The organism is Pseudomonas sp. YJ42 (genome assembly GCF_047225135.1).
GTDB classification, from domain to species: domain Bacteria; phylum Pseudomonadota; class Gammaproteobacteria; order Pseudomonadales; family Pseudomonadaceae; genus Stutzerimonas; species Stutzerimonas stutzeri_E.
Genome location: NZ_CP178378.1, coordinates 4,516,925 through 4,571,983 on the forward strand (window position 1 = coordinate 4,516,925; position 55,059 = coordinate 4,571,983).

Sequence of the window (55,059 nt, forward strand, 5' to 3'; positions counted from 1 at the left end):
GGCTGGTCTGTTGTTCGAGGCGACTATGGGCCTGGGCGAGCTCGGCTTCGCGAATCGCCAGGTTGGCCCGGGCCTGGTCCAGTGCCAGCCGGAAGTCACCGGGCTCGAGAGTCACCAACAGATCGTCGGGTTTCACGTGCTGGTTGTCCTGCACATGGACGCGTTCGATTCGTGCCGCGAGCTGGCTGGAGATACGCGTGATTTCGCCCTGCACATAGGCGTTTTCGGTGTGCTCGTAGAAGCGGCCGGTGAAGAACCAGTGGGCGAAAAAGGCGCCTGCCACCAGCAATAGCAGGACGACGAAGATGAAGAGTCGGCGTTGCAGCTTGGCAGGCATTTCGTCGCTCGTGACCGGAAGTGAGCCGCACAATCTACCAGCGTTCCTGTTTCGTAATAAGTCGTTACAATCGCTAAACGTTGTTGCATTCAGGGAACAATTGATGGGCCTAGACGACGCCTTGATCTTCACTCGGGTAGTGGAGTGCCACAGTTTCACCCAGGCGGCATCGAGCCTGGGCATGCAGAAGTCCACAGTCAGCCGCCGGATCGTCCAGCTCGAAGAGCGGCTCGGCGTGCGGCTGATCAACCGCACCACTCGACGCCTGAGCCTGACCGAGGTCGGTCAGGCCTACTACGAGCGCTGCCGACAGATCATGCTCGATTTCGCCGAAGCCGAGCAGGTCGTCATGCAGCTGCAGCAGGCGCCGGCCGGGCTGTTGCGGATTTCGGCGCCGATCGAATTCGGCCAGTGGATTCTCGGGCGCGTGCTAGGTGATTTCATGCGGTTGTACCCAAACATCAACGCCGAAGTCGAACTGGCTTCGCGCTATGTCGATCCGGTGGAGGAGGGGGTCGATATCGTCATCTCGGTTGGCCAGCCACAAGATTCCACTCTGATCGCGCGCAAGCTGTTCGAGACCCGCCGACGGTTCTGCGCGAGCCCGGCCTATCTCGCGCAGCATGGCGTGCCGACGGTGGCGGCCGACCTGGCCGAGCACCGAGCGATCACACTGTCGCGCGACCCGGTGCGCTACTGGCCGATGCTCGAGCAGAACATCAATTGCAGGCGCGTGCTGAGCTGCAACAACATCACCTTCGCTCGTGAAGCGGCGCTAGCCGGTGCTGGTATCGCCGTGCTGCCGACCATGATCACCGACCAGGAGGTCCGTGATGGCGATCTGGTCGAGCTATTGCCTCAGGTCGAACTGCCGAGCGGGGAGATCTACGCGGTCTACCCCTCGCGGCGTTTCCAGGCCATGAAAGTCAAAGCCTTTCTGGATTTCCTGATGCAGTCGTTGCCGGTTACGGACGGTCGCCTGGTGGAGCCAGTGGAGGCACGCCTGCTAACATCGCGCCTTTACACGCGCTGACTCAGCCAATTGCGCCGGCTCCGCCAGTTGCCGTGTCTCCCTGTGCATTGATCCGAGAACATCATGACCACCGTTCGCACCCGCATCGCACCATCTCCGACTGGCGACCCGCACGTCGGCACCGCCTATATCGCGTTGTTCAACCTCTGCTTCGCGCGTCAGCATGGTGGCCAGTTCATTCTGCGCATCGAAGACACCGACCAGCTGCGCTCCACGCGCGAATCCGAACAGCAGATCTATGATGCGCTGCGCTGGCTGGGTATCGAATGGGATGAGGGCCCGGACGTTGGCGGCCCACACGGCCCATATCGGCAAAGCGAACGTGGCGAGATCTACAAGAAGTACTCCGACGAGCTGGTCGAAAAGGGGCATGCCTTTCCGTGCTTCTGCAGCGCCGAGCGCCTGGATCAGGTGCGTGCCGAGCAGATGGCCAACAAGGAAACGCCGCGCTACGACGGCCATTGCATGCATATCCCTGCCGAAGCGGCGCAGCAGCGCATCGCCGCGGGCGAATCCCATGTGATCCGCATGAAGGTACCGAGCGAAGGCGTCTGCCAGGTCAACGACATGCTGCGCGGCACCGTCGAGATCGGCTGGGACCGCATGGACATGCAGGTGCTGATGAAGGCCGATGGCCTGCCGACTTATTTTCTCGCCAACGTGGTCGACGACCACCTGATGGGCATCACCCACGTCCTGCGCGGCGAGGAGTGGCTGCCGTCCGCGCCAAAGCTGATCAAGCTTTATGAGTACTTCGGCTGGGAGCAGCCGCAGCTCTGCTACATGCCGCTGCTGCGCAATCCCGACAAGAGCAAACTCTCCAAACGCAAGAACCCAACCTCGGTGACGTTCTACGAGCGCATGGGCTTCATGCCCGAGGCAATGCTCAACTACCTTGGGCGCATGGGCTGGTCCATGCCCGATGAGCGGGAGAAATTCACCCTCGCGGAAATGATCGAGCACTTCGACATCAATCGCGTATCGTTGGGCGGGCCGATCTTCGATATCGAAAAGCTATCCTGGCTCAACGGCCAATGGCTGCGCGAGCTGTCGGTCGAGCAGTTCGCCGTCGCCGTGCAGAAATGGGCGTTCAATCCCGAGTACATGATGAAAATCGCGCCGCACGTGCAGCAGCGCGTCGAGACCTTCAGCCAGATTGCGTCGCTCGCCGGGTTCTTCTTCTCCGGTGCGCTGAACCTGGACCCGGCGCTGTTCGAGCACAAGAAGCTCGACGCCATCCAGGTTCGCCAAGTACTGCAACTGACCCTGTGGAAGCTCGAAGCGCTGCGCCAGTGGGACAAGGAGCGCATTACCGACTGCATTAATGCGGTCGCTGCGCATCTCGAACTGAAACTGCGTGATGTCATGCCACTGATGTTCGCCTCGATCACCGGCCAGGCGAGTTCGGTCTCGGTACTCGATGCCATGGAAATCATCGGTCCGGACCTGACCCGCTTCCGCCTGCGTCAGGCGCTCGAACTGCTGGGCGGTGCCTCGAAGAAAGAAGTGAAGGAGTGGGAAAAACTCTTCGCGGCGATGCCTTGAGGGTTCAAACCGCTCGTCGGTGGTAAGTATTTGTTCTGATGCTAGAAAATCTCGAGGTCGAGGCGAAAATATCGTTGACACTGTGCGGGGCCGCACCTAATATGCGCCCCGTCCTCGAGATGGGGCTATAGCTCAGCTGGGAGAGCGCTTGCATGGCATGCAAGAGGTCGACGGTTCGATCCCGTCTAGCTCCACCAATCTCGATTGCCACACCGGTCGCTTCGATCGGTCGCCTTTGAAGGGCTTTGCGTCCCCTTCGTCTAGTGGCCTAGGACACCGCCCTTTCACGGCGGTAACAGGGGTTCGAGTCCCCTAGGGGACGCCATTATTCAGGTCGCATTGCGCAAGCGATGCGAGTCGGGAGACGTTAAATCCGGGGCTATAGCTCAGCTGGGAGAGCGCTTGCATGGCATGCAAGAGGTCGACGGTTCGATCCCGTCTAGCTCCACCAATCCACGACAGGTCGTAGCGGTTTGCGATCTGTTCATCGAAGGTTTCGTCCCCTTCGTCTAGTGGCCTAGGACACCGCCCTTTCACGGCGGTAACAGGGGTTCGAGTCCCCTAGGGGACGCCATTTTTTTTGCCCGTTTTGGGCATCAAAGGGTCATTTCTTACGAAATGGCCCTTTTTGTTTTGGGCGCTCTTTCATCTGTGGTCAGGCTCTGTTCATCAGATTGAAACGATGCTGAATGCTGAATGGTTCGTCATAGATGATCGCCGCATACGTGACATCCACTGGCGTCTGGCTTCCAATAGAGCATGACCGCAATCTGACGGCGCACTGCACAGCGAGGATAGGCATGATCTGGGACCAGACCGACGCGTTCATCATCGATTTCATTGTCGAGGCCGAGCATATCGACGAGCTGGGCCACGCCAACAATGCGGTATACGTAACCTGGTTGGAGCGGTGTGCCTGGCAACACTCACAGAGCCTGGGGCTGGGGTTGGAAGACTATCGTCGACTGGACCGCGCCATGGCGGTGCTCAGGCATGAAATCGATTACCTGGCGGCAGCCTATCAGGGCGATCGATTACGGCTGGCGACCTGGATCGTCGATTCCGATCAGCGATTGAAGATGAAGCGTAATTTCCAGCTGGTCAGGCCTGCCGATGGCTGTACCCTGCTACGTGCGCAGACCACCTTCGTTTGCATCCAGCTGTCGAGTGGTAAGCCCAAGCGGATGCCGGCGGAATTCGTGGAGGGGTACGGCAAGGCGCTGATTGAGCCTTACCCCCTCGAACTCTAACGCACCTCAGGTCAGCGCTGTTCCGGCTTGCTGACGTCGGCGTCGCGGCGCTCTTCGGCGTCCTCGCGCCAGTCGTCCTGGACTTCGTTCTTCATTTTCTGGTCAATGGTTTTGCCGTCTTTCCCGACGTTGGCGGTATTGGCACGCTGATGGGTCTCGCTCATGGCGCTGCCTTGGGTGTCGCCGGCAGCGCCATGCGTGCCGTCATGCATATCGTCCTGATTGGCTATGGCGCTGGTTGCAAGAATGCTTGCAAAGACTGCAACGGTCAGGGATATACAGGTATTCATAGGCAATCCTCGGCTGGTGGAATTGTTCAGATCTCTCTGAATCCGACTGGGCATTCGCAGGATTTGTTCGCCTTGAACCGATTTTGACGTGCGCAGGCGGTCGACGGGATTATCGGCGACCGAAAGAGCGCTCGAATGCATCGGGCAGCGCATGGAAGCTAACCACCATTCCATGCTTCACACGTAAGGTTCGGCCACCCAGGGACAGGGTCAGCGGGCTACGTTCCGTAATTACCGCTCCGGAGTCCAGCAGCTCTTCGATGTGCTTGCGTAGCGCATGGTATTGCCGCTTTTCGTCTTGATGTTCCGGCATGATGCGTCCTCATCCATGAAAGGCGACGGAATTCTAGCAATCTGTGACTGATTTTACATATCAAAATGACATCATTCGTTACTGCAGAGCTATGCAAGTGCTTCGGTGGCGGTGGCGCCTCTCCAGCGGTCGCTGAATTGATTGTTTCGCCACGCCTTGGGTTCGCGCTTGCCAGGTCTCGACAAATGGCTGCGTTGCGATCCGCAGATGGACGATAATCACTCTCGCACCGTGGTTAGCGTCCAAAGATTTGCAGTACAGAGCGGTGCCAATGAGCCGTAGTCGGTGCAGAGCCAAGGAAATTCACTCGTTAACACTTCGCGCAAAATCATCCATGTCGATTGTGACTGCTTCTACGCAGCCATCGAAATGCGTGACGACCCGAGTCTCGCGAATCGGCCCATCGCGGTGGGCGGGCTCGCCGACCGTCGCGGCGTCATAGCCACTTGTAATTACGAGGCGCGCGCTTACGGGGTGCGTTCGGCAATGGCGTCGGGGCATGCGTTGAAGCTTTGCCCGGATCTGCTGATCCTGCGGCCCCGTATGGACGCCTACAAGGAAGCCTCGCGCGAAATCCACGGCATCTTTCGTACCTATACCGATTTGATCGAGCCGTTATCGCTCGACGAGGCTTATCTCGACGTGAGTGCCTGCGAGCATTTCGCTGGCAGCGCCACGCGCATTGCCCAGGATATCCGCCGGCGGGTCTGGCAACAGCTGCGCATCACGGTGTCGGCGGGTGTCGCGCCGAACAAGTTTCTCGCCAAGATAGCCAGTGATTGGAACAAACCGGATGGGCTGTTCGTGATCACTCCAGACCAGATCGATGACTTCGTATTGGCGCTGCCGGTCACCAAGTTGCATGGGGTCGGTCGAGTCACCGCCGACAAGCTGAAACGGCTGGGTATTCATACCTGTGCTGATCTGCGCAGCTGGAAACGCCTGGATCTGGTTCGGGACTTCGGTTCGTTCGGCGAAAGGCTGTGGGGGTTGGCGCATGGAGTCGACGAGCGTCTGGTTCAGGTCGAGAGCCGGCGTCAATCGGTCAGCGTCGAGAACACTTACGATCGCGACTTGCCAGATCTTGCGGCCTGTCTCGAGCGGCTGCCCGAATTGCTTGAACAACTCAATGGCAGGATGGCGCGGCTCGATAGCGGCTACCGTCCGGGCAAACCTTTCGTCAAACTCAAATTCCATGACTTCACCCAGACGACCCTCGAGCAGGCGGGTTCCGGCCTCGAACTGGAGGATTACGCCGACCTTCTTGCTGGTGCCTTTGCGCGCGGCAAGCGTCCGGTGAGGCTGATTGGCGTCGGGGTTCGCTTGATCGACCTGCGCAGTGGTTTCGAGCAACTTCGCCTGTTCTAAGGCCGCCCGCCGCGCGGACCCACCTCTGGTTCAGGCATTCAAGAAGGCTGGTTAATGACCAGGCTTCCACGACGAAACCTACCGCCAGAAATAAGCAGGGCCGCTCACTGAGCGGCCCTTTGCCTGGGGTGTAAAAGAGGGGATCCCTGGCCTGCCTGTACCAGGGCCCCCGAAACGGTTATCTGGATATTTGCATGGGGCGTGCCAGTTTTCAGCGAGCGGTTTGCCGCATAGTGTTTGCCCGATCCGTCGAATGCCGTCAGGCGACTTCCGAGCAGCCGCACAGCCTGAAGCCGCGCGGCATGCGGCGATGAGAGGGTCGGCGGGGAAATGTCAGAGACAGCGCTTTCGCGCTTCGAGCGGAGCGGGCGTGCGGGACGCCCGGTTTTCTGCACTGTTTCAGTCTGTTTGAGTTGCTTTCGTTGGGTGCAATGCCCAGCTTTGGCGCAGCTTAGTTCTGTTCCGGCCAGACGCGTAGCGGGGCGCCCTCGGTGGGCCAGAAGCGCAGCTGATCGATCTTGGAAACATCCCAGCGCTCGACCCGTGACAGCAACTCCAGAAACCGCTGCTCCTGCTTCATGATGTGCTCGGCGCACATCTTGCGCGTGCTTCCGATCTCGCTGAAGCGAAGCTTCTGGTGCTCGATCTGATAGCTGGCGAACCAATGATTACAGCCAGCGTTGCCGTAGGCGCGGTCTTCGCTGAACGTCAGCGAGACCGGATTGCGTCCAACCACGGGTTCGTCGCCGATCCACTCAGCGATATAAGTGACGTCGTTCTGTAGCGTCAGTGGCTCGACCGAGCAACCTGCAACGGACACCACGGCCAAGCCGGCCATGATCAACGTTCTCATGGCTGTGCCCTCTGGCAGGTCGGGCACAGATGCTGGCCGGCGTTGTTCTTCCAGCCCAGCTCCGCGATCCGCGCTTCGGCCGCCGGGGCACGTGCGGTATCGCCTTTGGCGGCATCCACGGCGAACTCGAAATCGAGTTGTTTTCCGCAGCCGTCGCAGTCGACCTGCCAATTGAGAATCGCCAGCTCACGGAAGACCGGTCCGTTCGCCACAGCCATCCATTGACCCGGCGGATTGATCAAGTGGCGAACCTTGTCGACCGTCAGGCGCTGAAAGAGGTCACGACTGCCTTTGAGCGTGACGATCAGAATATCGCCTGAACGCACATTGCCGCCGTTACCGGTGACTTGATAGCGGCCCGGTGCCAGGGCTCGGCATTCGGTCAGTGTGTGTCCGGGATTGAGCAGGTTGTAGCGAAAATCGTGTTCGGCCATGACTCGCGATCGATAGGGATGAGGGGAAGGTTGCGCAGGGGGCAATGCTAGCACGGCGGGGTGTTGGGCGTACCCGACGTGGAACGGGAGGTAATCGTTGCGGTCGGTCGGTATCTATCGTGTTCGCTTGTGTTGGAAATATCGGTACTTGCCGGGTCCACCGGCAAGCGGGTTCCGAAAGGATGTGATCGCGATTGAATGCGACGCGATGCCTGCCGCTATGGCTGAGTACTGGTGAAGGTTTCGTCAAGGAAGCGCTGCATGTCGTTCCAGGAACGCTCGTCGGCGGCTTTGTTGTAGGCCACGTCGACACCTTTCTCCTGAAATTTATCTGCATCGGGGTTGCTGAAGCCATGCTTGGCGCCAGGTAGGCTGACGAGCTGATAGTCGGCACCGGCTGCGACCATTTCCGAGCTCAGTGCCGCCACGTCTTCGGCGCTGACCATGCTATCTGCGCTGCCGTGTTCGACCAGTACACGGGCCTTGATGCTGCCGGGAACGGCGCGGGTTTGCGTCGCCAGTGCGCCGTGGAAGCTAACCACGCCCTCGAGCGGTACGCCCTGACGCGCCATGTCCAGCACCACCTTGCCGCCGAAGCAGTAGCCGATCGCGGCAAGCTTGGCGGCGTCCGTCTGCTGTTGCTGCTTAAGCAGATCAAGACCGGCGTTGAAGCGCTCCTTGGCAGCATCGGAGTTGGCCAGGGCGGCTTGCATGAAACTCATGGCGTCCTTGGGATGCTCGGTGTTCTTGCCCTCGCCATACATGTCGATCGCCAGTGCGCTGTAGCCCAGCGCGGCCAGGTCACGGGCGCGGCTTTTGGCATAGTCGTTGAGGCCCCACCACTCATGAACCACCACGATACCGGGGCGCTTGCCTTCGATGGCGTCGTCGTAGGCGTAGTACCCGATCATCTCGGTTCCGTCGGCGGCGGTATAGGGCATCTCTTGAGTCTGGACCTCGGCTTGGGCGAGGGTGCTGGCGGCCATCAGCGCGCCGAGCAGACAGTAGCGCATGGTAGAGCTCCTTGTTTGGGTACCGTTGATTGATAGCCGTTGTTCGACTCGCACGCAACTGCGTCGTTCATGGCCGGTGTACGGGCATGCAACGAAGAGTGTGGGAGGTGCAGTTCAAAAGCCGGCGCGGCTTGTAAGGCCGCGCCAGTTTGGGGTTACCAGCCCGGCACGCCGTGCATGTCCGGCAACCGATGAGCGATGCCCTTGTGGCAATCGATACAGGTGGCTTCGCCGTTGGCCAGAGCGGTGGAATGGAACTGTGAAGCGCGCTTGCTCTGGCGAGTGAAATCCATGAACTCGAAGTTGTGGCAATTACGGCATTCCAGCGAGTCGTTAGCCTTCAAGCGCCGCCACTCATGCTCGGCCAATTCCCGGCGCATGCCGAGGAATTTCTCGCGCGTGTTGATGGTGCCGAAGATCTTGCCCCAGACCTCCTTGGACGCCTGCATCTTGCGCGCGATCTTGTCCGTCCATTCATGCGGGACATGGCAGTCCGGGCAGGTAGCGCGCACACCCGAGCGGTTGGTGTAGTGGATGGTGTCCTTAATCTCCATGTACACGTTATCTTCCATCTCGTGACAGGAGATGCAGAAGGCTTCGGTGTTGGTCGCTTCGAGCGCGGTGTTGAACCCGCCCCAGAAGATGATCCCCGCGAGGAATCCGCCAAGGGTTAGCACGCCCAGGCTGTAGTGCACGCTCGGGCGGCGCAGGACCGTCCAGTATCGCTTGAGAAACGACAGTATCGACTTCATCCCGGCGCCCTCATTCTTCGTTCTGTTTGTTTTCGTGATACAGCAGCTTGTCTATGTTCTTGAAGTCGTTCTCCACCAGCGGCTTCACATCGTGTTGCACCACATGGCACTGGGTGCAGAAATATCGACGAGGGGCCACCGCACCCAACGTCTGGCCGTCCCGATCGGTGAAGTGCGTGATGCTGATCATCGGCGCCTGGGTGCGGGCACTGTTAGCTCGGCTATGGCATGCCAGGCACTTGTTGCCGTTCTTGTCCATCTGATAACCGCGAATGGTGTGTGGGATGGTCGGCGGTTGCTCGGGGTAGTTGCGCTCGCGCTTGAGATCCTTGTTTTCCTCATCTTTGAGAGGTGGGGGTGTGAACTCCTGGGTAATGGTGCCGCCCGGCCGGCGTCCGTCCGGAGCAGGGGCATCCAAGGGATAGTCCGGCCCGGCGGCAATCGCCAGGCCAAACACCGCGAGGAGCGTCAAAGGCAGTAGACGAAATTTCATGGCGACTCTCCTCAGGCGATGCTGACCACTTCGATCTTCACGGCGCATTTCTTGTAGTCGGTTTGCTTGGAGATCGGGTCGGTCGCGTCGAGGGTGACCTTGTTGATCAGTTTGTTGGCATCGAAGAAGGGCACGAAGATCAAGCCTTTCGGCGGCTTGTTGCGCCCTCGGGTTTCGACACGGGCCTGCATTTCCCCGCGACGGCTGATCACCTTGACCACGCTGCCACGGCGCGCCTTGAGGTCGCGGGCATCGTCGGGGTGCATATACACCAGCGCATCAGGAACTGCCTGGTGCAGCTCATCGACACGCTGAGTCATGCTGCCGGTGTGCCAGTGTTCGAGAACACGGCCGGTGCTCAGCCAGAACGGATAATCCTGGTCCGGTACTTCGGCCGGAACCTCGTAGGGCAGGGCGAAGATGATCGCCTTTTTGTCCGGGTAGCCGTAGAACTGCACGCCCGTGCCTTTCTCGACGTACGGGTCATATCCCTCGCGGTAGCGCCATAGCGTTTCCTTGCCGTCCACGACCGGCCAGCGCAAGCCGCGTTCCTGGTGATAGCGGTCGAAGTCGGCTAGGTCGTGACCATGGCCGCGACCGAACTGGGCGTATTCCTCGAATAGGCCTTTCTGCACGTAGAAGCCGTAGGCCTCCGATTCCTGGTTGCGGTAGCCCTCGGCAATGTCGCTGGTGGGGAAGCGGTCCACCTGGCCGTTCTTGAATAGCACCTCGAACAAGGTCTTGCCTTTCAGCTCCGGCGCCTTGGCCAGCAGCTCGGCTGGCCAGACCTCGTCCGTGGTGAAGCGCTTGGAGAATTCCATCAGCTGCCAGAGATCCGAGCGTGCCTCGCCGGGCGCACTGACCAACTGGTGCCATACATGCGTGCGGCGCTCGGCGTTGCCGTAGGCGCCTTCCTTTTCCACCCACATGGCGGCAGGAAGAATCAGGTCGGCGGCCTGGGCGGACACCGTGGGGTAGACGTCGGAAACGATGACGAAGGTTTCCGGGTTGCGCCAGCCGGGCAGCACCTCCTGCATGATGTTCGGGCCGGCCTGCATGTTATTGGTGGCCTGGGTCCAGTAGACCTTGAGGTTGCCGTCCTTCAGCTCGCGGCTCTGCTGGACGGCATGGAAACCGGGCTTTTCCTGGATGGTGCCTTCGGGCAGCTTCCAGATCTTCTCGGTTACGGCGCGGTGCTTGGGGTTGGTGACGACCATGTCCGCAGGCAGGCGATGGGAGAAGGTGCCGACTTCGCGTGCGGTGCCGCATGCCGATGGCTGGCCGGTGAGCGAGAAGGGGCTGTTGCCGGGCTCGCTGATCTTCCCGGTGAGCAGGTGGATGTTGTAGATCATGTTGTTCGCCCAGACACCGCGGGTGTGCTGGTTGAAGCCCATGGTCCAGAACGACATCACCTTGGTCTTTGGATCGGCATACAGCTCGGCCAGTGCTTTCAGGCGCTCGGCGGGTACGCCCGACTCGTGCGCGGCGTGCTCCAAGGTGTAGGGCTTGAGGAACTCGGCGTAGTCCTCGAAGCTGATGTCGGTCCAACTGCCGGCGACGGCGGCGTTTTCCGCCTTCAGTTCACGCGGATCGGTCGGACGCAGGCCGTAACCGATATTGGTCGCGCCCTTGGCAAACTTGGTGTGGTTCTTGACGAAGTCCTGATTGACCGCTCCGCTTTGGATGATGTGATTGGCGATGTAGTTGAGGATCACCAGATCGGTCTGCGGATTGAAGACCATCGGGATATCGGCCAGGTCGAAGCTGCGGTGCTCGAAGGTCGACATGACCGCGACCTTGACGTGCGGCGCGCTCAGGCGGCGATCGGTCACTCGGGTCCAGAGCACGGGGTGCATCTCGGCCATGTTCGACCCCCAGAGCACGAAGGCGTCTGCGGCTTCGATATCGTCGTAGCAGCCCATCGGCTCGTCCATGCCGAAGGTGCGCATGAAGCCAACGGCCGCAGATGCCATGCAATGGCGAGCATTGGGGTCGAGATTGTTGGAACGGAAGCCGGCCTTCATCAGCTTGTTGGCCGCATAGCCTTCCCACACGGTCCACTGGCCGGAACCGAACATGCCGACCGAGCTCGGGCCGCTCTCCCTGAGCGCGGCCTTGTATTTCTCCTCCATGATGTCGAAGGCCTGTTCCCAGCTGACCGGTTGGAACTCGCCCTGCTTGTCGTACTGGCCGTTCTTCATGCGCAGCAGCGGTTGCGTCAGGCGGTCGGTGCCGTACATGATCTTCGACAGGAAGTAGCCCTTGACGCAGTTGATGCCGCGATTCACCTCGGCCTTGACGTCGCCGTGAGTAGCCACGACTCGATCGCCGGCGGTGGCGACCATCACGCCACATCCGGTGCCACAGAAACGGCAGGGCGCCTTGTGCCACTTGAGCGCCGTCGCCTCCGGGTCGGTAATCAAATTGCTGGCGCTGGTGGCGATCGGGATCCCCGCCACGCTGGCTGCGATAGCCGCGGCATTGGCCTTGGCAAATTGACGTCGTGTGAGGCTCATTCAGGCTCTCCTTCTGGTGAGAGGAGTTCGTGGTAAATCAGGGCAGCGTTGAGAACGCCGGGTATTTGTTGGATATGGTTGATCGTGTCGAGAATGCGGCTTTCGTGCTCGGCCTCCAGAACAACCACCAATTTCCCGGCAGCACTCTCTTGGTGCAGCTCGATTCCTGGCAGTAGGACAAGGTTTCGTTTAGTGGCTTCGAGCAACTCGGGGCGGCAATGCACGAGCAGGCTGGCGATATGCAGAGCATCGTTTCTTTCGTTCATTTTCTAGGTAAGGCTCCGCCTGCTTGGTGCAAGGCAACTAAGGGGGACTCTCTGCAATAACGACTGGGCGGGGCGATCAGCTCGGCGGCCCGGGGGGGCCAAAGACCATCTGGCTGATCCAGACGATGAAGCCATAGCCGGCGACGGTCACGACACTCAAAAGTGGGAACAGGAATACCAGCAGAAAAACGAAGAGTCTGGTTTCCTCCGGTTTGCCGACGGGGGCGGGATCGGTGTGATGCGGCACTGCGGTCACCTTGTATCTCCGGCTGTTGTGCTGAAGTCTAGGAAGCGTAGGCGGCTTAATCAAAGCCATCCGTCTACAACCGCAGGTTATAAGGCGCTAGTTGCACTTCAATTGATCTAGCTCAACTTATGCGGCCTGTGGGCAGCACACCGCCGGGCAGTTGGTCGACGCCGATGAGAATCCTGACGCACGTATATGACGGTTTTCAGCTGTCCTTTTACCGAGTCATTGGCCTACTGCGGCTGTGCTAGCCTGCGCCGCTTTTTTCAAGCCAACGTGCGTATGGGTACACCGCATGCCTTCTGATTCGCTCGCTTCCCACCACCTCAAACGCGGCACGCCTGCTTATCGCCGCGCCACCCTGGCGCTGTTCTGTGCCGGTTTCGCCACCTTCGCCATGCTGTACTGCGTGCAGCCCTTGCTGCCGCTGCTGGCGTCGCACTTCGCCGTCTCGGCGGCCAGCAGCAGCCTGGCATTGTCATTGACCACCTTGTCGCTGGCGTTCTGCCTGCTGGTGTCCGGTGGCCTCGCGGAAAGCTGGGGGCGCAAGCCGGTCATGGCGCTGGCTCTGGCGCTGGCGTGCCTGCTTGGTCTTGCGTGCGTAACGGTAGAGTCGTGGTCGCTGTTGCTGGTGCTGCGCGCCTTGCTGGGGCTTGCGCTCAGCGGGTTGCCGGCATTGGCGATGGCGTACGTCGGCGAGGAGTTCGATCCTGAATCGTTGCCAGCGGCGATGGGCTTGTACATCGGCGGCACCGCCCTCGGTGGGTTGTTGGGCAGGTTGCTGTCGGGCCTGTTGAGCGATATTGGCGGCTGGCAACTGGCGCTGGGCGGAATCGCCGGGTTGGCGATGGTGTCGCTGGGATTGTTCGTTTGGCTACTACCGGCGTCGCGTCATTTCACGGCCCAGCCTCTATCGCTGCACGGGCTGCTGGTCAACTTCGCTCGACATCTGGGCAACCCGATCCTGCGCAATCTATTTCTGCAGGGATTCCTGTTGATGGGTGGCTTCGTCGCGCTGTTCAACTACATCGGGTTCCGACTGGCCGGAGCACCGTTCGGCTTGTCTTCGACTGCCATTGGCCTGCTGTTCGTGGTGTATCTGGCAGGCATTCTAAGTGCTGGCTGGGCGGGACGGTTGGTTCCGCGCCTGGGTGCCAGAGCCGTACTCCAAGGCGGCGTCGGGCTGATGCTGCTGGGTGTGGGCTTGTGCGCGACGCCCTGGTTGATCGCGATCGTCATAGGGCTGGGGCTGTTCACGCTGGGCTTTTTCGCTGCGCACGCCGTGGCCAGCGGTCAGGTTGGCGTACATGCGAAGGGTGCCAAAGCACAGGCCTCTGCACTGTACTTATGCGCCTATTATCTGGGATCGAGTGTGGTGGGCTATGCCGCCGGCTACGTCTGGGACCATGCGGGGTGGCTGCCGCTAATGGTGGTGCTCGCGGCGCTGTTCGTGCTCGCCGCCTGGCGGGCGAGGCGCCTTTAGATCGAGACGTAAGGTCACTCGACCCGCTGCTCGCCGCTGAATACCAGCGTGGCGCGACAGCTGCGGCAGAAGTACCGGCGACCTTTGCGCACCAGCGCATGGCGTTGCGAAGTGAAGGGGAAATCCTGACCGGCACAGGCGCAGCGATAGATGTAGCGGTTGACCTGCCGACGGCTGATCTCATAGGTATGGCAGCGGTCAGGTGTCAGTTCGTAAACACCCCGCATGATCAATTGCCACTCTTCGCCATGGGGGCGAATCCGGCCGCCGAACATCTTGTGTGCGATCAGGTGTGCAACCTCGTGAGCCACGGTCTGCTTGAGGAAGTGTTCGCGGTTCTCCCGGTACAACTGTGGGTTGAAGCGCAGCAGATTGGTGTTCAGATGGGCAACGCCGGCTTTCTGCCCGCGTAATTTGAAGCTGACCTGTGGGCGCTCGAATCGCTGGTTGAAGAAGGCTTCGGCCAACTGATAGCAGGCTTCGACACGGGCATGTAGCTGTTCGGGCATAGGGGCCTCCGAAGAAGCCCGGAATTATGCCGCACTGTGCCAGTCTGGCAACCGTTCAGAGACCGCCGGGCTCTTCCTGGGGGCGTTCGTCCTGGGTCCCGTAGCTCTGGTTTTCATCCACGGTGCGGTCATAGTTCGGCTCGAGCGAGAGCGTCCAGAACAGAATCATGCTGACCAGTACCGTGACCAGCACGAGCAACGCGACACCCCAGATCGAACTGGCATAGAGAAAGCTCTGCGAGTTGCGCTGGCGCATGAAAGCGGGCAGGCCGGTGAACAGAAGATAGGTGGAGTAGATGCCCGCTATCAGCAGGACGATGGCCGCGAACCAGCGGTTCGGATACAGCCCGGTAATGCCTGCGAGGAGGAAGGGGGTGATGACGTATGCGATGAAGCCGATGCACTGGTTCAGGTTCGGTCGCACGTCGAATGCGCGAGCCATCCAGCGGACGAAGAAGCCCATGATCACTGTGCCGATGATGATGGTGACGTACAGCAGCAGGCACAGCTGCAAGGCGCTGCCGAAGTCGAGCCTCACGCGTTCTTCATCCACCAGGCTCCAACCCACGGCAGTAACCCCGATGAACAGACAGACGCTGGGGATTAGCGCCAGCAAAAGCAAGTGCATCAGGTAGTGCAGGCTATGAGCATCTTCCTTTTGACGGATGGTTTCCCAGGCACGGTCAGGCCGGGTAAACAAGCTGATGAATTCTGGGGTCATGGTGCCTCCTGATGCCGATGCTTGAGCGCTGCTGTTGCTGCTATAGACGCTCAAGCGCGGCAGGGATTCAAAACCATGGTCGCTGACGAAGCAGGAAAGGCAAGGAGCTGCAGGAATGACGCGAAGGGCTAGCCGGCGCGAAACGAGTCGCGCCGGCTGAGTTGACGAGCAGATCAGCGTACGTAGATCGGGCCGACGCCCATGCCCCACATGATCACCGACAGCGCGATGATCGCCACCAGAACGACCAGGCCGACGGCGAGTATGGAGCTTGAGAACAGGAAACCCTCGTCGGAAGGGATATTCATGAACGTCGGCAGGCCGACATAGAGCAAGTAGGTCGTGTAGCAGATGGCTGCCGTACCGACGATCATTCCCAGCCAGATGTGCGGATAGAGCGCGGCCAGGCCACCAACGAACAGCGGGGTGGCGGTGTATGCGGCAAATACGATGCACTGCACCAGCGTCGGATTGGCATCATAGGTGCGGGACATCCAGTGGATGAATCCGCCCATTACCGCGACGCCAGCCAGCATCGCCAGGTAGGACATCAGAGTAAGCTGCAAGGCGCTGCTTTCGGTGAGCTTAACGGCGTCTCCGCCGCCGATGCTCCAGCCGACCTGGGTGGTGCCGATGAATGCCGATATGGCAGGTATCGCCGCCAGAACCAGCACTTCCCCTAAATGCAGATGCCCGACGTTGCGTTCTTCCCCAGTGATTTCCTGCCATTCCTGGCCAGGGTGAGCAAACAGTCCCCAAACGTGATTGATCATGCCAGCGTCTCCTCGGTTTTGGAGGTCGCTTCGCCTGGCGTGCCGTCAGTTGGACGGGCGTGCGACCTTAAGTCGCAGTATAGGAAGTTGACGGTACGGCGCACCGGGCGCGGTTAGAGCGTTTGGGAGCTATGCAATCAACGGTAATAGCGTTGCAGTATTTCCATCGCCAGGTTGATTGACTGTATTCGAGCGGTGCTTCCGCCTCGATCAGGGTGGTGGATGCTGACGAGTTGGCGGTAGCGGCGTTTGATGGTGTGCATAGTCAGCGAAGCGGATTCCTGGTCCAACTCGAACAACTCGAGGGCCGCGCGCTTTTGCTCCGGGTTCCAGGTATCGCCGAGTTCGCCGAGATGATCACCGCGCATCCGCGACCAGAAGCTGGCCAGCAGACGCTCGACCTCGCCTTCATCCGTGTCGCGCAGGTTGGTCAGGTCCAGGTAGTACTCGCGCAACGGGTCGTTCTCGACGACTTCGCTGGCCCCGGGCCCATAGGGTTGAAGCTGGACGCACAGCGGAGAGATTTGAAGGTTGTGGCGGCGTTCGCCCCATAGCCGATCCCGCAATCGGTACAGCGCGTTGAACACGAGGAAATGGGTGCGAAACAGCACCAGCTTGTCCAGTAGCGGCAGGTTGGGGATGTGGGTGCTGTGACGGGCCTTGAGTTGCTGGATCAGCTGATATTCGCTGCAGCCCTCCGGCTGTTCGCGCAGCAATATAAACACCTGCTCGGCCAGGTCGATCTCGGGTTCGAGGTCATCGTTCATGCCGGCAAGCCTAGCATAGCGCCAGTAGTTAAATCGCTGGACGGATGGGGTAGGGCGCGGCGTGCTTTGCGCGTAAAATGCGCGCCTTTCGCATTCTCACCGGACTTCTGAAATGGGCAACCTCTCGGTCAATCAGAACAAACTGCAGAAACGCCTGCGCCGCCTCGCCGGCGAGGCCGTTACCGATTTCAACATGATCGAGGACGGTGACAAGGTCATGGTCTGCCTGTCTGGCGGCAAGGACAGCTACACCATGCTCGACGTGCTGCTGTATCTGCAGAAGGTCGCGCCCATCAAGTTCGGAATCGTCGCGGTGAACATGGATCAGAAGCAGCCGGGCTTCCCCGAGCACGTCCTGCCCGAATACCTGAAATCCATCGGCGTGGAGTACCACATCGTCGAGAAGGACACCTACTCGGTGGTCAAGGAAAAGATTCCGGAAGGCAAGACCACCTGCTCGCTGTGCTCGCGCCTGCGTCGTGGAACCCTCTACACCTTCGCCGACGAGATTGGCGCAACGAAAATGGCATTGGGTCATCATCGCGACGACATCCTTGAAACCTTCTTTCTCAATATGTTCTACGGCGGCACGCTGAAAGCCATGCCGCCCAAGCTACTCTCCGATGACGGCCGCAACGTGGTGATTCGCCCACTGGCCTATTGCAGCGAGGCGGATATCGAAGCCTATTCTCACATGAAGGAATTTCCGATCATCCCGTGCAATCTCTGCGGCTCGCAGGAGAACCTACAGCGCCAGGTGGTAAAGGAAATGCTGCAGGAATGGGAGCGAAAATCGCCGGGCCGCGTCGAAATCATGTTCCGCGCCTTGCAGAATGTGGTGCCATCACAGCTAGCCGATCGCAACCTGTTCGACTTTACCAGCCTACGCATCGACAACGAGGCCACGCCACGTTTTGTCGATGTGATGAGCCTGTAAGAGTCGGCGCGGTAATTCCTGGTTGAAGATCGCCGGTGCGCTGGGGTAAGGTTCGGCCATCTTACGGAGTCAATCATGTCGTCCAGTCGTAATCATCTGTCCCTCGCTCAAGCCGGTGCCCTGCGCGCCGCGCGTATGCGTGGGCTGTTGATCGCCGCGGCCGGCTATTACTTTTTTGGGTATTGGTTTAGCCACAGGCGCGCCTGATACCCCACAGGCGCCCTAGCAAGCAGGGTCGCCACCAACAGTTTTCGAACCCCCGGTCGGCCACCCGACCGGGGGTTTTGTTTTTTCCGGCCTGCCAAGGCCATACGTACCGAGGAACGCACCATGTACAGCTACCGCAACGATTACCGCACCTACCGCTATGACTGGCGATTTAGCCGCTTCAACGCCGCTGTTCCGACACCCATAGACCGAACACTTCGCTAGCGCCGACGCGGCAGAGATGCCGCGCCGGCCAAAGGACCGCCAGATCATGAACGCACCGACTTCCGCTCAGCTCGTCAATTGCAATCCCGTCGCTACCCCGTCCAGACGCAGCGCTCATCCGCTGCCCAGCCCCGCCGTATTGCGTCAGCGTGTGCCGCTCAGCGACGCGCTCGCCACACGCGTCCATGCCGACCGCAACGCTATCCGCGCCGTGCTCGATGGCAGTGACCCGCGACTGCTCGTCGTGGTCGGTCCGTGCTCGCTGCACGACCCCGAATCCGCCGTTGAATACGCTGACCGCCTCGCCGAGCTGGCGCCTCAGGTCGATGATCGGTTGCTGCTGGTGATGCGGGCTTACGTGGAAAAGCCACGAACCACGGTCGGTTGGAAAGGGCTGGTCTACGATCCCCGTCTGGACGGTAGCGGCGACATGGCTGAAGGCCTGAGTCTGTCGCGTCGGCTGATGCTGGACATTCTCGAACGCGGTCTGCCGATTGCGACCGAACTGCTGCAGCCCCTGGCGGCCGGCTACTTCGATGACCTGCTGGGATGGGCGGCGATCGGCGCGCGTACCTGCGAATCGCAGATTCATCGCGAACTGGTCAGTGGCCTGGATTTGCCGGTGGGCTTCAAGAACGGCACCGACGGCAGCCTGGGTATCGCCTGTGATGCAATGCGCTCGGCCGAGCACGCGCACCAGCATTTCGGCATCGATGACCTCGGGCATCCGGCGCTGCTGCAAACCCGCGGCAACCCGGATACCCACCTGGTGTTGCGTGGCGGGCACGTGGGCCCCAACTATGACGAAAAGAGCGTCGCCAAGGCGCGCGAAACGTTGCTGCGCCAGGGCATTACGCCGCGGATCATGGTCGACTGCAGCCATGCCAACAGTGGCAAAGACCCGCTGCGCCAGCCAGCGGTGCTCGAATCGGTGATCGATCAGCGCCTGGCTGGGGATTCGAGCCTGCGCGGGGTGATGCTCGAAAGTCACCTGTTCGATGGCTGTCAGCCGCTGGCCGGAAACCTGCGTTATGGCGTCTCCATCACCGATGGCTGCCTGGGCTGGGCGGCAACCGAGCGGATGCTGCGACACGCCGCGATGCGCCTACGAGGATAAGCCGGCAAGCCCGACCGCGACGGTCGGGCTTGCGGGGCCGGATTGCCAAGGGCACCCTGTACGGCTCGTTTCGATTCCACGTTTCAGGTCCCGCATGCACGATTACAAATGGCTGCACGAATACTGTCTCAATCGTTTCGGTTCGGCCGCGGCTCTGGAAAATCGGCTGCCGCAACCGAGCAGCCCCGATGAGTTGCGGGCGGTTCCCGATGACCGTTATCTGTCGCTGATCAGCCTGCGAATCTTTCGTGCCGGGCTCAAACACAGTCTGGTGGACGCGAAGTGGCCGGCTTTCGAGGAGGTGTTCTTCCGCTTCGATCCGGAAAAGCTCGTACTCATGGGCGGCGAGCACATCGAGCGTCTGATGCAGGATGCGCGAATCATTCGCCATCTGGGCAAGCTCAAGAGCGTGCCGCGTAACGCGCAGTTCGTGCTCGACGTGGCCAAGGAGCGCGGTAGCTTCGGCAACCTGATCGCTGAGTGGCCGATAACCGACATCGTCGGGCTGTGGCGCTACCTGGCCAAACACGGCAGCCAGCTCGGCGGCCTGTCGGCGCCGCGGCTGCTGCGCATGGCGGGAAAGGACACCTTCATCCCCAGCAACGACGTCGTTGCGGCGCTAAAGGCGCAGAAGGTCGTCGACAAGGTACCCAGCAGCCAGCGCGACCTAGCGGCGGTGCAATCGGTATTCAACCGCTGGCACGACGAGAGCGGCCGACCGATGTGCCAGCTGTCAGCTATGCTGGCGTTTACCGTCAATCATTGAGAATGATGCGTTTCGAGCTGACGGGCATCCGCGACTTTTGAAAGACACGCTGGACGGGCGCGATGGTCGAGGAGGGCTAAGTTGGACGGGGCCATACAGCAAATTGCCGAGGCGTTGCGACAAGCGGAGCGCATCCTGATCGTCACCGGTGCCGGGCTTTCGGCCGACTCCGGATTGCCGACCTACCGCGGCGTGGGCGGACTCTATAACGGTCACACCGAAGATGGCCTGCCGATCGAAACGGCCTTGTCCGGACCGATGCTCGGGCTCGATCCGGCGCTGTGCTGGAAGTATCTGGCTGAAATCGGCCGCGCCTGCATCGCCGCCAAGCCCAACGCCGGTCACTTCGCCATCGCCGAGCTGCAGCAGCGCAAGCCGGGCTGCTGGGTACTGACCCAGAACGTCGACGGTTATCATCTGGCGGCGGGAAGCCCGCCACAACGACTTATCGAGATTCACGGTACGTTTGCACCGCTGTTCTGCATGGCGTGCGGTCAGGAAAGCGTCGACTTGGCCGATCATCTCACTCGCCCCCTACCACCACGCTGCGTAGATTGCGGCGGGGTGCTGCGGCCGCCAGTGGTGCTGTTCGAGGAAATGCTGCCAGACTCGGCGCTGGGGCGCTTGCATGATGAGCTGCACAAAGGTTTTGACGTTGTGGTGGCGGTAGGGACGTCGGCAAGTTTTGCCTATATTGTCGAGCCGTTCCTTCGCGTGCGAAACAGTGGCGGCTTTACGGCGCAAATCGATCCCTCTGCCAGTGAACTGTCGTTTCTGGTCGACGTGCACATCGCCGAGGGGGCGGCAGACGTTTTGTCGCGGCTGGTTCGTCACATTTTCGGCGATTGAATTTGCTCATCGAATCGTCAGCAGGCATAGTTCCGCCACTTCGACTTCCTGACGTCTTATGTCATGCGCCGACACCTCTTTCCATTGCTACCCGTTTCGCTGGTCCTGCTGTTGGCCGCCTGCGCCAGCCAGCCCGAGCGGGCCGAAACGTCGGTTCTCGCACCGGGCTTCGCGTTCAGCCTCCCCACCGACCTGCGCGAGGCGGAACAGGCTCAGACTGATACCGACGAACCCACCGAACAACAACTGCGTGAACTCGCCGACGAGCAGAGCTACCAGCTGCCCGACCTGGCCGAAAGCGTGCTTGAGCAGGGTTTCAAATTGGTAGGCACCCCTTATCGCTACGGCGGCAGCTCCACGAAGACAGGATTCGACTGCAGCGGCTTCGTAAGTTTCCTGTTCCGCAAGGAAGCCGGCATCGAGCTGCCCCGCTCGACTCGCGAGATGATCAACCTGGACGCACCGAAGGTCGCCCGCAGCGATCTCGAGCCAGGCGACGTGGTGTTCTTCAACAATCGCGGCCGCGGCCGGGTCAGCCACGCCGGCATCTACATCGGCAACGATCAATTCATCCACTCGGCCAGTCGCCGCAGCGGAGGCGTGCGTGTCGACAGCCTCGACGAGGCCTACTGGCGTTCCAGCTTCATGCAGGCCAAGCGTGTTCTGGCCTTGGCACATGATTCCAGCTCGGTTCCCACTCATCACTGATCGCTGAAACAGCGGCTTACCGGGCTTGCATCGGCGAACACATGCCGGCAGAGTGATGGCTCATTTGCCTGGACTGCTCTGCCATGCTTCTTCTGGCCCGATTTCTGACCGTACTAGTGACCGCCTTGCTGGTGACCGCCTGTTCGAGTCGTGCTCCCGTCGAGCCGGTTGCGATCATGCCGACGCCTCCTGCCCAGCAATACCCAGGTACCGCGGAAGAGGTTCTGTTCACCGCCTTGGGGCTGGTTGGCACACCTTATCGCTATGGCGGCAACACCCCTGACGGCGGTTTTGATTGCAGTGGTCTGATCGGCTATGTCTACCGAGGCGCGGCAGGAGTCGCGCTACCCCGGACCACGCGCGAGATGAACGCCATGCGTGGCCAGACCGTCAAACGCGATGCGCTCAAAGCAGGCGATCTGCTGTTCTTCGCCACCAGTGGCGGAAGGCGGGTCAGCCATGCCGCGATCTACGTGGGGGAGGGGCGCTTCGTCCACGCGCCGTCAACTGGTGGAACCGTACGCCTGGACAGTCTTTCCAACCGCTATTGGCAGAACAGCTACCTCAGTGCCAAACGCGTACTCGACGGTGAGCGGCTCGCTCGCAATCCGTAACTCGCAGACGCTGGCCGGATTGAGAACCGACGAGCGGCACCGCTTTCATCGTGGCCGCCAGGGTAGCGAGCCTTAAGCACAGTTGTTTCACGTTGCGATTCGGGTCACGTTGAATGGTGCCGATCATACGACTTCCAGACCAGCCTGAAGCCTGCGAGCTGTGCCTGCGGCTGGTGCCGTTGACCCGCCATCACCTGATTCCCAAAGCGCTGCATGGCAAAAGCTATGTCCGCAAGCGCTTCGGGCAGGAAACGCGGATCACCGCCACGCTCTGGGTCTGCCGGCCCTGCCATAACCAGATTCATCGCCTGTTCAGCGAGAAAGAGCTAGCGCTCACCTTCAACAGCCGCGACGCCTTGCTGAGCGATCCGCGCCTGCGCACCTTTGTCGATTGGTTGTCGACCAAGCCGGCCGGATTCGTACCTCGCCACTGATTCGCGGCCTCGGAATATCTGGAAATACATCGGAGTTTGACATTTGTCAGGTGTCGAATTGTCGCACTTTGGCTATGATCGGCGCCCCAACTTCTCGGGTGCGCATCCTGCGCACGAACCGTCTCCCCCTTATACGTTAGGTGCCTTATGCCTGAAATACTTCAGTACGTGCTGATCGGCCTCGCCGTGGCCGCCCTGCTCGGTGTCGTTCTGGAAGAAATAACCCATGTGAACAAAGCCAAGGTCACGCTGTTTTTCGGCACCTTGGCCTGGATGCTGCTGTTCGTATTTTCACCCGAAGGCGCCGAGCGCGACCTGGTGCTGGAAAGCCTCAACGAAAACATCGCGGAAATTGCCGGGCTCTGGATTTTTCTGGTGGCTGCGATGACCTTCGTCGCCTACCTGAACAAGAAGGGCATGATCGAGAATCTGATCTATCTGGTGTTGCCCAAGCGAATCAGTGAGCGCGCGCTGTTGTTTCTGACGGCGACATTCTGCTTCGTGTTTTCGTCACTGGCGGACAACATCACCGCGACCCTGGTATCGATCACCCTGATCATGTCGCTCAAACTCAGCGCGGAGAAGACCATCAAGTACGCCGCTCTGGTGGTATTTGCGGTCAACTCCGGTGGCGTTGCGTTAATCACCGGTGATGTCACCACCCTGATGATCTTCCTCGCCGGCAAGGTCAAAATCCTGCAACTGCTGCTGCTGGCGCTCCCGGCATTTTTGGCGGTGCTGCTGCTGGCTGCATTGCTCTCGGTCGGGATGAATGGGCAGGTGGTGGTCACCAGCCACCGAACCGATGTCCGTCGGGTCGACATCGCCATTGCGCTGATTTTCCTCGGCACCATTCTGTGCACCATCGCCGGCAACTTTTTCTTCCAGATTCCACCGGTGCTGACGTTCCTTACCGGGCTTTCGATCATGTTCCTGGTGGCGCGCTTCTTCAGTGATGACATCGAAACCGATCCGATCTTGGAGTACGTGCGCCAAGTCGAATTCGAAACCCTGTTGTTCTTCCTCGGCATTCTGCTGTTAGTCGGCATGCTCAAGGAGATCCATGTACTGGACGGGTTGGTGCGCATATACGACCAGGTCCCGGCGGTGCTGGCCAACTATCTGATGGGCGTGCTATCGGCCGCGATCGACAACGTGCCGCTGACGGCCGCGTTGCTCAAGTCCGGACTGGAAATGGGCGTAGCCGAGTGGATGGTGCTGACCTATGCGGTCGGGGTCGGCGGTTCGCTGCTGGTGATAGGGTCCGCCGCGGGGATCGTCGCGATGAGCAAGGTGCCGGGGCTGACGTTCGGCAGCTACCTCAGGTACAGCCTGTATCTATTCATCGCATTCAATCTCGGGTTTGCCGGTGTTTATCTGACGGGGCTGGCTGTGGCGGGTTCGCTCGGCTAGCAGCGTTCGTACCAGGCGCAGCAGGTGGCCGTGGAAGGTGCATCTGCTGCGGCTACCAATGCAGGTTGAAGTGCGAACCCAGCACGAAGCAGTCGTCTAGCAGATCCCAACGTTCCACACAGGCCGTCTTGCCGGTGCCGGAGCGGAGCTTCAGACGGTTGAAGGAGTTCGGTGACGTGCCGCGGACCCGTGACGACAGCGTGGTGCCGGCCTGGACCATCCAGATCTCCCGCGACAGTCCTGGGTATTGCCTGGACAACGGCAGCACGTAGGGCAAGTGAATATGCCCCCCCATTACCAGATCCAGCCCCTCGTCGGCCCACCGGTGCAAGGCGTCATCGGCGTTGTGCTGCAGATTGCTCAGATCGCTCAAGACCATGGCACCGAAGGGCTGGTGCGCGACCACGATGCGCAGCTTGTTCGGGCTGGTCTGCCTTAGCCGCTGCGTGACCACCTGCACCTGCTCATCGGTGACGAGCCCGTCTTTGTGCCGCCGCGGGTGCGTGGTGTTGAGGCCGATGATCAACACTTCGTCGTTCTCGAACGTGGGCTCGAGGTCGTCGCCGAAGTGCCGCCGGTAGTTTCGATAGGGCATCAAGAAGCGCGCAAAAACGTTATACAGCGGAATATCGTGATTGCCCGGGATCACTAACGTTTCGGCAATACCATGGCCGTGCAGACGCTGGACGAAGGCCTGTGCTGCAGCGAACTGCGAAACTCTGGCACGCTGGGTAATATCGCCCGAGAAGATCAACAGATCGGCCCCGTGCTCCTTCACATGATCTTCCATGGCTTGCACCACGCCCGGTTGCTCGGTGCCGAAGTGAGTGTCGGAGATCTGCACGATGGTCGTCATTGGCTGGCGTCTTCTCGTTGGGGCCGGTGGCGGATGGGCATTGTTGCATTCGAAGCCGTTCAGCGTCCGGCGTTCCGGTAAATCTCCAAGAAGGGTATTCAAACCTGCCGCAGAGCTACTCGCGCGCGCTTCCAGTTGCGCTGCGTGGGGCCTTGGACTAACCTCCGCGCTGCTTCAGGTGCCCCCTGGCAAAAAGCCAGAAGGGTGAAACAGGGAAGCCGGTCCATTCTTTGGAAGATTCCGGCGCTGCCCCCGCAACGGTAGGCGAGACAGGAAACCGCTCATAGCCACTGTGCCACAGGCATGGGAAGGCGCGGTTTTTCAGGGTGCCACAGGCATCCGCTCGCGAGCCCGGAGACCGGCCTGTCGCATTCCACGGCAGTGCGGCGGGCGCTGATCGGGGTGCGGCTGCCTGCACCTGCACTCCTTTCTTTGCGATCTCCGTCTGCCTTTATCGACTATTTGTCGTGCGGCGGGCACGACGGAGACCTGAACTTGATTCGCACGTCCTTTACCGCCTCTGCAGCCTGCGCGCTGCTTGGCTGTTCTTCGCTGTCTTTCGCCCAGACGCTTCAGCCGGTCAACCTCAATGAACAGGTGGTCACGGCGACCCGTACCGAACGCTCGTTCAGTCGCATCGCATCAAGCACCGTGATTAGCCGCGAAGAGATCGAGCGCAGCCAGGCGTCCAGCGTGCTCGATCTGCTGCGGGGACTTGCTGGGGTGAGCGTTTCAGCCAATGGCGGACGCGGCAAAACCTCGTCGGTGTATATCCGCGGCACTAGCAGCCAGCATTTACTGGTCCTGGTGGATGGCATCAAGGTCGGTTCGGCGACCGCTGGCGGCGCATCGCTGGAGAGCATTCCGGTGGAACAGATCGAGCGTATCGAGCTGGTGCGCGGGCCGCGTTCGAGCCTTTATGGCTCGGAGGCGGTCGGCGGTGTGATGCAGATTTTCACTCGCCAGGGCGATGGCGATGGATTCAGGCCCTATCTCTCGGTTGGCGCAGGCAGTCGCTCCAGTTTCAACGGTACGGCGGGCATTTCCGGCGGGCAAGGTGCTGGCTGGTTCAATCTTGGCGTTGCCAGCGAATCCACTGACGGCACCAATTCCCGCGCGTATCGCACCACGGCCCCTCGGGCGTACGAGGCGGATGCTGACGGCTACCGTGAGTTATCCGGCTCGCTAAGAGGCGGCTACCGGTTCGACAATGGCCTGGAACTGGATGGCAGCTGGCTGCAGGTCGAGACCCACAGCGACTACGACTCGAGAGTCTCCTCGGGCAACAGCGGCCGCTTCGCCTACAGCGACGGTGGTCAGCAGGTCGTGGGCGCCCGCGCTCGGTTCACGCCGATCGAGCCCTGGCTGGTGACCCTCCAGGGCGGGCACAGCGAAGACAACAGTGATAACCACCGCGACGGTGAATTCTTTTCACGCTTCGACACCGAGCGAGACACCTTAGGCTGGCAGAACGATTTCAGCATCACCGACGAGCAGTTGCTCACGCTTGGTTTCGACTATCAGCAGGATCGCATCGACGTGAGCGATGCCTATGCGATCGATTCGCGTGATAACAAGGGCGCCTACCTGCAGTACCAGGCCCGCTTCGGTCGACATGGCCTGCTGGCCGGTCTGCGTCGCGATGACAACGAGCAGTTCGGCAGCCACGACACCGGCAATCTGGGTTGGAGTTACGATCTTCGGGACAACCTGGTGCTCAGCGCGTCTTACGGTACCGCGTTCAAGGCGCCGACGTTCAATGACCTGTATGCGCCGGATACGGGCTTCACCGCAGGCAATCCGGACCTCACGCCCGAGGAGTCGCAAAGCTATGAATTGGGCCTGAAAGGCCAACAGCAATGGGGCGAATGGGGCCTGAACGCGTTCGAGACCCAGATCAACGATCTGATTATCTGGACCGGTAGCGACCCCATGCAGCCGCAGAATCTGGATGTCGCGCGGATCCGTGGCCTCGAAGGCAGCGTCGCGACAAACCTGCTTGGCTGGGATGTCGCTACCACTCTGACGATTCTTGACCCCCAAGACCGCAGCAAGGCCAATCACGGACATCTGCTGCCGCGCCGCGCCAAACGCGCACTTAATATCGATCTGGACCGCACGATTGGTCGCTTCGGCGTCGGTACTACCTTTTACACGACCAGTCAGCGTTACGACCGGGCAAGCAACGCCGATGCCGAGCGGCTCCCCGGCTATGCGCTGGTGGATCTGCGAGGCGAATACCGCATCGACGCGTCCTGGCGGCTACAGGCCAGGCTGACGAATCTATTCGACCGTGACTACGAAACCGCGCAGACCTATGAGCAGCCCGGTCGGGCGGTTCACTTCACGGTTCGCTATCAGGCGCTCTAACGCAGTTCCAACGACCTACAAGGAGAACGCAAATGATCAGATTGTCCCCCAGGGCCCAACTGGCCGTTGGCATCGCGCTGGTGGCGCTGATGGCTATGACCCGCGGCCAGCACTTCGCGTCGGTGAACCTGCCGAGCGCATCCTGGGCGGTGTTCTTCCTCGCCGGTGTGCTGCTCGCGCCACGCTGGGTCTTTCCGGCACTGTTCGTCGAGGCTTCGCTGCTGGATTTTGCCGCTATCGAATGGAACGGCGTAAGCAGCTATTGCCTGTCGCCGGCCTACTGGATGCTGGCGCCGGCGTACGGCTCGTTGTGGTTCGGAGGGCGCACCTACGCGCGATTGCACCGTGATCAGCTATCCAGCCTGGCGGTTCTGGCGGGGGTGGTGATGCTGAGTGCGTTTGTCTGCTACCTGTTTTCCGGTGGTGGCTTCCTGTTCTTTTCGGGTCGCTATCCCGATCCAAGTCTGGCGCAACTGGTCGAGCGCATCGGCATCTACTATCCACGTAATCTGGGCACGCTGGCGCTCTATGTCGGAACCGCCGCGGTACTGTTCAGCGGGTTGCGTGTCTGGACTGTCCAGCGTCAGGGGGCTCGTATATGACCGAGTCGAGCGAGCGCGATGAGCGCCACAAGGCACGCATGCAGCGCAAGAAGGCCGTTGTCGATGCGAAGATTGCCGAGGCCCAAGACGAGTACGGCCTGTTGTTGGTGCACAGCGGAAACGGCAAGGGCAAGAGCAGCTCCGCCTTCGGCATGGTTGCCCGCGCGCTCGGCCATGGCATCAAGGTCGGGGTGGTGCAATTCATCAAAGGCGCCGCGAGCACTGGTGAGGAAACTTTTTTTCGGCGCTTTCCTGACGAAGTTCGCTATTACGTAATGGGTGAAGGCTTTACCTGGGAAACCCAGGATCGCCAACGTGACATCGCCAAGGCACGCGAGGCCTGGACGGTGGCAGCCGAGCTGCTGGCCGATCCGGGCATTGGATTGGTAGTGCTCGACGAACTGAACATCGCCCTGAAATATGGATATCTCGACCTCGAGCCCGTGCTCGCCGATATCGAATCGCGACCGATGTTGCAGCATGTGGTGGTCACCGGACGAGGCGCGCCGCCCGGATTGATAGAAGCGGCCGACACCGTGACGGAAATGAGTCTGGTCAAACATGCCTTCAAGGCCGGGGTGAAGGCGCAGAAAGGGGTGGAGTTCTGATGCCTGCGACCCAGAGCGGCGTAGGGTGGATGACGCTTTTTTCATCCGCCATTGCCGTCGGTGGATGGGTGGAGCGTCATCCACCCTACGGTGTCGCGCCGCTGGCGACTGAACCAACGCCCGCCGGAAGCGGGGTCGCACGATGAACGCGCCGCGCCAGTGTCCGGCACTGTTGATTGCCGCACCAGCCTCGGGACAAGGCAAGACGACGGTGACTGCAGGCCTTGCCCGCTTGCACAGACGCCAGGGCAAACGCGTACGGGTATTCAAGTGCGGGCCGGATTTTCTTGATCCTATGGTCCTGGCGCATGCCAGCGGTAGCCCGGTCTACCAGCTCGATCTGTGGATGGTTGGCGTGGAGGAAAGCCGACGTTTGCTATGGGAAGCGGCGGGCGAGGCCGATCTGATCCTGATCGAAGGCGTCATGGGCCTGTTCGACGGCACGCCGTCAGCGGCTGATCTGGCGCGGCATTTCGGCATTCCGATCCTGGCGGTGGTGGATGGCTCAGCCATGGCGCAGACCTTCGGTGCGCTGGCTCACGGTCTGGCCAGCTACCAGCCGGATCTGCCGTTCGCCGGCGTTCTCGCCAATCGGGTAGGCAGTAGCCGCCACGGCGAGATTCTTCGCGATTGCCTACCGAGCCATATTGACTGGTTTGGCGCGCTACCACGCAGCGAGGCAGTCAGCTTGCCGAGCCGTCACCTTGGCTTGGTGCAGGCACAGGAACTCGCCGATCTGGACGCCCGGCTCGACGCCGCGGCCGATGCGCTGGCAGCGAGCGCCAACAGCGAATTGCCGACGCCAGTGGCCTTTCCACCGTCGCAGACGGAGGCGTTGCCTACGTTGTTGCAGGGCGTGCGCATCGGTGTGGCGCGCGATGCCGCTTTCGCCTTCATCTATCAGGCCAATCTGGATTTGCTCGAGGCGCTCGGTGCCGAGCTGCTGTACTTCTCCCCGCTGCATGATGCCCGCTTGCCCGCGGTGGATAGTCTGTACCTGCCGGGCGGCTATCCCGAGCTGCATCTGCGTGCGTTGGCAGGCAATCGGGCGATGGCTGACGCGATCCGCGCGCATCATCAAGCCGGCAAACCGCTGCTGGCCGAATGCGGCGGCATGCTCTATCTGCTCGACGGGCTGACCGATCAGGCGGGCGGGCGCGAGGCAATGCTGGGTCTGTTGCCCGGTGAAGCCAAAATCCAGAAGCGCCTCACGGCGCTGGCGCTGCAGGCGGTAGAACTGCCGGAAGGGTGCATGCGTGGTCATACGTTCCATCATTCATCGCTGGATTCGACGCTGCAGCCCCTCGCGTGCGGCGAATGCCCGAACTACAGACGCACGGCCGAGGCAGTCTATCGAGAGGGCCGCCTGACCGCTTCCTACATTCATTTCTATCTGCCTTCCGCTCCCGAGGCAGCTGCAGCGCTGTTCAAGCCATGAACGACCATGCCTTCACCGAGGCGCAGCGCCTCGGCGTCTACCGCGCGATTGCCGAACGCCGCGACATGCGTCATTTCATCGGCGGTGAGGTAGCGCCGGAGCTGCTCGCTCGCCTGCTCGAAGCCGCACATCAGGCACCCAGTGTCGGCCTGATGCAGCCATGGCGTTTCGTCCGTATCACCCGGCGCGACTTGCGTACTGCCATCGCCGAGCAGGTCGAGCATGAGCGTGGGCTGACAGCCGACGCGCTGGGCGAGCGCGGCCGTGAATTCATGCAGTTGAAGGTCGAAGGGATTCAAGCGTGTGCCGAGTTGCTGGTGGTCGCGCTGATGGAAGGGCGCGAGGAGCATGTATTCGGTCGACGCACCATGCCGGAGATGGACTTGGCTTCGGCCGCTTGTGCCATTCAGAACCTGTGGCTCGCCTCACGCGCCGAAGGGCTGGGGATGGGCTGGGTATCGCTGTTCGAGCCGCAAGCACTGGCGGCGCTGTTGCAGATGCCGGCGGGTGCCCAACCGGTTGCGGTGATCTGCCTGGGGCCGGTCGCCGAATTCTACCCGGCCCCGATGCTGGCGTTGGAAGGCTGGGCCCAGCCGCGACCGCTGGAGGAACTGGTGTTTCACAACGGCTGGGAGTGCCGGGAGTGAGCGTGGCCCTGAGCTGCCTCGTGGGGGTCGGTCTGGATGCGATGTTCGGCGAACCTCGTCGCGGCCATCCTCTGGTGGCGTTCGGGCGATTGGCGGAGCGTCTGGAGTTGCACTTCAACGGCCCGGACGGGCGCGGCTGGCGTAGTCATGGCGTCACCGCCTGGTGCATGGCGGTGCTGCCGCTGACGGTCATTGCCTGGTTGTTGAGCCTGTTGCCGGGCATTGGCGGATGGCTGGAAATCGCACTGCTGTACATCGCGCTGGGGCTTCGCAGCCTCGGCGAACACGTGCTGCCGGTGGCAAGCGCATTGCGCAGCGGCAATCTGATCGAGGCGCGGCGACGCGTTGGCTTCATCGTCAGCCGAGACACGTCTGAGCTGGACGCGCACGGCGTGGCCCGCGCCGCGACGGAGTCAGCGCTGGAAAACGGCAGCGACGCGGTGTTCGCCGCGCTGTTCTGGTTCGCCATCGCCGGCGCGCCGGGCGTCGTGTTGTATCGCCTGAGCAATACCCTGGATGCGATGTGGGGCTACCGCAATGCGCGATTCGAGCGCTTCGGCTGGGCGGCCGCGCGAATCGACGATGCGCTGAATTTCGTTCCTGCTCGGCTGGTGGCCCTGACTTATGCGTTGCTTGGACGCACGCGCCTCTCCCTTCGCTGCTGGTGGCGCCAGGCGCCGCTTTGGGACAGCCCCAACGCCGGTCCGGTCATGGCCGCTGGTGCGGGTGCATTGGGCGTCACGCTGGGCGGTCCGGCGCTCTATCATGGCGCGCTGCACGAGCGGCCCACGCTCGGCGAGGGTGAAGCACCCGGTGCGCGCGATATCGAGCGGGCGCTGGATATGGTCTGGGCCGGCGTAGGCGTCTGGCTGCTGGTGCTTTTATTGGGGGATTGGCTGGATGCTTGAACATGGCGGTCGATTACGTGCGGCAGCGCGTGAGTTCGGTGTCCCGCTGTCGGATTGGCTCGACCTGTCCACCGGGATTGCACCCTATGGCTTCGATTTACCCGACATCCCGGCGGACGTCTGGGTGCGGCTGCCCGAAACCGACGATGCACTGGAATCCGCCGCGCGAGATTACTACCACGCCGAATCGCTGTTGCCGGTCGCCGGATCGCAGGCGGCGATCCAGGTGTTGCCGCGCCTGCGTCGTCAATCGCAGGTCGGGATCATTTCGCCCTGCTATGGCGAGCACGCCGAGGCCTGGCGCCGCGGCGGGCATCGTCTGGTCGAATTCAGCGAAGGAGGCGTACCGCGCGCGCTCGATCAACTCGATGTGCTGGTGGTGGTCAATCCGAACAATCCGACCGGGCGGCTGTTGTCACCAGCTCAACTGCTCGACTGGCACGCACAGCTGGCTGCGCGCGGCGGCTGGCTGATCGTCGACGAAGCGTTCATCGACCCGACTCCGGCGCAAAGCCTGGCCATGCACAGTCATCTGCCAGGGCTGATCGTGCTGCGTTCGTTCGGCAAGTTCTTCGCCATGGCGGGCGCGCGGCTCGGTTTTGTGCTGGCTGAAGACGAACTGCTCGGTCAGCTCGGAGATACCTTGGGCCCGTGGCCGATAGCGGGACCTTCTCGGTTCATGGGTATCTCGCTGTTGACGGATTGTCGCGGCCAACGCCTGCAACGCGAACGCCTGCAGGCCGATGCCGAGCGCCTGGCGCAGCTGCTGACGGCCCACGCTCTGCCTCCGACTGGCGGTTGCGGGCTGTTTCAATGGGTGGCTACGGAGGCGTCGAACCGGCTCTACGAGTTCTTCGCCAAGCAGGGCATTCTCGTGCGTCGCTACCGCTATCCGTCGAGCCTGCGTTTTGGATTACCAGGGGACGAGTTGGGCTGGGCTCGCCTTGCGGATGCGCTGGCCACGTCCAGGGAGATCAATGCATGGGCACCTTGATGGTTCAGGGCACCACATCCGATGCGGGCAAGAGCACGCTGGTGACCGCATTGTGCCGTTGGCTGCGGCGCCAGGGCGTAACGGTCGTGCCGTTCAAACCGCAGAATATGGCGCTCAACAGCGCGGTGACCACCGACGGCGGCGAGATCGGTCGGGCTCAGGCCGTGCAGGCACAAGCCGCCGGGCTGCTGCCGCACACCGACATGAATCCGATTCTGCTCAAGCCCAACAGCGATATCGGGGCGCAGGTGATCATTCACGGGCGGGCCGTCAGCAACATGGATGCGGCGGCTTACCATGACTACAAGCGTGTGGCGATGACGGCGGTGCTCGACTCTCATCAACGCCTGAGCATGGCTTATGAGGTGGTGATGGTCGAAGGCGCCGGCTCGCCTGCCGAGATCAATTTGCGCGCCAACGATATCGCCAACATGGGCTTCGCCGAGGCAGTGGATTGCCCGGTGATCCTCATTGCCGATATCGATAAGGGCGGGGTCTTCGCCCACCTGGTCGGTACGTTGGAATTGCTCAGCCCGAGCGAGCAGGCGCGGGTTAAAGGGTTCGTGATCAACCGCTTTCGTGGTGATATCGCCCTGCTGCAACCCGGCCTGGACTGGCTGGAGCGGCGCACGGGCAAGCCGGTGCTCGGTGTGCTGCCCTATCTGATGGATTTCCATCTCGAAGCCGAAGATGCGATCGACGTGCGCCAGTCGGCTAAGGGCGAGCAGACGCTCAAGGTCGTGGTGCCGGTGCTGCCGCGTATCAGCAATCATACGGACTTCGACCCGCTGCGCTTGCACCCTCAGGTCGATTTGCATTTCGTTGGCCCCGGGCAGGCCGTTCCAGCTGCCGATCTAATCATCCTTCCGGGCTCGAAAAGCGTGCGCGCCGATCTCATCTGGCTGCGTGAAAACGGCTGGGAACAGGCAATTGCACGGCATTTGCGCTACGGCGGCAAGCTGCTGGGCATTTGCGGCGGGCTGCAGATGCTCGGTGAGCGGATCGCCGATCCGCTCGGCTTGGAAGGTGCGCCGGGGTTGGTTCAGGGACTCGGTCTGCTCGAATTGTCTACAACGCTCATGACCGGCAAGCAGCTGCGCAATGTTCGCGGGCGCTTGGTCGTGGGCGACGTTGAAGTTAGTGGCTATGAAATCCATGCGGGTGTCAGCACGGGACCGGCACTTGAGGGTGCCGCGGTGCGCCTCGACGATGGCCGATGCGACGGTGCTATCAGTGAGGATGGGCAAGTGCTCGGCACCTATCTGCACGGGCTGTTCGAATCACCTGATGCCTGCCAGGCGCTGCTGCGCTGGGCTGGTTTAGAGAACGTTCAACGGGTCGATTACCAAGCTTTGCGTGAGCGCGACATCGAACGTCTCGCCGATCTGGTCGAGGCGCACCTGGACGCGGTGCGCCTTCTCGCGCTCTGCGGGCTGGCAGCGGGGAAGGCGGAATGATCGAACTCATTCTTGGCGGTGCCCGTTCCGGCAAGAGTCGTCTGGCCGAGCGCCTCGCCAGCGATAGCGGCCTGGCCGTCACCTATATCGCTACCAGCCAGCCACTGGACGGCGAGATGAGCGAACGCATCGCCCATCACCGCGCCCGCCGTCCGTGCGAATGGATGCTAGTGGAAGAGCCGCTGGCGCTGGCCCGCGTGCTACGCGAACACGCCCGCGATGATCGCTGCCTGCTGGTCGATTGCTTGACGCTGTGGCTGACCAACCTGCTGATGCTGGGCGATCCGGATCGCCTGCCCGAAGAGCGCGATGCATTGCTCGCCTGCCTGGTCGAGCTGCCAGGACGAGTGTTGCTGGTAAGCAACGAAACCGGCCTGGGTGTGGTGCCGTTGGGCGAACTGAGCCGGCGTTACGTCGACGAGGCCGGCTGGCTTCACCAGGCGCTGGCCGAGCGCTGTGAACGGGTGGTGTTTACCGTGGCGGGTTTGCCAATGGTTCTGAAAGGAGAGGCGATTTGAACCGGTATTGGTGGGAACAAGCGTGTCGAGTGCCGAATGAAACGGCTCGACAGGCGGCACGTCTGCGTAATGCTCAACTGACCAAACCGAGTGGCGCGCTGGGGTGCATCGAAGCTGTGATCCCACGGCTGGCGGCATTGCAGGTCCGCGAGCGGCCGTCGCTCGAGCACGTATGGATTGCTGTTTTTGCTGGTGATCATGGTGTGGCAGAAGAGGGCGTTTCGGCGTTTCCGCAATCGGTCACCGGCCAGATGCTGGCCAATTTCGTCAATGGCGGCGCTGCGATCGGCGTGCTCGCCCGTCAGCTCGGGGCGACATTGGAGGTGATCGACCTGGGAACTGCGGGCGCGCTGCCTCCCTTGCCGGGTGTGCGTCACCTGGCGCTGGGGCCCGGCACGCGGAATTTCACCCAGGGTGCCGCCATGGACTTCGAGGTCTGCCAGCGCGCCTTGCGAGCCGGGCGTGACAGCGTAGAACGGGCGCGCGAGCAGCGGACCGAGCTGTTCATAGGCGGTGAGATGGGCATCGGTAATACCACCACTGCGGCGGCGCTGGCCTGCGCCTTGCTGGGGTGTTCGCCGCACGACCTGGCAGGCCCCGGGACCGGGTTGGATGCCACGGGCGTCGCGCACAAATCGGCCGTCATCGAGCGTGCGCTGGCGCTCCATGCGGGCGCACACGATACGCTCGGCTGGATGCAGCGGCTCGGCGGGTTCGAACTCGCCGCGCTCACCGGCGCCTATATCGCCTGCGCTCAGTTGGGCATCGTGACGCTGGTTGATGGTTTCATCTGCGGCGTCGCGGCGCTCTGCGCGATCCGTCTGAATCCGGCCTGCCGTGACTGGCTGTTGTTCGCCCATTGCTCGGCCGAACCCGGCCACCGAACCGTGCTGCAAGCGCTCGAGGCCGAACCGCTGCTCGATCTCGGCCTGCGTCTGGGTGAAGGCAGCGGGGCGGCTTTGGCGGTGCCGCTGTTACGTTTGGCCTGCGCACTGCACGATGGCATGGCCACGTTCGACGAAGCAGCTGTCGCGGCGAAGCTCGGATGAGCGTGCAGCTGGACATGTTGCGCCATGGCGAGACGTTATCTGCGGCCGGCTTTCGCGGACGCCTGGACGACGAGCTCAGCGTTGCGGGCTGGCAGCAGCTGCGTGCGGCCGTCGCCCAGGGCGCGCCCTGGCAACGTATCGTCAGCTCGCCGTTGCGTCGCTGCAAGGGCTTCGCCACCGAACTTGCCGAGCAGAGAGGGCTGCCGCTCGAACTGGAGCCGGGCCTGCGCGAGCTGGACTTCGGGGAATGGGAGGGCCGTACCGCCGCCGAGCTGATGGTGAATCAAAGCGATGATCTGGGGCGATTCTGGCGCGATCCTTATGGTTTCACGCCGCCGGGCGCAGAGCCGCTCATTGAGTTCGAAACCCGCATTCTGGCCGCCATCGAGCGCATCACAGAGCGATGCGCGAGCGAACGGGTTTTGTTGGTCACCCATGCGGGCGTGATGCGCCTGTTGCTGGCCCGCGCCCGTGGTCTCCCGCGTGAACGACTATTGGAGGTCGAGGTGGGACATGGTGCGTTATTCGGGCTGAGAGCAGGCTTCGCCGACGCCGCGCTTTGGTTGGAAGAACGATGCAACCCTTCCTGATCGCCCTGCAGTTCCTCACCTGTCTGCCCGTACAGCTGAGTGGCAAGCCCGAGCCGCACCAGGTCGGCAAGTCGCTCCTGTATTACCCGCTGGTGGGCCTGCTGATAGGCGGCATGCTCGGGTTGCTCAGTCTGTTGCTGGAGGGTGCTGCGCCACCTTTGCAAGCTGCGTTAGTGCTGGTCGCGTGGATCGGGCTGACCGGTGCGTTGCACCTCGACGGGCTGGCCGACAGCGCCGATGCCTGGCTGGGAGGCTTCGGTGATCGCGATCGTACCTTGGCGATCATGAAAGACCCGCGCAGCGGGCCGGTTGCAGTGGTTGTGCTGGTGGCAGTGCTACTGCTCAAGTTCGTCGCGCTCTGGACCCTGCTCGACGAGGGCAAACATCTGGCGCTGTTGCTTGCGCCGTTGGTGGGGCGGAGTGCGTTGCTTGGGTTGTTTCTGACGACGCCCTACGTACGCCCTGGCGGTCTCGGCCAAGCGCTGGCCGAGCACCTGCCACGCGCCGCCGTTCGCAGGGTTCTGGTCATGGTTGCCTTGCTGTGCCTGGTATCGGGGCAGAGCGGTTGGCTGGCCCTGGCCGTGGCGATCGGCATCGGCGCGTTGGCTCGGCAGGCCATGTGTCGTCGTATTGGCGGCACCACCGGAGACACCGCAGGCGCGTTGCTCGAACTGGCGGAATGCGCGGTGCTGGTCGCGTTGGCGCTTCAGGCTTGATGACGTCAGCCAAGCAGTGCGACCGTCTTGATCTGGGCCCACAGGGTCTTGCCTGTGCGGACGTCTAGCTGATCGGCCGAGCGGCGGCTGATACGCGCCAGCAATGGCGTGCCCTGGGCATTCAATCGCACCAGCACATGGGCGGGCGTGTCGGCTGCAACGACCTGCTCCACGCAAGCTGGCAGCAGATTGCTGATGCTGGTGCCTTCGGCTTTCGCCAAGGCCAGGCTGACATCCCGGGCATGAACGCGAAAACGCAGGCGTTGCCCGATCGCTTCTTCGCGCCTGGCCACCAGCACGTCGCCGCCTTGGAAGACCAGACGCGTCAGGTGATAGGCCGCGTCGTGTTCGGCGACGACCGAGTCGATCACCACCCCGGCGTCTTCGCCGAACGCCGTCGGTAGATCGAGGCGAGCCAGTGTCTCGCGCAGATCGCCTTGAGCCATTACGCGCCCTTCATCGAGCAACACCAGATAGTCGGCCAGTCGAGCGACTTCGTCTGGCGAGTGGCTGACGTAGATGACGGGGATTTCCAGCTCGTCGTGCAGGCGTTCGAGGTAGGGCAGGATTTCCTGCTTGCGCTTGAGATCCAGGGCTGCCAACGGTTCGTCCATCAATAGCAACCGCGGACTGGTCAATAGCGCGCGGGCGATGCCGACACGCTGGCGTTCGCCACCGGACAGGCGTTCCGGCATCCGTTCCAGCAGATGGCCAATGCCGAGCAGCTCCACCGCCAGGTCCCAGGCGACGCGTCGCTGCCGGGCTGCGACGCGCTTCATGCCGAACTCGAGGTTGCCTCTGACCGTCAGGTGCGCAAAGAGGTTGTCATCCTGAAAGACGTAACCGAGCGCACGTTGGTGGGGCGGAACGAAGAGGCGGCTTGTGGAGTCCTGCCAGCACTCGCCGTTGATTTCGAGGCGGCCAATGCCGGCACGCTCCAGTCCGGCGATGCAGCGCAGGCAACTGGTCTTGCCGGAACCCGAGTGACCGAACAGCGCGGTGACGCCGCGCCCTGGCAGGCGCAGATCGACATCCAAGGTGAAATCGGGGTGGTCCAGACGTAGGCTGGCGTGGATACCGCTTTGCCTGGTGGTCATCCGCGCCATCCTTGTCTGAGGCGGCTGCTGTAAAGAATCAGCAGCACGAGGAATGAGAACAGTAGCATCCCGCCCGCCAGCCAGTGCGCCTGGGTGTATTCCATCGCCTCCACATGATCGTAGATCTGCACCGATACCACGCGGGTTCGTTCTGGGATGTTGCCGCCGATCATCAACACCACGCCGAATTCACCGACGGTATGGGCGAAGCCGAGAATACTGGCCGTGATGAATCCAGGCCTGGCGAGCGGCAGGACGACACTGAAAAAGCAGTCCAGCGGACTCGCACGCAAGGTGGCCGCGGCTTCCAGAGGTCGATCGCCGATCGCCTCGAAGGCATTCTGCAGCGGCTGTACGACAAACGGCATGGAATAGAAGAGCGAGCCCACCACCAGGCCCGCGAAGCTGAAGGGCAGGGTGCCAAGACCGAGAAACAGCGTCAGCTGCCCGACCGGACCGTTGGGGCCCATGGCGGTCAGCAGGTAGAAGCCCAACACGCTGGGTGGCAGGACCAGCGGCAGCGCGACCACCGCACCAATCGGGCCCTTCAGTCGCGAGCGGGTGCGCGCCAGCCACCAGGCGATCGGCGTACCGATCAATAGCAGGAGTACGGTGGTCGTGCTGGCGAGTTTGAGCGTCAGCCAGATTGCCGACAGGCTGGCCTCATCCAGGACGATCATTCCGAGCTATAGCCATAAGCCTCGATTACCTCGCTCGCCTTAGCGCTTCTGAGGTAGTCGAGCAGCGCTCGTGCCGCCGGATTGCCGCGGCCTTTGCTCAGCAGCAAGGCGTCCTGACGGATCGGTGGATGGTACTCGGCAGGGACGATCCAGGCCGAGCCTTGGCGAATCTTGCCGTCGCTGATGACCTGCGAGAGAGCGACGAAGCCGAGCTCGGCGTTGCCGGTGGCGATGAACTGGTGCGTCTGGGCGATATTCTCGCCCTGTACCAGCTTGCCCTGGAGCGACTCGGCCAAGCCGAGCTTCGTCAGCGTGGCCATGGCGGCGGCGCCGTAGGGTGCGGTTTTCGGGTTGGCGATGGCCAGGTGGCGGAACGGTCGTTGGGTCAGCGTCGTGGCATCGTCGAGATAGCCGTCTTTGGCCGACCAGAGCACCAGCGTACCGATGGCATAGGTGAAGCGGCTTCCCGTTACGCCCAGAGCTTCTGCTTCCAGCTTGGTCGGCACCACGTCATCTGCCGCCAGCAGCACGTCGAAAGGCGCACCGTTGCGAATCTGCGCATAAAACTTTCCAGTCGAACCAAAAGCGAGCAGGGCTTTGTGACCGGTTTCTTGCTCGAACCGCTCGGCGATACTCTGCATCGGCGCGGTGAAATTAGACGCCACCGCGACTTGGACCTCATCGGCGTGGCCGGCCATCGGCAACGCTACCGCTAACAGCGCAACGATGATTCCGCGAACGTTCTCCATTGTCTCTCCTCAATCGACTGCGATGATGACGTGCGAAGCCTTGATCAGCGCGGTACAGGGCTGTCCGACCGCCAATCCGAGCGCTTCGGCGCTTTCATTGGTGATCACTGCGCCCAGCGTGCGATCCCCGGGCAGCCGCAGCTTGACGTCACAGTTCACCGCGCCGGGCGTCAGGCCGCTAATGGTGCCGCTCAGCCGGTTGCGTGCGCTGATCTTCACGGCGGGGTCAGGTGATAGCAGCACGAAGCTGGCCTTGATCAACGCCATTGCGGTCTTGCCGTGAGCCAGCTGGAGCTCGTCGATACTGTCGTTGGTCAGGGTGGCGGTGATCGACTGGCCGTCACCGATATCGAGGCTCAGGCTGCCGTTCACCGCGCCTTTTTCCACATGGGTGATGCGGCCTCGAAACTGGTTGCGTGCGCTGGTTTTCATGGCGATAGCCCTGAGTAGCTTGTCGATGTCCTCGAACCCTTCGATGCCTTGCGCCACATGCGCGAGGAAACGTTCATATTCGTACTGCATGCGTTGCCAGACGTGGAGCATCTCGCGGCCGAAGTCGGTTAGCTGGGTACCCCCGCCTTTGGCGCCGCCGGCTACCCGCGTCACCAGCGGGCGCTCCGATAAATTGTTCATGGCATCCACCGCGTCCCAGGCCGCCTTGTAGCTGAGGCCGATGGCCTTGGCTGCGCGAGTAATGGAGCCCGTTGCCTCGATCTGTTGGAGCAGCTCGATGCGTTTGCCTCCGAGATAGCCTTTCTCGCCGCGGTTGAACCAGAGTTGCCCATCGATGCGTAGCGGCGCGAAGTCTCTCGGATCGCTCATGTTTGGCTCCTGTCAGTCGCGGCTATTCTGACAAGCGTTATATAAATTTGTATATAGCGTCGTCGAGAATGCTGTGGCCTGACAGGCCAGGCGTTGCTGGCTTGCTGTCGCGGGAGTAGCGTGGGCGAGATCCCGTCTGGAGATTTCCAATGAGAATGCATCTGTATGCCGCCTCGCTCGCCTTGGCGCTGCTGGCCGGCCCGGTAGCCGCTCAAGAATGCCCGGCCTTGCTGCAACATGAACTGCCGAAGCTGCGCTCGAAAGAAACCATTGATTTATGCCAGTTCAACGGCCACGCACTGGTGGTGGTGAACACCGCCAGCTTTTGTGGCTTCGCCCCGCAGTTCAAAGGGCTGGAGGCGCTATACCAGCATTACAAGGATCAGGGGCTGGTGGTGCTGGGCGTGCCGTCCGACGACTTCTTTCAAGAATCTGACGATGCCGCGGAGACAGCAAAGGTTTGCTACGTCGACTACGGCGTGACCTTTCCAATGGCGCAAACGCAACCGGTCAGAGGCAGCGATGCGATACCGCTGTTCAAGGAATTGGCCAAACAGGCCGGAGGGGCGCCGCGCTGGAATTTTTACAAGTACGTGGTCGACCGTGACGGCCATGTCATCGATTATTTTTCCAGCAAGGTCGAGCCGGACGATCCGAAGCTGATCGCGGCAATTGAAAAGGCGCTGGGCAAGTAGCGAGCGAGAAAGGTGGCCCCGACCGAGCGGTCGGGGCGGGGTGCATCAGAAGCGGTAAGTCATGGCAGCGCCGAAACCATGGGCGCTGTTTTCGTAGGTGGCGTTGTATGACGCTTGGCGGATCTTGGCGTCTTCTTCCCATAGATAGGAGTAGGCCAGGTCAACAGTCACATCATCGCTCGGATTCCAGGCCAGACCAAAACTTACTGCGGTCCGATCACCCGTTGGGATACGTGGCGAGCGATGCGTGTTGTTGGTAGGGCTCTGATCGAAGGCCAAGCCTGTGCGCAGGGTCCATTGCTTGTTCAGCTTGTAGGCGGCACCCAGCGCATAAGACCAGGTGTCGTGCCAGTCCTGCTCTTCTTCGATGGTGCCGAAGCTGGCCGATGCCGGGCCAGGCGCAACACCCTCGTTCTCCACCATGATCGTCTCAAGGCGGCTCCAGCGAGTCAGCATGGCTCCGCCGTAGATGGTCCACTGATCGTTCAGCTCATGGGTAAGCGAGAAATCGATGGATTCAGGCGTTTCCAGATCTAGGGATGCATCGTATTTGCCATAGGCGCCGACAAAACCCAGAGCCGGGTCGTTGCCTGACACGCGGGTGTCACCTTCCAGTGTGTAATCGACCTTGGAGTGGTAGGTAACGCCTGCGCGGGTACGGGGGCTGAATTCGTACAGCACACCAACATTGAAGCCCAGCGCCGTATCGTCGCCTTTGATTTTCACTCGGCTGTCGCTTGTGCCGAGCACCGGCGGCACGGCGCTTTCCAGTTGCCCATCGATTCGGTTGATCGTCGGGCCAAAGCCGACCGACAACTTTTCATTGAAGCGATAGCTGACGGTAGGCTGCACAGTGATGACACGAACTTCGCTGTAATCGCCATGGTAGCGACCGGAGAATCCGCTTTCGTAGTCCGTGATCAGGCCGAATGGGACATAGATGCCGACACCGACGGCCCATTTGTCATCCAGTGGATTGACGTAGTAACCCATCGGAACGGCAGTGACCGGAACCATGTCGCCGTCGTTGCTGCCTGGTGCGCCACTGGCGTTTTTGATATCAGTCTTGGCATTGATGGCCGCCATCCCAAAGCTGACTTCTTCACGCTTGAGGCGGGACATGCCGGCTGGATTGCCGAACAGGGTGGTGGCGTCATCGGCAGAAGAGGAGCGGCCCGCGAACGAGGTGCCCATGCCGCTGATGCTTTGCTCGTTAAGGGCGAAGCCGGCAGCCATGGCCTGAGTGGAAAGGGCGCCTACAGCTACGGCAATGGCGGTCTTCAACCAAGTTGTTCTCATTGTTGTACTCCAGGGGGAAAAAGCGGCTCGGACCCTATCAAGCTTCTATGATTCGTCGCAAAGGAAAGAGTGCAATTTTTCGTAAAGAACGACGATCGGCGCCGATAAATGGTCGAATAGCCGATAAAACCGTATGGACGTACTTTGACTATTTAGTCATGTTTTTGCCGGTGCGATGAAGCGACAGGTCGACCTGGATCTGTAATCCACTCGCTCCACGAGCCAGAATAAAGTTTGCCCAGTGGATAGCCGGCGAGGCACAGCGCAAACAGATTATGGCAGGCCGTTACGCCAGATCCGCAGTAGGCCACCAGCGTATCCGTGGGCCGGTCCGCCAGTTGCTGATCGAATCGCGCGCGCAGCTGCTCTGGCGGAAGAAAACGCCCATTGGCGTCGAGGTTCTCTGTGAATGGCACGCAGCGAGCGCCCGGAATGTGTCCGGCCACTGGGTCGATGGGTTCCTGCTCGCCGAGAAAGCGGGGTAGGGCGCGCGCGTCGAGCAAGGTCAGATCGGGTTGCTCCAGACGTGTGAGCAGTTGTTGCGCATCGATCAGCAGGCTGTCATCCGCACTGCCTTCGAAATCGCTCGGCAAAATGCTGGTCGGGCCGTCAGTTACGGCCCCACCGGCCTCGCACCAGGCCCGGTAACCGCCGTCCAGCAGGTACACGCCGGTGCGCTTGCCCAGCCATGCCAGTAGCCACCAGGCTCTGGCGGCAAAGGCGCCGGGGCCGTCATCGTAGAGCACCACTTCGCTGTCATCAGCCAGACCTGCGGCGCGCAGTCGTGCAGCCAGTTCGTCCGGTTGCGGCAGCGGATGTCGACCGGTCTGACCGGGGACTACCGGGCCCGACAGATCCTTTTCCAGATCGAGAAACACCGCGCCGGGAATATGAGCCTGCTCGTAGCTGTGCCTACCGTAGTCGGGGTCGTCCAGGGCAAAACGGCAGTCGAGGATACGCAGGTTTGGCTGGAACAGGCGTGCGGACAGTTGTTCGCTATCGATCAGTTGAGCAAGCGGCATGGCAGGGCTCCCTTCGGATTGTCGGCAAAACGTTATCACGCGAATCGTCGCGTCCGATGATTGCGCTGCGAATAGCGGGACGCGATATATACTGCGCGCCTCTTCGCCCGCCCGCCGGTCGTATTTCAAACAACAAGGAGGGCCTAGTGGCCATCGAAACTCAATGGGTGCTGGATGATGCACATCTGGCCCGCCTTTGTGCCGAGTGGCGCCAGCTGCCTTATGTAGCGGTGGATACCGAGTTCATGCGGGTCGATACGTTCTATCCGATCGCCGCTCTGCTGCAGGTTGGTGACGGGCGATGTGCCTATTTGATCGACCCATTGCTGATTACCGATTGGGCAGCGTTTGCCGGTCTGCTGGAAGATCGGCATGTGGTCAAGGTACTGCACGCCTGCAGCGAAGATCTTGAAGTGCTGTGGCGCTTAACTGGCAGCCTGCCAGCACCGTTGTTCGATACACAGCTGGCTGCTGGCTATTTGAATATCGGCTTCTCCATGGGCTATTCGCGTCTGGTTCAGAGTGTGCTCGACATCGAGCTGCCCAAGGGCGAGACACGCTCCGACTGGCTACAGAGACCGCTGAGCGAAATGCAGGTGCGTTATGCCGCCGAAGATGCGCAGCATCTGGCTGAGCTGTACGAGGTGTTGCTACCGAAGCTGTCCGATGACAAGCGCGCCTGGGTTCTGGAAGACGGTGCCGAATTGGTCGCGAACCTGCAGCGCGAAACCGATCCCGATGAAGCCTACCGTGAGGTCAAGCAGGCCTGGCGACTCAAACCACGGCAGCTTGCTGTATTGCGGGTGCTGGCCGCCTGGCGCGAACGTGAGGCGCGGGCGCGCAATCAGCCGCGTAATCGGGTTTTGCGTGAGCATAGTCTTTGGCCGCTGGCACGTACTCAGCCAGCCGATCTGGTCAGCCTGGCGCGTATTGACGACATGCATCCTCGCACCGTGCGTCAGGATGGTGAAACCTTGCTCGAGCTGATCCGCGCCGCTGCCGCCACGCCTGAGCAGGACTGCCCTGAACCGTTGCCGGAACCATTACCGTTGGAGGCGTCGGGGTTGCTGAAGAAATTACGTGCTGTCGGTCAGCGGGAGGCACAGCTCCTGGACATCGCTCCTGAACTGATGTTGCGCAAGAAGGTTCTTGAAGCCTTGCTGAAAAGCGGATATCCGGATGGCCCCTACGAGCTGCCCGATTCGCTGCGCGGTTGGCGTCGCGAGCGGATGGGCCAAGCCCTTATTGAAGTGCTGGAAGCGAAACCATGAAACGCATCTGCTCCATTTATAGAAGCCCGCGCAAGAACGAAATGTATCTGTACGTCGAACGCAGCGAGGCGCTGGCACGAGTGCCTGACGCGTTGCTGGCTGCCTTCGGTCCGCCGCAGCATGCCTTTGACATAGTCCTGACACCTGAGCGCAAGCTGGCGCGCGAGGACATCGCGACGGTGCTGGATAACCTGGAAAAGCAGGGCTATCACCTGCAGATGCCACCGCCTGAGGAGGAATACATCGAGCATCTGCCCGAGGAGTTGCTACGTCGCAACGACCCGGTGTAGCGCCCGTATGCAAGTGATCGGTCGCGGTACGCGCGGCTGATCGCTTATGGCCCAAGTGCCGTCAGACTTGGCCCGCTGCACGCCAGTGGCTAGACTCGCATCTTTATTCGAGATGGCTATTTTCATGGCGGCAAAAGTCGAACCCTTCTGGAAGCGCAAGACCCTCGCCGAGCTGGATTCGGTCGAGTGGGAATCCCTTTGCGATGGCTGCGGGTTGTGCTGCCTGCAAAAGCTCGAAGACGAAGAGGACGGCAGCGTCTATTACACCCGCGTCGCCTGCAAACTGCTCGATCTGAAAACCTGTCGCTGCACCGACTACCCCAACCGAAGGGCCAGCGTACCCGATTGCGTTCAGCTGAATGCGGAGGACGCTGCCCAGTTCAAGTGGCTGCCGACCACCTGTGGCTATCGGCTCGTGGCCGAAGGCAAAGACCTTCCGCTTTGGCACCATCTGGTGTGTGGTGATCGGGACGCCGTGCATGCCGAGCGCATTTCCCAGTCCGGCCGAATGATCGCCGAGGGCTCCGTCGCGGACGAGGATTGGGAAGACCACCTGATTTTCCGAGCCGGTTGAATCAACCGCTGACCACGTCGTCATAGCAATGCCCCCAACTTGGAGCTGCTCGATGTCCCTCCGTCAGTTACCGCTGTTAGCCGTTCTATTGCTGCTATTCACCGCCCCAGCCCATGCGGCCAGGCAGGTCGATCTGGATTTCGTCGTCAAATTCGTTCCCGAGCAGGACGTTGCCGAGGTCCAGCTGTTGCTCGAGGAGGGCAGCGCCATCAGGCAGCTCGACTTCAACCTTGGTGACGAGGGCCTGTATAGCGATTTCGAAACCGATGCTCAAGGCAGCTGGGAGGAGGCGGGTGGTCGCGGCGTCTGGCAACCGGCTGCCGGCAAGGCGCGGCTGAGCTATCGGGTAAAGGTCAGCCATCAACGTAAAAGTGGCCGCTTCGATGCGCGAATGACGGACGACTGGGCGCTGCTTCGTGGTGATGATCTGATCCCTGCTGGTCGGGTGAGCCAGCAGGATGGGGTCAGGCTGATTTCCCGACTGCGTATCGAGCTGCCCGAGGGTTGGAAGAGCGTCGAGACCGGTTGGCCGCGCATCGGCGAGAATCGCTTCCGTGTTGATAACCGTGAACGTCTTTTTGACCGGCCGACCGGCTGGATACTAGCCGGCAAGCTCGGTAGTCGCCGCGCCAAGCTGGGGGAAACCGACGTCACGGTCGCGGGGCCAGTGGGCGAAGGGCTGCGGCGGATGGATATTCTCACATTGCTCACCTTCGTCTGGCCGGAGATGCAGAACGTTTTTCCGCGCGATCCCAAGAAGCTGTTGATCGTCGGGGCTGGTGATCCGATGTGGCGGGGTGGTTTGTCCGGGCCGAATTCACTGTTCATGCACGCCGATCGCCCGCTGGTCAGCGAGAACGGAACCAGTTCGTTGGTGCATGAGCTCGTACACGTGTTCAGCCGTATCACCGATGCCGATCGCAGCGACTGGATCACCGAAGGCTTGGCCGAGTACTACGCCATCGAACTGGTTCGTCGTGCCGGTGGCATGAGCGAGGATCGTTACCAGGCGGTTCGGGATCACCTGACCAAGTGGAGTCGCAAGGTGGACAGCCTGCGGACCGAGCGCTCAACTGGCCGGGTTACCGCGAGGGCCGTGCTGTTGCTTCAGGATCTCGACAAGGAAATCCGGCAGCGCAGCAAGAGCCGCCACTCCTTGGACGACGTCGCTCGCGGCCTGATGCGTCTCGATAAGGTCACTACCGAGGACTTCATCGCCATCACCGAAACGCTGTTGGGTGGTGGCTCGAAAGTCCTGGATGTTCGTCTGTTGCGTTAGTCGCAAGGGCGCGACGCGTTTCCATCTCCAGTACGGCGGGTGTCATTGATCAAGGGAATTCCATGAGTTTTATCGATCTTCGCAGCGATACGGTTACCCAGCCCACGGCTGGCATGCGTGAAGCCATGCTGAACGCGCCTACCGGAGACGATGTTTACGGCGAAGATCCGACGGTTTGTCGGCTGGAGCAGACGCTGGCGGCGCAACTGGGGCTGAACGCCGGACTGTTCGTGCCCAGCGGGACCATGAGCAACCTGCTGGCGCTCATGTCGCATTGCCAACGTGGCGATGAGTACATCGCCGGACAACTGGCGCATGCCTATAAATACGAGGCTGGTGGCGCCGCGGTGCTCGGCTCGATTCAGCCACAGCCGATCGAGATGGAAGCGGATGGTTCTCTAGACCTGGATCGTGTCGCAGCAGCGATCAAGCCGGACGATTTTCATTTCGCCCGTACCCGCCTGCTGGCGCTGGAAAACACCATGCAGGGCAAAGTTTTGCCCCTTGAATATCTGGCCGAGGCGCGTTCGTTCACGCGCGAGCGGGGGCTTGCCCTGCATCTCGACGGCGCTCGATTGTTCAATGCGGTGGTCAAGCTGGGTTGCTCTGCTGAGGACATCAGTCGTCACTTCGACTCGGTATCGGTGTGCCTTTCAAAGGGGCTTGGTGCCCCGGTCGGCTCGGTGCTTTGCGGCGATGAATCTTTGATTTCCCGGGCACGGCGCTTGCGCAAGATGGTCGGTGGCGGCATGCGTCAGGCGGGCATGCTGGCTGCGGCAGGGCTCTACGCACTGGAGCATCATGTGCAGCGTCTGGTGCACGATCACCAGCGCGCGCAGGCTATCGCCGAAGGGCTGGGTGCGCTGGGTTACGCGGTCGAGCCGGTACAGACGAACATGGTCTATGTGCAGATGGGTGATCGCGCTGCGGCGCTGAAGGCATTCTGTGCCGAGCGTGGCGTGCTTTTGACTGCGGCACCGCGGCTGCGGATGGTGACGCATCTGGATGTACGGCCCGAGCATGTCGAGCCGATCCTGGAAAGCTTTGCCGCGTTCGCCGGCGCATAGGTCCGAATCGCTATCGAATAGCTTGATTCAATCTTATTTATCCTCTATGCGCGCGGCGTAGGCCCGATATAATGCGGCCCTTTGCCGGCTATCCGTTTGGATAGCTGCGAACCGGCTCCCGGTGCCGCCTCGCCGTGTCGTTTTGCAGCCGTTCGGCCGCAGTCCTCTGGAAGAAATCTATGAAAAGCGCAGAAATCCGTGAAGCCTTCCTCCGCTTCTTCGAAGAGAAGGGTCACACCCGTGTGGCCTCCAGTTCGCTGATTCCGGCGAACGATCCGACTCTGTTGTTCACCAATGCCGGTATGAACCAGTTCAAGGACTGCTTCCTCGGTCTGGAAAAGCGCGCCTATACCCGCGCGGCCACCAGCCAGAAGTGCGTCCGTGCCGGCGGCAAGCACAACGATCTGGAGAACGTCGGTTACACCGCGCGGCATCACACCTTCTTCGAGATGCTCGGTAACTTCAGCTTCGGCGATTATTTCAAGCGCGACGCCATCAGCTATGCGTGGGAATTCCTGACATCCGAGAAGTGGCTGAATCTGCCCAAGGACAAACTGTGGGTCACCGTCTACGCCAGCGATGACGAAGCCTATGACCTCTGGACCCAAGAAGTCGGCGTGCCGGCTGAGCGTATGGTGCGCATCGGTGACAACAAGGGTGCGCCCTACGCGTCGGACAATTTCTGGGCGATGGGCGATACCGGCCCGTGTGGGCCCTGCACCGAAATCTTCTTCGACCATGGCGAGGGTATCTGGGGCGGTCCGCCCGGTTCGCCGGAGGAAGATGGCGACCGCTACATCGAGATCTGGAACAACGTGTTCATGCAGTTCAACCGTACGGCGGACGGCGTCATGCATCCGCTTCCGGCGCCCAGTGTCGACACCGGCATGGGGCTGGAGCGCATCAGCGCGGTGTTGCAGCACGTCAACTCGAACTATGAGATCGATCTTTTCCAGAGCCTGCTCAACGCCTCCGCTCAGGCTATTGGTTGCAGTAATGATGGCCAGGCTTCGCTCAAAGTGGTCGCCGACCACATCCGTTCCTGCGGCTTCCTGATTGCCGATGGCGTGACGCCGTCGAACGAGGGCCGTGGTTACGTGTTGCGACGCATCATTCGTCGCGCCTGCCGCCATGGCAACAAGCTGGGCGCGAAGGGCAGCTTCTTCCACAAAATCGTCCTAGCTCTGGTGGCGGAGATGGGTGATGCCTTCTCTGAGCTGAAAACGCAGCAGGCGCATATCGAGCGCGTACTCAAGACCGAAGAAGAGCAGTTCGCCAAGACCCTTGAGCAAGGGCTGAAGATTCTTGAGCAGGATCTGGCTGAATTGAAAGGCGGCGTCATCCCGGGCGAGGTGATCTTCAAGCTTTACGATACCTACGGCTTCCCGGTCGATCTCACTGGAGATATCGCGCGTGAGCGTGAGCTGACGCTGGATGAGGAAGGCTTCGAGCGTGAAATGGAAGCCCAGCGTGAGCGCGCGCGTTCGGCCAGTGCCTTTGGCATGGACTACAACAGCCTGGTCAAGGTCGAGGGCGAAACACGCTTCACCGGTTATCTAGGAACCTCTGGAAGCGGCAAAGTGCTGGCGCTGTTCAAGGAAGGCATGGCGGTACAGCACCTGTCGGCAGGCGAGGCAGGTGTGGTCGTTCTCGACGAGACGCCGTTCTATGCCGAGTCCGGTGGGCAGATCGGCGATTGTGGCTATCTGTCCGCGGAAGGCCTGCGCTTCGATGTGAGCGACACCAGCAAGGTGGGTGGAGCGTTTCTGCATCACGGCATTCTCGATAGCGGCAGCCTGCACATCGGGGCGACCGTCGACGCCACTGTCGACGCGTCGGTTCGTCAGGCCACTGCGCTGAACCACTCCGCCACGCATCTACTGCATGCGGCATTGCGCCAGATGCTCGGCGACCACGTCACCCAGAAAGGCTCGCTGGTCGACAGCCAGCGGCTACGCTTCGACTTCAGCCATTTCGAGGCGATCAAGCCCGAGCAACTGAAAGCGCTGGAAGACAGGGTCAATGCCGAGATTCGCAGCAACACCGCGGTGGAGATCGAGGAAACCGACATCGAAACGGCCAAGAGCAAGGGCGCCATGGCCCTGTTTGGCGAGAAATACGGCGATCAGGTCCGCGTATTGACCATGGGCGGCGGCTTCTCGGTCGAGCTTTGTGGCGGCACCCACGTCAAGCGTACCGGTGACATCGGCCTGTTCAAGATCATCAGCGAGGGCGGCGTAGCTGCTGGCGTGCGACGTATCGAGGCGGTCACCGGCGAGCAAGCCCTGGCGTACTTGAACGGGGCCGAGGAGCAGTTGAAAGAAGCAGCTGCGCTGGTCAAGGGCAGCCGCGAAAACCTACTGGACAAGCTGGGCGCGATGCTCGAACGCAATCGCCAGTTGGAAAAGGAGCTCGAGCAGCTTAAGGCCAAGGCGGCCAGTGCTACCGGCAATGATCTGGCCGGCTCCGCTGTCGACGTCAAAGGCGTGAAAACGCTGGCTGCGCGTGTAGATGGCCTGGATGGCAAGGCGTTGTTGGCGCTGGTCGATCAGTTGAAGAACAAGCTTGGTAGCGGTGTGATTCTTCTCGGCGGTGTGCAGGACGAGAAAGTCGTGCTGGTGGCTGGCGTGACGCAGGATCTCACTGGCCGGGTAAAAGCGGGCGATCTGATGAAACAGGCGGCTGCGGTTGTCGGTGGCAAGGGTGGCGGTCGCCCGGATATGGCGCAAGGCGGCGGCAGCGATGCGGCTCGACTCGACGACGCCCTGGGGCTTGCCCAGGCATTCGTCGAGCAAAGTTGGTAACCAGAGCGGCGACGTGGCCGGTCAGCTTGATCGATTTAGGCAAAGGCCGCGTTGCGATGAATGGCGAGCCGGCAGGCACGCTGACCGGGCGCGTGCATAGCGGTGCTTGGAAGGATTGTTTAATAAGCGCCCGAGATGGGCTTAGGCGGCGATGAAATGGCTTTGATCGTACAGAAGTTTGGAGGTACTTCGGTGGGCTCCGTCGAGCGCATCGAACAAGTGGCGGCGAAGGTCAAGAAGTTCCGTGACAATGGCGACGACATCGTCGTGGTGGTTTCCGCCATGAGTGGTGAAACCAACCGCCTGATCGATCTGGCCAAACAGATCAGCGAGCAGCCCGTTGCTCGTGAATTGGACGTCATGGTCTCGACGGGCGAGCAGGTCACCATCGCCCTGTTGGCGATGGCGCTGATCAAGATCGGCGTGCCGGCGGTGTCTTATACCGGCGGTCAGGTGCGTATCCTCACTGACAGCGCCCATACGAAAGCGCGAATTCTCCAGATCGATTCGCAGCAGATTCACAAGGAGCTCAAGGCGGGCCGTGTCGTCGTGGTCGCCGGTTTTCAGGGCGTTGACGAGGCGGGCAACATCACCACGCTTGGTCGTGGTGGGTCGGATACCACCGGTGTGGCCCTGGCCGCTGCGCTGAAGGCGGACGAATGCCAGATCTATACCGACGTCGACGGGGTCTACACGACCGATCCTCGCGTCGTAGCCAAGGCTCAGCGTCTCGACAAGATCACCTTCGAAGAGATGCTCGAGATGGCGAGCCTCGGTTCAAAGGTGCTGCAGATTCGTGCCGTCGAGTTCGCCGGCAAATACAGCGTGCCGTTGCGTGTGTTGCACAGCTTTCAGGAGGGTCCAGGAACCCTCATTACCCTTGATGAAGAGGAATCCATGGAACAGCCCATCATTTCCGGCATCGCTTTCAATCGTGACGAAGCCAAGCTGACCATTCGTGGCGTACCGGATACCCCCGGGGTAGCCTTCAAGATTCTCGGCCCGATCAGTGCGGCGAACGTCGAAGTCGATATGATCGTGCAGAACGTCGCGCACGATAACACCACGGATTTCACCTTCACCGTCCACCGGAACGACTACCATAACGCGTTGCAAGTCCTTGAAGGCATTGCGCGGGATATGGGTGCACGGGAAGTTATCGGCGATGTGGATATCGCCAAGGTGTCGATAGTCGGCGTTGGCATGCGTTCGCACGCGGGCGTGGCGAGCCGGATGTTCGAGGCGCTGGCGAAGGAAAACATCAACATCCAGATGATCTCCACCTCTGAAATCAAGGTGTCGGTGGTAATCGAGGAAAAATATCTGGAGCTGGCGGTGCGGGCCCTACATACCGCGTTTGAACTGGATGCTCCCGCCGGGAAAGGGGAGTGATTGGCAGAATTGCGACTAATTCGCGCCTTCCGTCGAATTAGATGGGGCAAAAAGGAACTTTAGAGTCGCCCCTACTGGTCAATAGCTGGTGAAAGGCTCTAGGGTCGATGTTTCACGGAACATTATCCGTTTTTATCTTTGCAGACTGTTTACTGAATTGAATCCGTTTTAAGGAGAAAGGAATGCTGATTCTGACTCGCCGGGTCGGAGAGACCCTGATGGTGGGTGACGATGTGACTGTCACTGTGCTGGGTGTCAAAGGAAATCAAGTGCGCATTGGAGTGAATGCACCCAAAGAGGTAGCGGTGCATCGCGAGGAGATTTATCAACGGATCCAGAAAGAAAAAGATCAAGAACCAAGCCATTAATATTTATGTGATTTTTGGCTTTGCAAGCGGGGCGAAGATGGGTATCATGCGCCCCGTGTTGCGGAGAGGTGGCCGAGTGGCCGAAGGCGCTCCCCTGCTAAGGGAGTACATCTCAAAAGGGTGTCGGGGGTTCGAATCCCCCCCTCTCCGCCATTTTGCATAATGGGTTTTTGAGTCGGTTTTAGCGTTGGGATTTGATGGGAAATCATTGAATCAAAGAGCTTGACCAACACATCTACAAACTTATAATGCGCACCCTCAGTGCACTCATAGCTCAGCTGGATAGAGTACTCGGCTACGAACCGAGCGGTCGGAGGTTCGAATCCTCCTGAGTGCACCATATTGCAACGAGCGGCAGTAATGCGGTTCGATGTTGTAACCAGCGGTGATCTGGTTTATCAAGCGCTTATGCACTCATAGCTCAGCTGGATAGAGTACTCGGCTACGAACCGAGCGGTCGGAGGTTCGAATCCTCCTGAGTGCACCAGAATCGAAAAGGGCCTGCAGCAATGCAGGCCCTTTTTCGTATGCGGTCAACGCTTGCCACGAACGCAGCCGTGTTCGTCGAAGCTGATGGTTCGCGTCCGGCCTTTGCCGCTGTAGCGATATTGCACTTGTCCATTGCGGCTGGTGACGGTGTCAGGTGCGCCAAAGGTGCTTTCGACATCGGCGCGGGTCATGCCGGGGCGGATTTGCTGACTGATCATCGCGCTGCGTCTCGCATTGCCAGTGATACGGTTTCCGCATCCATCGTCCTGCTTCCCCACGACGGTAAGCGATCTTGTTGCTTCCTTCTTGGTGCGCTTGCGTTGCGCCAGTGGCTTGGCCATGGGTACGGCTTTGCCAGAGCTTGGCGTTGGGTTGAGCGCCTCTTGGATCTGAGCGGTTTGATTTGCTGGGCAGCCCTGTTGGCTGAACGTGAGATTGCCTGCTCCATCGACGCAGCGATAGACGTTTGCGGCGAGCAATGGAGTGGCGTCGAAAAGCAGGGCGCAACAGCCCGCGGCGAGTAGCTTGTTCACGGTCGTCCTCCTTGACGATGGGTCGGACCAGCCTAGCTAATAATTTATCTCCTCGCAGTCGTGCCTTCCCGTAACGTGAATGCGTCGACACTGATAACAAGCAATCCTCCGTAAGGCCATGATGCAAGCAATTGTATTGCCTGCATTTGTGGTCTGGCTTAACGGTTGCGATGGTATTATCACGTGGTCCGCCCTTTTGGGCTTCTGGATCCCCCTCATGGATTTGCCCAGTAGTCGTATAAAACTTTCGCTTGCCAATCACGTTTCGAATGATTGATCCCCTGGCGCGCTCCGACCGCTGGGGGTGGAGTGCGCCATGACTGAAGTAGAAGCAAAAAAACCGCAAGAAAGTCTCCAGGATCGTCTGGCGCAAGTCGTCGAACTGCTTCATCGGCACAAGATCGTGGAGGATCTGGCTCATCGTCAGAGCCAGGACGGGCAGCATCAGGCTGTGATCGAAAATCTGGTGCATCGCCAGAACCTCGTCGAGCTGCAGCGCAAGCTGGAAGAGCTGCATCCCGCGGATATTGCGCACATCCTCGAGGCGCTACCGCTCGATGATCGTCTGACGGTATGGCAGTTGGTCAAGTCGGACCGCGATGGCGATATTCTGCTTGAGGTCTCCGATGCGGTGCGCGAAACGCTCATCGCCGACATGGATGATCATGAGCTCCTGGCGGCGGCCAAGGAAATGGACGCTGATGAGCTGGCGGACCTAGCCGCAGAGCTACCTCGCGACGTCGTGCATGAGTTGATGGAAACCCTCGATGCGCAGCAGCGTGAGCGTGTCCGCTCGGCGCTGTCCTACGAAGAGGACCAGGTAGGTGCGCTGATGGACTTCGAGATGGTCACGATCCGCGAGGACGTGAGCCTTGAAGTGGTTCTCCGCTATTTGCGACGCCTGAAGGAATTGCCTGGACATACTGACAAGCTGTTCGTCGTCGATTACGACGGCGTGCTCAAAGGCGTTCTGCCAATCAAGCGCTTGCTGGTCAATGACCCGGAGCGGCACGTCTCTGAAGTCATGGCTAGCGATCCGGTGACATTCCATCCGGACGCGGATGCCTACGAGGCGGCGCAAGCGTTTGAGCGCTATGACTTGGTTTCCACGCCGGTAGTGGACAAGAGCGGCAAGCTCATCGGACGTTTGACCATTGACGAAATGGTCGACCTGATCCGCGAGGAAAGCGAGAGCGAAGTGCTCAACATGGCGGGTCTGCGTGAAGAGGAAGATATCTTCGCATCGGTCTGGAAGTCTTTGCGCAACCGCTGGGCCTGGTTGGCGGTCAATCTGATCACGGCTTTTATAGCCTCGCGGGTAATCGGCCTTTTCGACGGCTCGATCGAGAAGCTGGTCGCGCTAGCTGCATTGATGCCTATAGTGGCCGGCATCGGTGGTAATTCCGGTAACCAGACCATCACGATGATTGTTCGTGCGATGGCGCTGGATCAGATGGGGACCGGTAACAGCGCTCGCTTGCTGCGCAAGGAAGCGGGCGTCGGGATGCTGAATGGCCTGATATGGGGCGGCGTTATCGGCATCGTGGTCTATTGGCTATATGGTAGCTGGTCCCTGGGCGTCGTAATGACTGCAGCGATGACGCTAAACCTGTTGCTGGCGGCCTTGATGGGCGTGCTTATT

General features: G+C 60.9%; 57 protein-coding genes, 7 tRNA genes, 2 pseudogenes and 1 riboswitch (2 of these 67 only partly in view). Of the genes and pseudogenes, 43 read left to right on the forward strand and 23 right to left on the reverse strand.

Translation table 11 applies throughout. The features are described 5' to 3' along the window. Positions 1-337, reverse strand: the start of a protein-coding gene (locus tag ACL0K2_RS20895; protein ID WP_413043359.1) for an HlyD family secretion protein. 698 nt of this gene lie to the left of the window's left edge; only the first 337 of its 1,035 coding nucleotides appear in the window; it begins with the start codon at positions 335-337; its stop codon lies beyond the left edge, outside the window. Positions 338-440: 103 nt separating this feature from the next. On the opposite strand from ACL0K2_RS20895, the gene ACL0K2_RS20900 reads away from it, so the two are divergent. The 7 genes from ACL0K2_RS20900 to ACL0K2_RS20930 all read left to right on the forward strand — a co-directional run bounded on the left by ACL0K2_RS20900 (position 441) and on the right by ACL0K2_RS20930 (position 4,165). Then, positions 441-1,370: a LysR family transcriptional regulator gene (locus ACL0K2_RS20900; RefSeq protein ID WP_413043360.1), complete on the forward strand. Its 930-nt coding sequence runs from the start codon at positions 441-443 to the stop codon at positions 1,368-1,370. 63 nt (positions 1,371-1,433) lie between these two features. Next, on the forward strand, positions 1,434-2,915 hold the full coding sequence (gene gltX, locus ACL0K2_RS20905; protein ID WP_413043361.1) for a glutamate--tRNA ligase: 1,482 nt from the start codon (positions 1,434-1,436) through the stop codon (positions 2,913-2,915). A 121-nt stretch (positions 2,916-3,036) separates the two neighbouring features. Then, positions 3,037-3,112 (forward strand) — tRNA-Ala (locus ACL0K2_RS20910). A gap of 52 nt (positions 3,113-3,164) precedes the next feature. Then, positions 3,165-3,240: transfer RNA gene (locus ACL0K2_RS20915), tRNA-Glu, on the forward strand. Between the two features lie 50 nt (positions 3,241-3,290). Continuing rightward, positions 3,291-3,366, forward strand: a tRNA-Ala gene (locus ACL0K2_RS20920). A 47-nt stretch (positions 3,367-3,413) separates the two neighbouring features. After that, a tRNA-Glu gene (locus ACL0K2_RS20925) sits at positions 3,414-3,489 on the forward strand. Between the two features lie 226 nt (positions 3,490-3,715). After that, the gene (locus tag ACL0K2_RS20930; protein WP_413043362.1) at positions 3,716-4,165 is read left to right on the forward strand and encodes an acyl-CoA thioesterase; all 450 of its coding nucleotides are present in this window, start codon (positions 3,716-3,718) and stop codon (positions 4,163-4,165) included. 11 nt (positions 4,166-4,176) lie between these two features. On the opposite strand, the gene ACL0K2_RS20935 is transcribed toward ACL0K2_RS20930, so the two are convergent. Both ACL0K2_RS20935 and ACL0K2_RS20940 read right to left on the reverse strand, forming a co-directional pair. Further along, positions 4,177-4,455, reverse strand: a complete 279-nt coding sequence (locus tag ACL0K2_RS20935) for a hypothetical protein (RefSeq protein ID WP_045161114.1) — start codon at positions 4,453-4,455, stop codon at positions 4,177-4,179. Positions 4,456-4,564: 109 nt separating this feature from the next. After that, a complete protein-coding gene (locus tag ACL0K2_RS20940) occupies positions 4,565-4,768 on the reverse strand; it encodes a hypothetical protein (protein WP_413043363.1) in 204 nt (67 codons plus the stop codon). Between the two features lie 285 nt (positions 4,769-5,053). Here ACL0K2_RS20940 and dinB point away from each other — a divergent pair, with 285 nt between their 5' ends. Continuing rightward, positions 5,054-6,136: a DNA polymerase IV gene (gene dinB / locus ACL0K2_RS20945; RefSeq protein ID WP_045161116.1), complete on the forward strand. Its 1,083-nt coding sequence runs from the start codon at positions 5,054-5,056 to the stop codon at positions 6,134-6,136. A 451-nt stretch (positions 6,137-6,587) separates the two neighbouring features. Here dinB and ACL0K2_RS20950 read toward each other — a convergent pair whose 3' ends face one another. From ACL0K2_RS20950 to napE, 8 genes are all read right to left on the reverse strand, one after another. Further along, a complete protein-coding gene (locus ACL0K2_RS20950; protein WP_239611939.1) occupies positions 6,588-6,989 on the reverse strand; it encodes an META domain-containing protein in 402 nt (133 codons plus the stop codon). Then, on the reverse strand, positions 6,986-7,423 hold the full coding sequence (locus ACL0K2_RS20955) for a hypothetical protein (RefSeq protein ID WP_045161119.1): 438 nt from the start codon (positions 7,421-7,423) through the stop codon (positions 6,986-6,988). Before ACL0K2_RS20955 ends, ACL0K2_RS20950 begins: the two co-directional genes overlap by 4 nt. A gap of 218 nt (positions 7,424-7,641) precedes the next feature. Continuing rightward, the gene (locus ACL0K2_RS20960) at positions 7,642-8,436 is read right to left on the reverse strand and encodes a dienelactone hydrolase family protein (protein ID WP_045161120.1); all 795 of its coding nucleotides are present in this window, start codon (positions 8,434-8,436) and stop codon (positions 7,642-7,644) included. A gap of 155 nt (positions 8,437-8,591) precedes the next feature. Then, positions 8,592-9,188: a cytochrome c3 family protein gene (locus ACL0K2_RS20965; protein WP_045161121.1), complete on the reverse strand. Its 597-nt coding sequence runs from the start codon at positions 9,186-9,188 to the stop codon at positions 8,592-8,594. 10 nt (positions 9,189-9,198) lie between these two features. After that, positions 9,199-9,681, reverse strand: a complete 483-nt coding sequence (locus ACL0K2_RS20970) for a nitrate reductase cytochrome c-type subunit (protein ID WP_045161122.1) — start codon at positions 9,679-9,681, stop codon at positions 9,199-9,201. A gap of 11 nt (positions 9,682-9,692) precedes the next feature. After that, positions 9,693-12,197 (reverse strand): nitrate reductase catalytic subunit NapA, encoded by a 2,505-nt coding sequence (gene napA / locus ACL0K2_RS20975; protein WP_413043364.1) that lies wholly within the window; start codon positions 12,195-12,197, stop codon positions 9,693-9,695. Then, entirely contained in the window at positions 12,194-12,463 is a 270-nt protein-coding gene (locus ACL0K2_RS20980) for a chaperone NapD (protein ID WP_045161124.1), read from the reverse strand. The genes napA and ACL0K2_RS20980 overlap by 4 nt, the downstream gene beginning before the upstream one ends. 76 nt (positions 12,464-12,539) lie before the next feature. Then, positions 12,540-12,710, reverse strand: coding sequence for a periplasmic nitrate reductase, NapE protein (gene napE, locus ACL0K2_RS20985; protein WP_230623574.1), 171 nt, complete (start codon positions 12,708-12,710; stop codon positions 12,540-12,542). 238 nt (positions 12,711-12,948) lie between these two features. Between napE and ACL0K2_RS20990 the strand changes: the two are divergent. Then, positions 12,949-14,193: pseudogene (locus ACL0K2_RS20990) on the forward strand (MFS transporter); the annotation flags it as partial. A gap of 14 nt (positions 14,194-14,207) precedes the next feature. Here ACL0K2_RS20990 and ACL0K2_RS20995 read toward each other — a convergent pair. The 4 genes from ACL0K2_RS20995 to ACL0K2_RS21010 all read right to left on the reverse strand — a co-directional run bounded on the left by ACL0K2_RS20995 (position 14,208) and on the right by ACL0K2_RS21010 (position 16,963). Then, entirely contained in the window at positions 14,208-14,702 is a 495-nt protein-coding gene (locus ACL0K2_RS20995) for a SprT family zinc-dependent metalloprotease (protein WP_413043365.1), read from the reverse strand. Between the two features lie 55 nt (positions 14,703-14,757). Continuing rightward, entirely contained in the window at positions 14,758-15,423 is a 666-nt protein-coding gene (locus ACL0K2_RS21000) for a Yip1 family protein (protein WP_045161130.1), read from the reverse strand. A 173-nt stretch (positions 15,424-15,596) separates the two neighbouring features. Next, positions 15,597-16,196, reverse strand: a complete 600-nt coding sequence (locus ACL0K2_RS21005; RefSeq protein WP_045161131.1) for a Yip1 family protein — start codon at positions 16,194-16,196, stop codon at positions 15,597-15,599. 137 nt (positions 16,197-16,333) lie between these two features. Beyond that, complete coding sequence (locus ACL0K2_RS21010) at positions 16,334-16,963, reverse strand: DNA-J related domain-containing protein (protein ID WP_413043366.1); 630 nt, start codon at positions 16,961-16,963, stop codon at positions 16,334-16,336. 109 nt (positions 16,964-17,072) lie between these two features. Between ACL0K2_RS21010 and ttcA the strand changes: the two are divergent. The 9 genes and pseudogenes from ttcA to nhaD form a co-directional block, all read left to right on the forward strand. Further along, positions 17,073-17,900: pseudogene (gene ttcA / locus ACL0K2_RS21015) on the forward strand (tRNA 2-thiocytidine(32) synthetase TtcA); the annotation flags it as partial. A 75-nt stretch (positions 17,901-17,975) separates the two neighbouring features. Beyond that, the gene (locus ACL0K2_RS21020) at positions 17,976-18,107 is read left to right on the forward strand and encodes a hypothetical protein (protein ID WP_268988804.1); all 132 of its coding nucleotides are present in this window, start codon (positions 17,976-17,978) and stop codon (positions 18,105-18,107) included. Positions 18,108-18,378: 271 nt separating this feature from the next. Then, complete coding sequence (locus ACL0K2_RS21025; protein WP_045161172.1) at positions 18,379-19,449, forward strand: 3-deoxy-7-phosphoheptulonate synthase; 1,071 nt, start codon at positions 18,379-18,381, stop codon at positions 19,447-19,449. A 94-nt stretch (positions 19,450-19,543) separates the two neighbouring features. Beyond that, the gene (locus ACL0K2_RS21030) at positions 19,544-20,215 is read left to right on the forward strand and encodes a DNA-3-methyladenine glycosylase I (protein ID WP_045161135.1); all 672 of its coding nucleotides are present in this window, start codon (positions 19,544-19,546) and stop codon (positions 20,213-20,215) included. A gap of 81 nt (positions 20,216-20,296) precedes the next feature. Further along, positions 20,297-21,064 carry an NAD-dependent deacylase gene (locus tag ACL0K2_RS21035; RefSeq protein WP_413043367.1) on the forward strand — a complete coding sequence of 256 codons (768 nt, stop codon included), beginning with the start codon at positions 20,297-20,299 and terminating at the stop codon, positions 21,062-21,064. Between the two features lie 63 nt (positions 21,065-21,127). Continuing rightward, positions 21,128-21,772, forward strand: a complete 645-nt coding sequence (locus tag ACL0K2_RS21040) for a C40 family peptidase (RefSeq protein ID WP_413043368.1) — start codon at positions 21,128-21,130, stop codon at positions 21,770-21,772. Between the two features lie 83 nt (positions 21,773-21,855). Continuing rightward, entirely contained in the window at positions 21,856-22,386 is a 531-nt protein-coding gene (locus ACL0K2_RS21045; RefSeq protein ID WP_045161139.1) for a C40 family peptidase, read from the forward strand. A gap of 113 nt (positions 22,387-22,499) precedes the next feature. Beyond that, positions 22,500-22,820 carry a hypothetical protein gene (locus tag ACL0K2_RS21050; protein WP_413043369.1) on the forward strand — a complete coding sequence of 107 codons (321 nt, stop codon included), beginning with the start codon at positions 22,500-22,502 and terminating at the stop codon, positions 22,818-22,820. A 147-nt stretch (positions 22,821-22,967) separates the two neighbouring features. Next, the gene (gene nhaD / locus ACL0K2_RS21055; protein ID WP_045161140.1) at positions 22,968-24,233 is read left to right on the forward strand and encodes a sodium:proton antiporter NhaD; all 1,266 of its coding nucleotides are present in this window, start codon (positions 22,968-22,970) and stop codon (positions 24,231-24,233) included. Positions 24,234-24,285: 52 nt separating this feature from the next. On the opposite strand, the gene ACL0K2_RS21060 is transcribed toward nhaD, so the two are convergent. Then, positions 24,286-25,089, reverse strand: coding sequence for a metallophosphoesterase family protein (locus tag ACL0K2_RS21060; protein ID WP_045161141.1), 804 nt, complete (start codon positions 25,087-25,089; stop codon positions 24,286-24,288). 159 nt (positions 25,090-25,248) lie between these two features. Next, a riboswitch (cobalamin riboswitch) is annotated at positions 25,249-25,471 on the forward strand. 116 nt (positions 25,472-25,587) lie between these two features. Here ACL0K2_RS21060 and btuB point away from each other — a divergent pair. The 12 genes from btuB (at position 25,588) to ACL0K2_RS21120 (ending at position 36,986) form a co-directional block, all read left to right on the forward strand. Continuing rightward, on the forward strand, positions 25,588-27,459 hold the full coding sequence (gene btuB, locus ACL0K2_RS21065; RefSeq protein WP_413044501.1) for a TonB-dependent vitamin B12 receptor: 1,872 nt from the start codon (positions 25,588-25,590) through the stop codon (positions 27,457-27,459). A gap of 32 nt (positions 27,460-27,491) precedes the next feature. Then, positions 27,492-28,061 carry a hypothetical protein gene (locus tag ACL0K2_RS21070; RefSeq protein ID WP_045161142.1) on the forward strand — a complete coding sequence of 190 codons (570 nt, stop codon included), beginning with the start codon at positions 27,492-27,494 and terminating at the stop codon, positions 28,059-28,061. Further along, complete coding sequence (gene cobO, locus ACL0K2_RS21075; RefSeq protein ID WP_239611951.1) at positions 28,058-28,669, forward strand: cob(I)yrinic acid a,c-diamide adenosyltransferase; 612 nt, start codon at positions 28,058-28,060, stop codon at positions 28,667-28,669. The genes ACL0K2_RS21070 and cobO overlap by 4 nt, the downstream gene beginning before the upstream one ends. Positions 28,670-28,811: 142 nt before the next feature. After that, positions 28,812-30,107 carry a cobyrinate a,c-diamide synthase gene (locus tag ACL0K2_RS21080; protein WP_413043370.1) on the forward strand — a complete coding sequence of 432 codons (1,296 nt, stop codon included), beginning with the start codon at positions 28,812-28,814 and terminating at the stop codon, positions 30,105-30,107. Further along, positions 30,104-30,754, forward strand: a complete 651-nt coding sequence (gene bluB / locus ACL0K2_RS21085; RefSeq protein ID WP_239611953.1) for a 5,6-dimethylbenzimidazole synthase — start codon at positions 30,104-30,106, stop codon at positions 30,752-30,754. Before ACL0K2_RS21080 ends, bluB begins: the two co-directional genes overlap by 4 nt. After that, positions 30,751-31,662, forward strand: a complete 912-nt coding sequence (gene cbiB, locus ACL0K2_RS21090; protein WP_413043371.1) for an adenosylcobinamide-phosphate synthase CbiB — start codon at positions 30,751-30,753, stop codon at positions 31,660-31,662. Before bluB ends, cbiB begins: the two co-directional genes overlap by 4 nt. After that, entirely contained in the window at positions 31,655-32,656 is a 1,002-nt protein-coding gene (gene cobD / locus ACL0K2_RS21095) for a threonine-phosphate decarboxylase CobD (protein WP_045161148.1), read from the forward strand. Before cbiB ends, cobD begins: the two co-directional genes overlap by 8 nt. Continuing rightward, positions 32,644-34,113: a cobyric acid synthase gene (locus ACL0K2_RS21100; RefSeq protein ID WP_413043372.1), complete on the forward strand. Its 1,470-nt coding sequence runs from the start codon at positions 32,644-32,646 to the stop codon at positions 34,111-34,113. The genes cobD and ACL0K2_RS21100 overlap by 13 nt, the downstream gene beginning before the upstream one ends. Then, positions 34,110-34,631 (forward strand): bifunctional adenosylcobinamide kinase/adenosylcobinamide-phosphate guanylyltransferase, encoded by a 522-nt coding sequence (cobU, locus tag ACL0K2_RS21105; RefSeq protein WP_045161152.1) that lies wholly within the window; start codon positions 34,110-34,112, stop codon positions 34,629-34,631. The genes ACL0K2_RS21100 and cobU overlap by 4 nt, the downstream gene beginning before the upstream one ends. Next, positions 34,628-35,680 (forward strand): nicotinate-nucleotide--dimethylbenzimidazole phosphoribosyltransferase, encoded by a 1,053-nt coding sequence (gene cobT / locus ACL0K2_RS21110; RefSeq protein ID WP_413043373.1) that lies wholly within the window; start codon positions 34,628-34,630, stop codon positions 35,678-35,680. Before cobU ends, cobT begins: the two co-directional genes overlap by 4 nt. Then, the gene (gene cobC / locus ACL0K2_RS21115; protein ID WP_413043374.1) at positions 35,677-36,270 is read left to right on the forward strand and encodes an alpha-ribazole phosphatase family protein; all 594 of its coding nucleotides are present in this window, start codon (positions 35,677-35,679) and stop codon (positions 36,268-36,270) included. The genes cobT and cobC overlap by 4 nt, the downstream gene beginning before the upstream one ends. Next, positions 36,255-36,986: an adenosylcobinamide-GDP ribazoletransferase gene (locus ACL0K2_RS21120; RefSeq protein ID WP_413043375.1), complete on the forward strand. Its 732-nt coding sequence runs from the start codon at positions 36,255-36,257 to the stop codon at positions 36,984-36,986. The genes cobC and ACL0K2_RS21120 overlap by 16 nt, the downstream gene beginning before the upstream one ends. A 5-nt stretch (positions 36,987-36,991) precedes the next feature. Here ACL0K2_RS21120 and modC read toward each other — a convergent pair whose 3' ends face one another. From modC to ACL0K2_RS21140, 4 genes are read right to left on the reverse strand one after another with little or no spacing between them, the layout of a single operon-like run. After that, complete coding sequence (gene modC / locus ACL0K2_RS21125; protein WP_239611958.1) at positions 36,992-38,083, reverse strand: molybdenum ABC transporter ATP-binding protein; 1,092 nt, start codon at positions 38,081-38,083, stop codon at positions 36,992-36,994. Next, a complete protein-coding gene (gene modB, locus ACL0K2_RS21130; RefSeq protein WP_155397606.1) occupies positions 38,080-38,763 on the reverse strand; it encodes a molybdate ABC transporter permease subunit in 684 nt (227 codons plus the stop codon). The genes modC and modB overlap by 4 nt, the downstream gene beginning before the upstream one ends. Beyond that, positions 38,760-39,512: a molybdate ABC transporter substrate-binding protein gene (gene modA / locus ACL0K2_RS21135; RefSeq protein ID WP_413043376.1), complete on the reverse strand. Its 753-nt coding sequence runs from the start codon at positions 39,510-39,512 to the stop codon at positions 38,760-38,762. Before modA ends, modB begins: the two co-directional genes overlap by 4 nt. A gap of 9 nt (positions 39,513-39,521) precedes the next feature. Further along, the gene (locus ACL0K2_RS21140; RefSeq protein ID WP_413043377.1) at positions 39,522-40,334 is read right to left on the reverse strand and encodes a TOBE domain-containing protein; all 813 of its coding nucleotides are present in this window, start codon (positions 40,332-40,334) and stop codon (positions 39,522-39,524) included. Between the two features lie 149 nt (positions 40,335-40,483). Between ACL0K2_RS21140 and ACL0K2_RS21145 the strand changes: the two genes are divergently transcribed. Beyond that, positions 40,484-41,029 carry a glutathione peroxidase gene (locus ACL0K2_RS21145; RefSeq protein ID WP_413043378.1) on the forward strand — a complete coding sequence of 182 codons (546 nt, stop codon included), beginning with the start codon at positions 40,484-40,486 and terminating at the stop codon, positions 41,027-41,029. Between the two features lie 45 nt (positions 41,030-41,074). Here ACL0K2_RS21145 and ACL0K2_RS21150 read toward each other — a convergent pair whose 3' ends face one another. Together ACL0K2_RS21150 and ACL0K2_RS21155 are read right to left on the reverse strand one after the other, a co-directional pair. Next, entirely contained in the window at positions 41,075-42,328 is a 1,254-nt protein-coding gene (locus tag ACL0K2_RS21150; protein ID WP_045161164.1) for an OmpP1/FadL family transporter, read from the reverse strand. 152 nt (positions 42,329-42,480) lie between these two features. Then, a complete protein-coding gene (locus tag ACL0K2_RS21155; protein WP_239611961.1) occupies positions 42,481-43,350 on the reverse strand; it encodes a sulfurtransferase in 870 nt (289 codons plus the stop codon). Between the two features lie 146 nt (positions 43,351-43,496). On the opposite strand from ACL0K2_RS21155, the gene rnd reads away from it, so the two are divergent. The 11 genes from rnd to ACL0K2_RS21210 all read left to right on the forward strand — a co-directional run bounded on the left by rnd (position 43,497) and on the right by ACL0K2_RS21210 (position 52,882). Next, positions 43,497-44,621, forward strand: a complete 1,125-nt coding sequence (gene rnd / locus ACL0K2_RS21160) for a ribonuclease D (RefSeq protein WP_413043379.1) — start codon at positions 43,497-43,499, stop codon at positions 44,619-44,621. Further along, on the forward strand, positions 44,618-44,911 hold the full coding sequence (locus ACL0K2_RS21165) for a YcgL domain-containing protein (protein ID WP_045161168.1): 294 nt from the start codon (positions 44,618-44,620) through the stop codon (positions 44,909-44,911). Before rnd ends, ACL0K2_RS21165 begins: the two co-directional genes overlap by 4 nt. A gap of 124 nt (positions 44,912-45,035) precedes the next feature. Continuing rightward, a complete protein-coding gene (locus ACL0K2_RS21170; protein ID WP_045161177.1) occupies positions 45,036-45,485 on the forward strand; it encodes a YcgN family cysteine cluster protein in 450 nt (149 codons plus the stop codon). A gap of 52 nt (positions 45,486-45,537) precedes the next feature. Next, positions 45,538-46,764, forward strand: a complete 1,227-nt coding sequence (locus ACL0K2_RS21175) for a hypothetical protein (RefSeq protein WP_045161169.1) — start codon at positions 45,538-45,540, stop codon at positions 46,762-46,764. 62 nt (positions 46,765-46,826) lie between these two features. After that, a complete protein-coding gene (ltaE, locus tag ACL0K2_RS21180) occupies positions 46,827-47,831 on the forward strand; it encodes a low-specificity L-threonine aldolase (protein ID WP_239611965.1) in 1,005 nt (334 codons plus the stop codon). Positions 47,832-48,010: 179 nt separating this feature from the next. Beyond that, positions 48,011-50,635: an alanine--tRNA ligase gene (gene alaS, locus ACL0K2_RS21185; protein ID WP_413043380.1), complete on the forward strand. Its 2,625-nt coding sequence runs from the start codon at positions 48,011-48,013 to the stop codon at positions 50,633-50,635. Between the two features lie 156 nt (positions 50,636-50,791). Then, entirely contained in the window at positions 50,792-52,027 is a 1,236-nt protein-coding gene (locus ACL0K2_RS21190) for an aspartate kinase (protein ID WP_045161178.1), read from the forward strand. Between the two features lie 182 nt (positions 52,028-52,209). Then, entirely contained in the window at positions 52,210-52,395 is a 186-nt protein-coding gene (csrA, locus tag ACL0K2_RS21195; protein WP_003283978.1) for a carbon storage regulator CsrA, read from the forward strand. Positions 52,396-52,457: 62 nt separating this feature from the next. After that, positions 52,458-52,548: transfer RNA gene (locus ACL0K2_RS21200), tRNA-Ser, on the forward strand. Between the two features lie 110 nt (positions 52,549-52,658). After that, positions 52,659-52,735 (forward strand) — tRNA-Arg (locus tag ACL0K2_RS21205). 70 nt (positions 52,736-52,805) lie between these two features. Continuing rightward, positions 52,806-52,882, forward strand: a tRNA-Arg gene (locus ACL0K2_RS21210). A gap of 46 nt (positions 52,883-52,928) precedes the next feature. Here ACL0K2_RS21210 and ACL0K2_RS21215 read toward each other — a convergent pair. Continuing rightward, entirely contained in the window at positions 52,929-53,417 is a 489-nt protein-coding gene (locus ACL0K2_RS21215) for a DUF4124 domain-containing protein (protein ID WP_413043381.1), read from the reverse strand. A 316-nt stretch (positions 53,418-53,733) separates the two neighbouring features. On the opposite strand from ACL0K2_RS21215, the gene mgtE reads away from it, so the two are divergent. After that, positions 53,734-55,059, forward strand: the 5' portion of a protein-coding gene (gene mgtE, locus ACL0K2_RS21220; protein ID WP_045161329.1) for a magnesium transporter. 123 nt of this gene lie beyond the right edge of the window; only the first 1,326 of its 1,449 coding nucleotides appear in the window; it begins with the start codon at positions 53,734-53,736; the stop codon falls past the right edge of the window.

Coding starts and splice junctions, on each gene's coding strand:
- ACL0K2_RS20930 (WP_413043362.1), top strand. CDS start 3,716: ATGATCTGGGACCAGACCGACGCGTTCATCATCGATTTCATTGTCGAG.
- ACL0K2_RS20950 (WP_239611939.1), bottom strand. CDS start 6,989: ATGAGAACGTTGATCATGGCCGGCTTGGCCGTGGTGTCCGTTGCAGGT.
- ACL0K2_RS21040 (WP_413043368.1), top strand. CDS start 21,128: ATGCGCCGACACCTCTTTCCATTGCTACCCGTTTCGCTGGTCCTGCTG.
- cobO (WP_239611951.1), top strand. CDS start 28,058: ATGACCGAGTCGAGCGAGCGCGATGAGCGCCACAAGGCACGCATGCAG.
- modA (WP_413043376.1), bottom strand. CDS start 39,512: ATGGAGAACGTTCGCGGAATCATCGTTGCGCTGTTAGCGGTAGCGTTG.
- cobU (WP_045161152.1), top strand. CDS start 34,110: ATGATCGAACTCATTCTTGGCGGTGCCCGTTCCGGCAAGAGTCGTCTG.
- cobD (WP_045161148.1), top strand. CDS start 31,655: ATGCTTGAACATGGCGGTCGATTACGTGCGGCAGCGCGTGAGTTCGGT.
- ACL0K2_RS21175 (WP_045161169.1), top strand. CDS start 45,538: ATGTCCCTCCGTCAGTTACCGCTGTTAGCCGTTCTATTGCTGCTATTC.
- ACL0K2_RS21025 (WP_045161172.1), top strand. CDS start 18,379: ATGAACGCACCGACTTCCGCTCAGCTCGTCAATTGCAATCCCGTCGCT.
- ACL0K2_RS21100 (WP_413043372.1), top strand. CDS start 32,644: ATGGGCACCTTGATGGTTCAGGGCACCACATCCGATGCGGGCAAGAGC.
- napA (WP_413043364.1), bottom strand. CDS start 12,197: ATGAGCCTCACACGACGTCAATTTGCCAAGGCCAATGCCGCGGCTATC.
- ltaE (WP_239611965.1), top strand. CDS start 46,827: ATGAGTTTTATCGATCTTCGCAGCGATACGGTTACCCAGCCCACGGCT.
- bluB (WP_239611953.1), top strand. CDS start 30,104: ATGAACGACCATGCCTTCACCGAGGCGCAGCGCCTCGGCGTCTACCGC.
- cobC (WP_413043374.1), top strand. CDS start 35,677: ATGAGCGTGCAGCTGGACATGTTGCGCCATGGCGAGACGTTATCTGCG.
- alaS (WP_413043380.1), top strand. CDS start 48,011: ATGAAAAGCGCAGAAATCCGTGAAGCCTTCCTCCGCTTCTTCGAAGAG.
- ACL0K2_RS21140 (WP_413043377.1), bottom strand. CDS start 40,334: ATGAGCGATCCGAGAGACTTCGCGCCGCTACGCATCGATGGGCAACTC.
- ACL0K2_RS21145 (WP_413043378.1), top strand. CDS start 40,484: ATGAGAATGCATCTGTATGCCGCCTCGCTCGCCTTGGCGCTGCTGGCC.
- ACL0K2_RS21060 (WP_045161141.1), bottom strand. CDS start 25,089: ATGACGACCATCGTGCAGATCTCCGACACTCACTTCGGCACCGAGCAA.
- ACL0K2_RS20940 (WP_413043363.1), bottom strand. CDS start 4,768: ATGCCGGAACATCAAGACGAAAAGCGGCAATACCATGCGCTACGCAAG.
- ACL0K2_RS21120 (WP_413043375.1), top strand. CDS start 36,255: ATGCAACCCTTCCTGATCGCCCTGCAGTTCCTCACCTGTCTGCCCGTA.
- ACL0K2_RS21005 (WP_045161131.1), bottom strand. CDS start 16,196: ATGATCAATCACGTTTGGGGACTGTTTGCTCACCCTGGCCAGGAATGG.
- ACL0K2_RS21070 (WP_045161142.1), top strand. CDS start 27,492: ATGATCAGATTGTCCCCCAGGGCCCAACTGGCCGTTGGCATCGCGCTG.
- csrA (WP_003283978.1), top strand. CDS start 52,210: ATGCTGATTCTGACTCGCCGGGTCGGAGAGACCCTGATGGTGGGTGAC.
- nhaD (WP_045161140.1), top strand. CDS start 22,968: ATGCCTGAAATACTTCAGTACGTGCTGATCGGCCTCGCCGTGGCCGCC.
- ACL0K2_RS21000 (WP_045161130.1), bottom strand. CDS start 15,423: ATGACCCCAGAATTCATCAGCTTGTTTACCCGGCCTGACCGTGCCTGG.
- modB (WP_155397606.1), bottom strand. CDS start 38,763: ATGATCGTCCTGGATGAGGCCAGCCTGTCGGCAATCTGGCTGACGCTC.
- ACL0K2_RS21020 (WP_268988804.1), top strand. CDS start 17,976: ATGTCGTCCAGTCGTAATCATCTGTCCCTCGCTCAAGCCGGTGCCCTG.
- ACL0K2_RS20995 (WP_413043365.1), bottom strand. CDS start 14,702: ATGCCCGAACAGCTACATGCCCGTGTCGAAGCCTGCTATCAGTTGGCC.
- ACL0K2_RS21050 (WP_413043369.1), top strand. CDS start 22,500: ATGGTGCCGATCATACGACTTCCAGACCAGCCTGAAGCCTGCGAGCTG.
- gltX (WP_413043361.1), top strand. CDS start 1,434: ATGACCACCGTTCGCACCCGCATCGCACCATCTCCGACTGGCGACCCG.
- ACL0K2_RS21030 (WP_045161135.1), top strand. CDS start 19,544: ATGCACGATTACAAATGGCTGCACGAATACTGTCTCAATCGTTTCGGT.
- ACL0K2_RS21155 (WP_239611961.1), bottom strand. CDS start 43,350: ATGCCGCTTGCTCAACTGATCGATAGCGAACAACTGTCCGCACGCCTG.
- ACL0K2_RS21165 (WP_045161168.1), top strand. CDS start 44,618: ATGAAACGCATCTGCTCCATTTATAGAAGCCCGCGCAAGAACGAAATG.
- ACL0K2_RS20935 (WP_045161114.1), bottom strand. CDS start 4,455: ATGAATACCTGTATATCCCTGACCGTTGCAGTCTTTGCAAGCATTCTT.
- ACL0K2_RS20900 (WP_413043360.1), top strand. CDS start 441: ATGGGCCTAGACGACGCCTTGATCTTCACTCGGGTAGTGGAGTGCCAC.
- ACL0K2_RS20970 (WP_045161122.1), bottom strand. CDS start 9,681: ATGAAATTTCGTCTACTGCCTTTGACGCTCCTCGCGGTGTTTGGCCTG.
- modC (WP_239611958.1), bottom strand. CDS start 38,083: ATGACCACCAGGCAAAGCGGTATCCACGCCAGCCTACGTCTGGACCAC.
- ACL0K2_RS20965 (WP_045161121.1), bottom strand. CDS start 9,188: ATGAAGTCGATACTGTCGTTTCTCAAGCGATACTGGACGGTCCTGCGC.
- ACL0K2_RS20955 (WP_045161119.1), bottom strand. CDS start 7,423: ATGGCCGAACACGATTTTCGCTACAACCTGCTCAATCCCGGACACACA.
- ACL0K2_RS21010 (WP_413043366.1), bottom strand. CDS start 16,963: ATGAACGATGACCTCGAACCCGAGATCGACCTGGCCGAGCAGGTGTTT.
- ACL0K2_RS21170 (WP_045161177.1), top strand. CDS start 45,036: ATGGCGGCAAAAGTCGAACCCTTCTGGAAGCGCAAGACCCTCGCCGAG.
- ACL0K2_RS21190 (WP_045161178.1), top strand. CDS start 50,792: ATGGCTTTGATCGTACAGAAGTTTGGAGGTACTTCGGTGGGCTCCGTC.
- ACL0K2_RS20980 (WP_045161124.1), bottom strand. CDS start 12,463: ATGAACGAAAGAAACGATGCTCTGCATATCGCCAGCCTGCTCGTGCAT.
- ACL0K2_RS21080 (WP_413043370.1), top strand. CDS start 28,812: ATGAACGCGCCGCGCCAGTGTCCGGCACTGTTGATTGCCGCACCAGCC.
- ACL0K2_RS21045 (WP_045161139.1), top strand. CDS start 21,856: ATGCTTCTTCTGGCCCGATTTCTGACCGTACTAGTGACCGCCTTGCTG.
- ACL0K2_RS20960 (WP_045161120.1), bottom strand. CDS start 8,436: ATGCGCTACTGTCTGCTCGGCGCGCTGATGGCCGCCAGCACCCTCGCC.
- ACL0K2_RS21150 (WP_045161164.1), bottom strand. CDS start 42,328: ATGAGAACAACTTGGTTGAAGACCGCCATTGCCGTAGCTGTAGGCGCC.